Annotated in this window: 45 protein-coding genes and 2 tRNA genes (2 of these 47 only partly in view); 20 read left to right on the forward strand and 27 right to left on the reverse strand. The window is 41.1% G+C overall.

The window, feature by feature from the left end; all coding sequences use genetic code 11:
* The 3 genes from HMPREF9449_RS09930 to HMPREF9449_RS09940 form a co-directional block, all read left to right on the forward strand.
* Positions 1-549, forward strand: partial view of a PP2C family serine/threonine-protein phosphatase gene (locus HMPREF9449_RS09930; protein WP_009137124.1) — the final stretch only. Its footprint begins 642 nt before the window's first position; 549 of the gene's 1,191 nt are visible here — the last part of the coding sequence; the start codon falls outside the window, past its left edge; its stop codon occupies positions 547-549.
* Positions 550-614: 65 nt separating this feature from the next.
* Complete coding sequence (locus HMPREF9449_RS09935) at positions 615-2,033, forward strand: monomeric [FeFe] hydrogenase (protein WP_009137125.1); 1,419 nt, start codon at positions 615-617, stop codon at positions 2,031-2,033.
* A 444-nt stretch (positions 2,034-2,477) separates the two neighbouring features.
* Complete coding sequence (locus HMPREF9449_RS09940; protein WP_187118596.1) at positions 2,478-4,157, forward strand: hypothetical protein; 1,680 nt, start codon at positions 2,478-2,480, stop codon at positions 4,155-4,157.
* 159 nt (positions 4,158-4,316) lie between these two features.
* Here HMPREF9449_RS09940 and HMPREF9449_RS09945 read toward each other — a convergent pair whose 3' ends face one another.
* From HMPREF9449_RS09945 to HMPREF9449_RS10000, 11 genes are all read right to left on the reverse strand, one after another.
* A complete protein-coding gene (locus HMPREF9449_RS09945; RefSeq protein ID WP_009137127.1) occupies positions 4,317-6,446 on the reverse strand; it encodes a cation:proton antiporter in 2,130 nt (709 codons plus the stop codon).
* Between the two features lie 525 nt (positions 6,447-6,971).
* On the reverse strand, positions 6,972-8,057 hold the full coding sequence (locus tag HMPREF9449_RS09950) for an MBL fold metallo-hydrolase (protein WP_009137128.1): 1,086 nt from the start codon (positions 8,055-8,057) through the stop codon (positions 6,972-6,974).
* 528 nt (positions 8,058-8,585) lie between these two features.
* Positions 8,586-9,854, reverse strand: a complete 1,269-nt coding sequence (locus tag HMPREF9449_RS09955; protein WP_009137129.1) for an adenylosuccinate synthase — start codon at positions 9,852-9,854, stop codon at positions 8,586-8,588.
* Positions 9,855-10,135: 281 nt separating this feature from the next.
* Positions 10,136-10,576, reverse strand: coding sequence for a Fur family transcriptional regulator (locus tag HMPREF9449_RS09960; protein WP_009137130.1), 441 nt, complete (start codon positions 10,574-10,576; stop codon positions 10,136-10,138).
* Positions 10,577-10,604: 28 nt separating this feature from the next.
* A complete protein-coding gene (locus HMPREF9449_RS09965) occupies positions 10,605-12,794 on the reverse strand; it encodes a RelA/SpoT family protein (protein ID WP_009137131.1) in 2,190 nt (729 codons plus the stop codon).
* Positions 12,795-13,020: 226 nt separating this feature from the next.
* Entirely contained in the window at positions 13,021-13,854 is an 834-nt protein-coding gene (murI, locus tag HMPREF9449_RS09970; protein WP_009137132.1) for a glutamate racemase, read from the reverse strand.
* Between the two features lie 108 nt (positions 13,855-13,962).
* Positions 13,963-14,484 carry an OmpH family outer membrane protein gene (locus tag HMPREF9449_RS09975; RefSeq protein ID WP_009137133.1) on the reverse strand — a complete coding sequence of 174 codons (522 nt, stop codon included), beginning with the start codon at positions 14,482-14,484 and terminating at the stop codon, positions 13,963-13,965.
* A gap of 179 nt (positions 14,485-14,663) precedes the next feature.
* Positions 14,664-17,216 carry a BamA/OMP85 family outer membrane protein gene (locus HMPREF9449_RS09980; RefSeq protein WP_009137134.1) on the reverse strand — a complete coding sequence of 851 codons (2,553 nt, stop codon included), beginning with the start codon at positions 17,214-17,216 and terminating at the stop codon, positions 14,664-14,666.
* A gap of 57 nt (positions 17,217-17,273) precedes the next feature.
* Complete coding sequence (locus tag HMPREF9449_RS09985) at positions 17,274-18,017, reverse strand: isoprenyl transferase (protein WP_009137135.1); 744 nt, start codon at positions 18,015-18,017, stop codon at positions 17,274-17,276.
* Between the two features lie 455 nt (positions 18,018-18,472).
* Positions 18,473-19,390, reverse strand: coding sequence for an NAD kinase (locus HMPREF9449_RS09995; RefSeq protein WP_009137137.1), 918 nt, complete (start codon positions 19,388-19,390; stop codon positions 18,473-18,475).
* A gap of 3 nt (positions 19,391-19,393) precedes the next feature.
* Entirely contained in the window at positions 19,394-19,813 is a 420-nt protein-coding gene (locus HMPREF9449_RS10000; RefSeq protein WP_009137138.1) for a four helix bundle protein, read from the reverse strand.
* A 284-nt stretch (positions 19,814-20,097) separates the two neighbouring features.
* Between HMPREF9449_RS10000 and HMPREF9449_RS10005 the strand changes: the two genes are divergently transcribed.
* The 10 genes from HMPREF9449_RS10005 (at position 20,098) to HMPREF9449_RS10050 (ending at position 34,050) form a co-directional block, all read left to right on the forward strand.
* On the forward strand, positions 20,098-20,346 hold the full coding sequence (locus HMPREF9449_RS10005) for a hypothetical protein (RefSeq protein ID WP_009137139.1): 249 nt from the start codon (positions 20,098-20,100) through the stop codon (positions 20,344-20,346).
* A gap of 87 nt (positions 20,347-20,433) precedes the next feature.
* Positions 20,434-21,993: a DUF4301 family protein gene (locus tag HMPREF9449_RS10010; protein ID WP_009137140.1), complete on the forward strand. Its 1,560-nt coding sequence runs from the start codon at positions 20,434-20,436 to the stop codon at positions 21,991-21,993.
* 142 nt (positions 21,994-22,135) lie between these two features.
* Complete coding sequence (locus HMPREF9449_RS10015) at positions 22,136-23,152, forward strand: DUF368 domain-containing protein (RefSeq protein ID WP_009137141.1); 1,017 nt, start codon at positions 22,136-22,138, stop codon at positions 23,150-23,152.
* Between the two features lie 4 nt (positions 23,153-23,156).
* Positions 23,157-23,909: a shikimate dehydrogenase family protein gene (locus tag HMPREF9449_RS10020; protein ID WP_009137142.1), complete on the forward strand. Its 753-nt coding sequence runs from the start codon at positions 23,157-23,159 to the stop codon at positions 23,907-23,909.
* A gap of 220 nt (positions 23,910-24,129) precedes the next feature.
* On the forward strand, positions 24,130-25,719 hold the full coding sequence (locus tag HMPREF9449_RS10025) for a thiamine pyrophosphate-dependent enzyme (RefSeq protein ID WP_009137143.1): 1,590 nt from the start codon (positions 24,130-24,132) through the stop codon (positions 25,717-25,719).
* A 67-nt stretch (positions 25,720-25,786) separates the two neighbouring features.
* Positions 25,787-26,371 carry an indolepyruvate oxidoreductase subunit beta gene (locus HMPREF9449_RS10030; protein WP_009137144.1) on the forward strand — a complete coding sequence of 195 codons (585 nt, stop codon included), beginning with the start codon at positions 25,787-25,789 and terminating at the stop codon, positions 26,369-26,371.
* Positions 26,372-26,641: 270 nt separating this feature from the next.
* A complete protein-coding gene (locus HMPREF9449_RS10035) occupies positions 26,642-27,514 on the forward strand; it encodes an electron transfer flavoprotein subunit beta/FixA family protein (RefSeq protein ID WP_009137145.1) in 873 nt (290 codons plus the stop codon).
* A 124-nt stretch (positions 27,515-27,638) separates the two neighbouring features.
* Positions 27,639-28,658, forward strand: coding sequence for an electron transfer flavoprotein subunit alpha/FixB family protein (locus tag HMPREF9449_RS10040; protein WP_009137146.1), 1,020 nt, complete (start codon positions 27,639-27,641; stop codon positions 28,656-28,658).
* Positions 28,659-28,732: 74 nt separating this feature from the next.
* On the forward strand, positions 28,733-30,439 hold the full coding sequence (locus HMPREF9449_RS10045) for an acyl-CoA dehydrogenase family protein (RefSeq protein WP_009137147.1): 1,707 nt from the start codon (positions 28,733-28,735) through the stop codon (positions 30,437-30,439).
* Positions 30,440-30,783: 344 nt separating this feature from the next.
* Positions 30,784-34,050 (forward strand): S41 family peptidase, encoded by a 3,267-nt coding sequence (locus tag HMPREF9449_RS10050; RefSeq protein ID WP_009137148.1) that lies wholly within the window; start codon positions 30,784-30,786, stop codon positions 34,048-34,050.
* A gap of 248 nt (positions 34,051-34,298) precedes the next feature.
* On the opposite strand, the gene asnA is transcribed toward HMPREF9449_RS10050, so the two are convergent.
* From asnA to HMPREF9449_RS10070, 4 genes are all read right to left on the reverse strand, one after another.
* A complete protein-coding gene (asnA, locus tag HMPREF9449_RS10055) occupies positions 34,299-35,336 on the reverse strand; it encodes an aspartate--ammonia ligase (RefSeq protein WP_040611782.1) in 1,038 nt (345 codons plus the stop codon).
* Between the two features lie 293 nt (positions 35,337-35,629).
* Positions 35,630-36,439 (reverse strand): metal ABC transporter permease, encoded by an 810-nt coding sequence (locus tag HMPREF9449_RS10060; protein ID WP_009137150.1) that lies wholly within the window; start codon positions 36,437-36,439, stop codon positions 35,630-35,632.
* A gap of 40 nt (positions 36,440-36,479) precedes the next feature.
* Positions 36,480-37,223 (reverse strand): metal ABC transporter ATP-binding protein, encoded by a 744-nt coding sequence (locus tag HMPREF9449_RS10065; RefSeq protein WP_009137151.1) that lies wholly within the window; start codon positions 37,221-37,223, stop codon positions 36,480-36,482.
* Positions 37,224-37,234: 11 nt separating this feature from the next.
* Positions 37,235-38,119, reverse strand: a complete 885-nt coding sequence (locus tag HMPREF9449_RS10070; protein WP_009137152.1) for a metal ABC transporter solute-binding protein, Zn/Mn family — start codon at positions 38,117-38,119, stop codon at positions 37,235-37,237.
* A gap of 498 nt (positions 38,120-38,617) precedes the next feature.
* Here HMPREF9449_RS10070 and lpdA point away from each other — a divergent pair, with 498 nt between their 5' ends.
* Together lpdA and HMPREF9449_RS10080 are read left to right on the forward strand one after the other, a co-directional pair.
* Complete coding sequence (gene lpdA, locus HMPREF9449_RS10075; RefSeq protein ID WP_009137153.1) at positions 38,618-40,009, forward strand: dihydrolipoyl dehydrogenase; 1,392 nt, start codon at positions 38,618-38,620, stop codon at positions 40,007-40,009.
* A 99-nt stretch (positions 40,010-40,108) separates the two neighbouring features.
* Positions 40,109-41,488 (forward strand): C1 family peptidase, encoded by a 1,380-nt coding sequence (locus HMPREF9449_RS10080; protein WP_009137154.1) that lies wholly within the window; start codon positions 40,109-40,111, stop codon positions 41,486-41,488.
* Positions 41,489-41,642: 154 nt separating this feature from the next.
* On the opposite strand, the gene ispF is transcribed toward HMPREF9449_RS10080, so the two are convergent.
* Positions 41,643-42,131, reverse strand: a complete 489-nt coding sequence (gene ispF, locus HMPREF9449_RS10085) for a 2-C-methyl-D-erythritol 2,4-cyclodiphosphate synthase (RefSeq protein WP_009137155.1) — start codon at positions 42,129-42,131, stop codon at positions 41,643-41,645.
* Between the two features lie 294 nt (positions 42,132-42,425).
* Between ispF and HMPREF9449_RS10090 the strand changes: the two genes are divergently transcribed.
* From HMPREF9449_RS10090 to HMPREF9449_RS10100, 3 genes are read left to right on the forward strand one after another with little or no spacing between them, the layout of a single operon-like run.
* Positions 42,426-43,718 (forward strand): UDP-N-acetylmuramoyl-tripeptide--D-alanyl-D-alanine ligase, encoded by a 1,293-nt coding sequence (locus HMPREF9449_RS10090; RefSeq protein WP_009137156.1) that lies wholly within the window; start codon positions 42,426-42,428, stop codon positions 43,716-43,718.
* A gap of 10 nt (positions 43,719-43,728) precedes the next feature.
* Positions 43,729-44,454, forward strand: coding sequence for a polyprenol monophosphomannose synthase (locus HMPREF9449_RS10095; RefSeq protein WP_040611786.1), 726 nt, complete (start codon positions 43,729-43,731; stop codon positions 44,452-44,454).
* A gap of 41 nt (positions 44,455-44,495) precedes the next feature.
* The gene (locus HMPREF9449_RS10100; RefSeq protein WP_009137158.1) at positions 44,496-45,830 is read left to right on the forward strand and encodes a dihydroorotase; all 1,335 of its coding nucleotides are present in this window, start codon (positions 44,496-44,498) and stop codon (positions 45,828-45,830) included.
* A 1-nt stretch (position 45,831) separates the two neighbouring features.
* Here the strand turns inward: HMPREF9449_RS10100 and HMPREF9449_RS10105 are convergent, their stop codons facing one another.
* The 4 genes from HMPREF9449_RS10105 to HMPREF9449_RS10120 form a co-directional block, all read right to left on the reverse strand.
* On the reverse strand, positions 45,832-46,764 hold the full coding sequence (locus tag HMPREF9449_RS10105; protein WP_147640057.1) for a hypothetical protein: 933 nt from the start codon (positions 46,762-46,764) through the stop codon (positions 45,832-45,834).
* A 45-nt stretch (positions 46,765-46,809) separates the two neighbouring features.
* The gene (gene purD / locus HMPREF9449_RS10110) at positions 46,810-48,090 is read right to left on the reverse strand and encodes a phosphoribosylamine--glycine ligase (protein WP_009137160.1); all 1,281 of its coding nucleotides are present in this window, start codon (positions 48,088-48,090) and stop codon (positions 46,810-46,812) included.
* A gap of 295 nt (positions 48,091-48,385) precedes the next feature.
* The gene (locus HMPREF9449_RS10115; protein ID WP_009137161.1) at positions 48,386-49,054 is read right to left on the reverse strand and encodes a DUF2461 domain-containing protein; all 669 of its coding nucleotides are present in this window, start codon (positions 49,052-49,054) and stop codon (positions 48,386-48,388) included.
* 543 nt (positions 49,055-49,597) lie between these two features.
* On the reverse strand, positions 49,598-50,749 hold the full coding sequence (locus HMPREF9449_RS10120; protein WP_009137162.1) for an AAA family ATPase: 1,152 nt from the start codon (positions 50,747-50,749) through the stop codon (positions 49,598-49,600).
* Between the two features lie 710 nt (positions 50,750-51,459).
* On the opposite strand from HMPREF9449_RS10120, the gene HMPREF9449_RS17025 reads away from it, so the two are divergent.
* A complete protein-coding gene (locus tag HMPREF9449_RS17025; RefSeq protein ID WP_083833165.1) occupies positions 51,460-51,633 on the forward strand; it encodes a type II toxin-antitoxin system YoeB family toxin in 174 nt (57 codons plus the stop codon).
* Positions 51,634-51,699: 66 nt separating this feature from the next.
* Here HMPREF9449_RS17025 and HMPREF9449_RS10125 read toward each other — a convergent pair whose 3' ends face one another.
* The 4 genes from HMPREF9449_RS10125 to HMPREF9449_RS10140 all read right to left on the reverse strand — a co-directional run bounded on the left by HMPREF9449_RS10125 (position 51,700) and on the right by HMPREF9449_RS10140 (position 53,590).
* Positions 51,700-52,878 carry an AIR synthase related protein gene (locus tag HMPREF9449_RS10125; protein ID WP_009137163.1) on the reverse strand — a complete coding sequence of 393 codons (1,179 nt, stop codon included), beginning with the start codon at positions 52,876-52,878 and terminating at the stop codon, positions 51,700-51,702.
* Positions 52,879-52,996: 118 nt separating this feature from the next.
* Complete coding sequence (locus tag HMPREF9449_RS10130) at positions 52,997-53,260, reverse strand: hypothetical protein (RefSeq protein WP_009137164.1); 264 nt, start codon at positions 53,258-53,260, stop codon at positions 52,997-52,999.
* Between the two features lie 145 nt (positions 53,261-53,405).
* Positions 53,406-53,479 (reverse strand) — tRNA-Asn (locus tag HMPREF9449_RS10135).
* A 34-nt stretch (positions 53,480-53,513) separates the two neighbouring features.
* Positions 53,514-53,590 (reverse strand) — tRNA-Asn (locus tag HMPREF9449_RS10140).
* A gap of 261 nt (positions 53,591-53,851) precedes the next feature.
* On the opposite strand from HMPREF9449_RS10140, the gene HMPREF9449_RS10145 reads away from it, so the two are divergent.
* Complete coding sequence (locus tag HMPREF9449_RS10145; RefSeq protein ID WP_009137165.1) at positions 53,852-54,193, forward strand: PAS domain-containing protein; 342 nt, start codon at positions 53,852-53,854, stop codon at positions 54,191-54,193.
* A 29-nt stretch (positions 54,194-54,222) separates the two neighbouring features.
* Here HMPREF9449_RS10145 and HMPREF9449_RS10150 read toward each other — a convergent pair whose 3' ends face one another.
* The 3 genes from HMPREF9449_RS10150 to HMPREF9449_RS10160 form a co-directional block, all read right to left on the reverse strand.
* Complete coding sequence (locus tag HMPREF9449_RS10150; protein WP_009137166.1) at positions 54,223-55,776, reverse strand: sialidase family protein; 1,554 nt, start codon at positions 55,774-55,776, stop codon at positions 54,223-54,225.
* Positions 55,777-55,859: 83 nt separating this feature from the next.
* A complete protein-coding gene (locus tag HMPREF9449_RS10155; protein ID WP_009137167.1) occupies positions 55,860-56,906 on the reverse strand; it encodes an ABC transporter ATP-binding protein in 1,047 nt (348 codons plus the stop codon).
* A 15-nt stretch (positions 56,907-56,921) separates the two neighbouring features.
* On the reverse strand, positions 56,922-57,671 hold the 3' portion of the coding sequence (locus HMPREF9449_RS10160) for an iron ABC transporter permease (protein WP_009137168.1). The gene runs 282 nt beyond the window's last position; only the last 750 of its 1,032 coding nucleotides appear in the window; its start codon lies beyond the right edge, outside the window — the gene reads right to left on this strand; it ends in the stop codon at positions 56,922-56,924.

Genomic DNA, 57,671 nt, shown 5'->3' on the forward strand with positions numbered 1-57,671 from the left:
AAAAACGACGGCTACAACTTAATCGACGATGCCAGTTGTTGTGTTGTATACAACCGTACCCCACGCAATCTGCTAGTATGTACCGGTCCTCCTTATGATCCACAGAACGATAGCTACTTGGCCATACGAGTAAAAGAGTTCCGGGGCAAAAAAGTGATCTGCGGAGGTACCACAGCTTCCCTGCTGGCCCGGGAGCTACACATTCCCATAAAAACACTCCCCCAGCAAGCTGACACAAAAGAGCCGCCGATTTCCAGTATGGACGGCATCGACTTAGTGACAGAAGGAATCCTGACATTAAGCCGGGTGGAACGGATCCTTTCGGAAGAAGAGCATAGCAAAGCACAAGCAGAGGGTGCTGCGGAACAACTGGTAAAATTATTACACAATAGCGATCAGATCACTTTTATTGTAGGTACTTGTATCAATATTGCCCATCAGGATCCGAACTTACCAGTAGAGTTGGAAATCCGAAGAAATGTAGTCAAGAAAATCAAATATTTATTAGAGACAAAATTCCTGAAAGATGTGGAAATTAGCTACCTTTGAGCCTTTAAATCAAAACCGGCATTTTTGCCTGAAAAGCTAAATCATAAATTGTAAACCGATATCATATGTTATACGATAACTTTGCGATGCTCACCAAACGGGAGTTACTGATCAGAATTGTAAAATTATTAAAAGACGATGAGTTAGTTACAAAGCTGAAATACTTACCCATAGAGATGCGTCCCCGGAATAAAAAACCGGTCAGATGCTGCGTACATAAAGATCGTTATATCCTGAAACATAAAATCATTTCCATACTAGGATTTGACATTGTAGACGAAGAAATTGACTTGATTCATTTATCGGAGTTTGCCCGGATGGCCATGGCAAATAAAAATACCAAAGAAAATATCCTTTCGGTAGTACATGAAGCCTGTAGTGCCTGCATTCAATCACAATATGCTGTTACGAATCTTTGCCGGGGATGCGAGGGACGTCCCTGCGTGATGAACTGCCCGAAAGCAGCCATTTCTTTCAAAGGAGGCAAAGCTACCATCAGTACGGAAGATTGCGTCAGTTGCGGTCTATGTCAGAAAGTGTGCCCTTATCATGCCATCGTATATACACCGGTGCCTTGCCAGGATGCCTGCCCCGTAAAAGCAATCGATAAAGATGAAGAAGGGATAGAACACATCGACAAAGATAAATGTATCTATTGCGGTAAATGCATGCAAGCCTGTCCTTACGGAGCAATTATGGAACGTTCTAAGATTATCGATATACATAAAACTCTTACTCATCCGAACAAAAAAATCATCGCTATCGTTGCCCCGGCTATTTATGGCCAATTCAATGCTTCAGCAGGGCAGATTCTATCGGCTATCAAGCAAATTGGTTTTGACGATGTTATCGAAGTAGCCTTAGGAGCTGAAATAACGGCCAGCAAAGAGGCCGAAGAGTTACAGGAAAGGATGGAAAAAGGCTCTGCCTTTATGACCTCTTCCTGCTGTCCAGCTTATACGGGCTGGGTAAATAAGCATGCCCCTTTACTGAAACCTTATGTCTCCGATACTCGCAGTCCCATGGTTTATGCCGCCCGCTACGTGAAAGAAAAATATCCGGAGGCCGAGGTCGTTTTCATCGGTCCCTGTCTGGCCAAACGTTATGAAGCAGATTCCGTACCAGAAGTGGACTATGTCATGAGCTTCGAAGAATTAGGAGCTTTTATGGTCGCCTATGATATCAATGTAGCCAATTGCAGTGAAAAAGATCTCAATGAAGGTGTAACCCGCTATGGAAGAGGCTTTGCTCAAGCCGGAGGTGTCCGCGCAGCAATTGTCAATGCCGTAGGAAACGGAGTAACAACCTTGGCTATAGAAGGATTGGATAAGAAAAACCAAGCCTTGCTAAAAACCATGGTCAAAAAACCGGAAGCCCAATTTGTAGAGGTCATGGCTTGTGACGGAGGTTGCATTAATGGTCCTTGTTCACTCGCTCCTCTTACTCTGGCAAAACGGCAAATCAAGAAGGTCTTGGATCAATAAAAAGCCTGTTAAATTACACATTAGGGCACGTCCCTAATGTGTAATTTTTATCTTTAAAAGATTACCCCTATCTGCCCACCTCCTGACTTTAAGAAGATTCTCACTTTAAATAAAGTGTTTTATACTCCTTTGATCGGTGTTACAGAGTTTGTATTCTGCTTTCTAAAATATTCAAATTTAGAATTATACTCCTTATTCTTTATCTTTTTACAACAAAAGATTCAGAGGGTTCTATTTGCATAAATATCTAATTATAAACATCTTAAATTCCATCTAAAACAATAATAATTTTTCAGAGGTATTTCAAAAATTTGCATATTTCAAGGTAAATTATAATTTTGTTATCCCATTGTCCGAAAGGGTCTCTGATGCTGCGGACAATTATCTAAATAAACATTATTTATTCACAAGCCAACTAAATTACAGGCTGAAAAATCACAAATTATGATGAAAAAATCCTTCATGTGGGCCATTGCCCTTCTTCTCGGAGAGATCTGCCTCTTCACTGCTTGCAACGATGACAAAAATGACAACACACCGTTTGTCGAACCGACTGTAACGCTCACTGCCGGAGAAGTCACTACTAGCACTTTGGAATTCGCAGTTAAACTCGAAGATGCAGACAAATGTGCCTATCTTTACACAGAAAGCAGTGCCTCCGTACCGACTGTAGAAGAAATCCTCGCTTCCGGCAAATCCGTATCCGCATCCGGTAAGGTTTTGATCGAGGATTTAAATGCCAGTACAAGCTATCGCATTTCGGCCGTTGCCACACGGGAGGAATTCACGGGAGAAATCGTATCGATTGAAATGCAAACCTCTGCCCCCGATCCAACGCCTGTGCCAAACATTACCCTAACGGAAGGTAGCACAACAACCAATGCACTCACCTTTAACGTAACCCTGACCGATGCTGAAAAAGCTGCTTATATATGTCTTGAAAAAAGTGAGGGATTGACACTTCCCACTGCTGCAGAGATTATCAGCGATGGTACAGTTATTCCCCAAGCTGGCGAAGTGACTGTCAGCGAATTGAATGCGAACACAACTTATATCATCGCAGTTGCCGCAGCCAATAAAGAAGTATTTTCCGAAGTGAAGTCGATTGAAATGACTACGGACGTCTTAGTAACGGGTCCCGCTGTGTTCGACCGTCAAATCGTCGGTGCCCATTACGGAGATACTCACGATACCGGTTATTCCGAATTCTATTTCGTCTTAGCAGATGCCGATGCTACGGAAAATAACGGAGTCTATACCACCACCGGCGCCGGTCGAACGATGAGCTTCGAACTTTACCAATTCGCTCCCTCCAATCTTGACAATATTACGATTCCCGCCCGGACCTACCGTTATAATACGAATTACGGCATGAGTACCTTCTCACCGGAAAAGACCTTCTGTATGGTTAACGACGGTAAAGGAAACATTACAAAAATCGAATTCAAAGCTGGTACAATTGAGGTAAAACTCGTCGGTAGCAACTATACCATTACAGCCAACCTCACCACCACCACAGATGAGGAATTTACAGCCAGTTACAGTGGTACATTGAATATCGAAAACAAAGCGGAAGTTCCCGAAGGTCTCCCTCAGATTGAAAAAGATATTACAGGAATGAATTTCATCCGCGCACTGGCTAAATATTATAGCTACGGAGTAGATAATTGCATCTTAAATCTCTACGACGTTGAGCCGACAATATCAGGCGACTCGGATTATCTGTTGAATGCCGGACATGCAGTATCTCTCGACCTTTCGACAGCAGTTTCCGAACAAATGGCTCTACAGGAAGGTATTTATACCGCTTCCGTAGATTACGATCCGGGTACTTATCTGCCAGGGTATGAAAAAGAATTCATGGGTATGGTGTTACCTTTAGGTACTTACTGTGAAGAACGTAACGATAATTACGAATCTATCTACGGTTTTATTACAGGCGGTACGGTGACGATCTCGAAAGTCGCTACAGGTTACCGTTTGGTACTTGACTTTACCACCAACAAGGGACATAAAATCTCCGGAACTTATGAAGGCAAGGTAGAATTCACCGACAAGCGTTCGACAGAATCACCCAAGCCCATTACAGAAACAGCCAAAGCGTTGAAACTTCGCCGTCACTAATGCTGTAAGACGTCAGTTTCCTCAAATAAAATAACAGAGGTTGTCCAAATTAAAAGTTATCGTTTTGATTTTGGACAACCTTTTTTATTGCCCTCCCTCTAAAAATAAAAGCCATAGGGTATCCTATCCGTCAAAATTAATCTTTTCACAAAAGATATTCTATTTATTTCTTCTAAACAAGCGTCTGAGTACACTTGCTAAATCTTCACCCTCACCGTGATGAACCGTCGAAATACTTCGGAAAGTTCCGGTTTCTTCTTCTCCGATTCCCATCTGTACCGGATAGATTAACACACAATTATTCATCTGAAAATACTTATTCATATAAGCCGGAATCAAAGCCATTTGTCTTGAATAAGAAGGGAAATTACGCCGGCTCATGACAACTAACAAAGCGTCATCCGGCTTCACATCCCGGGATACGATCAGAAAATCATCCCAATCGGTGAATTCTACAAATTCCGCACTGATATTATGTTTGGCTTTTACATCTTTCAAAAGGGAGAGTAAAGCCGCACTTCCGTAAAAAACGATCTTACTATTTGTATTGCGAACCACATTCCACACCCTCACTAACCAATAGGGGAAACCCACTTCCAATTCCGCATTTTCCGGAATCAGCATAATATATCTTTTCAAAGTCGCCAGAGGTTGTACCGGCCGGTACACAAAAGTAGTGGTCGCACATTTTGCTACAATCCCCTCGACTAAATCTCCCAGAAAAGTGTTAGAAATATCAGATGCCTTCCGCAAACCCAAAACAATATCCGTAATTTTATGTTCCTTTACGACATTCTTTATCCCGTTCACGACATTTATATCGTAACGCATCAAAGTATGAATCATCTCATCCGTTGCCGCAGCCGTTTTAGCTGCTTTATTCAAAAGCGTCTGGGATCTTTTTTCCGCGGCCATATCATTACTGTCCGATTTAATAATACTTAGAGCCATCATTGTCGTCTTACACTTCTTCGATTTGACGGTCACACCCAAGCTTATCAATTCTTCTACAGTTTCCAAATTGCTCAAAGGGATCAGGATCCGATCCTCTGTGTCGCTTTTATCTACCAACTCTTCTCCCGCCATTTCAGCCAAAGCCACATTCTGAGCGCCTTTCTGTGTTACAAAAGAAGCGATAGTACAAGTAACCAATATCATTATAATGGTTCCGTTCAACACACTCTCGTCCAGCAACCGAATAGGTTCTCCTGTAGGTGAAGTACCCAGAATTACCTGATACCCTACCATTACAGCAGCTAATGTCGCCGCCGCCTGAGCATTAGACAAGCCAAACAAAAGACGTCCTTCATCACGGGTATAATGAAGACTCTTTTCCGTCACCCAAGCAGCCACATATTTAGAAACCGTAGCAATTACGCACATCACAACAGCAACCCACAAAGAATCCCAACCGGTCGCAAAAACCCGATAATCGACCAACATCCCCACCCCGATTAAGAAAAAGGGAATAAAAATAGCATTTCCCACAAATTCCACCCGGTTCATTAAGGCAGAAGTATTGGGAATCAAACGATTTAAAGCCAAACCGGCCAAAAAAGCCCCGATGACATCTTCCAAGCCTGCCACCTTAGCAAGGAAAGAAGCCAGAAACACTAAAGCCAATACAAAAATATACTGAGCAATATGATCTTCATAGCGTTTAAAAAACCATCTCCCCACTATAGGGAAAATAATTACCACGACTGCTATAAATACAAGGGTAGAGACCGTCAGTTTTACCCAAAATTGTCCATTTATATCCCCCGTGGACATCCCCACAATTACGGCTAAAACTAATAAGGCCAACAAACAGGTAACAACCGTACCTCCGATAGAAATATTTACAGCCCGGTTTTTCGTCACACCATATTTACTGACAATCGGATAAGTCATTAAAGTATGGGAAGCAAACATACTGGCCAATAAAACAGAAGTAGGCCAGCTAAAATTCAAAAGATATATTCCGGCAAGTGTTCCCATAATCATGGGAATAAAAAAAGTCAGCAAACCGAAATACATACCTTTACTATAATTTTTCTTCAAGTCGGCTAAATCGATCTCCAAACCCGCCACAAACATAATATAAAGCAATCCCACTTTTCCGAAAAGCTCTATGCTACTGTCCCGCGCCATAATTCCCAACCCATTCGGTCCGATAATTGCCCCCGCAATGATCAGCCCAATCAGATCCGGTATCTTTAAACGATACAATAAAATAGGAGCTAATAAAATTATAAACAATAAAACCGAAAATATTAAAACCGGATCAGTTAATGGAAATTGCAACATATTCATACGTAATTAAGGAACAGACTATTTTTCCTCAGCTCGCAGGAAGTTATACGCCTCATGTTTATTTAACATTTTCACCCGCACAAACAGTCAGATTCCGAAATAAATTCTCCTGCATCCCGCCAAATTTAAGCTGAATAGCAAAGTTATTCACCTTCAGGATACAAAAATAATAAAAAAGAAAGCGTTCCTCAACGGACAACCTTCTTTTTGCACAAAAATTAGGTTTAAAGGGAAACACCTCCGGGATCTGTGTACAGCTATTTGTCACTTCCTCGGACCTGATTAACGGTACTTTCTCTGAAATAAAACGTCCTTATTGCAAAATAACAGCAAATTTCATCCGAACCGGAGATTCGTTCCTCCGTACTGCAAGTGAAGCAATCAAAGAAGTACACCTCTGAAAGGAAGAGGAGATTTTTCTTTTTCCAGGAAAACCTGATAAATTTACAATTTCCTCCTTTATAAAAAAATACAAGACCTTAGCATAAACGTAGTAAACTAACCTTTCTCCCTCGGCAATTACCTCTCAATCACCTGTCCGATTATCGGAACAATCAGGTTGAACGAATCTTTTTTGGCGGCTTCCAGTTCATTCTTTAAAGGTTCATCCCAAGGGTGTTTGGCCAGTGCATACTTAGAATGATGGACGGTTACGATCTGTTTGGCTTTTAAGTCTTTGGCAATCTGTCCCAAATATTGAGGCAGCGTATGGATATACCGCCAGTTTTCGTTGTATTGTCCGTTTTCCAGAATTGCCAGGTCGATATTCGGAAATTGCTCGCCAATCTCTGCAAAATGTGTATCGTAACCGCTATCTCCTCCCATATAAACCGTTTTCGAAGGTGTTTCAATTAAAAAAGACGCCCATAATGTCCGATTGGAAGTCAAGCCGCGACCGGAAAAATGACGGGCGGGCAAAGCATGTATGATAAATCCTTCATCCAGTAAAGCCGTCTCCTTCCAGTCCAGTTCCACCATATTTTCCTTATCAAAACCCCAGTATTCAAAATGCTCACCTACTCCCAACGGGCAAATTATTTTACGGATACGATCCCTTAATCGTGTCACGGTGCGGTAGTCCAAATGATCCCAATGATCGTGGGTAATAACAAGGTAGTCTATATCCGGCATGTCCTCGGGCGTATAAATATTGGTTCCTTTGAAGGGCTTATTGATAAACGAAACGGGCGAAGCTATACAAAAAACCGGGTCTACCAATATTCGCTTCCCCGACAATTGGAGCAGATAAGAAGAATGTCCGAACCAGACCATCAGCTCTCTATCCCTCAACAATCTCCTCAAATCAGTTTTGATTGCCGGAACGGGTTCGTCCGGGACAAGCCCATCCGGTTTGGAAAACAGAAATTCCCACATCGTTTGTAATCGTCCCTTACCCGAAGTCATCAATTCCGTCGGATGTACATTTCTAAATTCCCCGTCCCGGTATTGAGGCGAACGCTTTATCCTTTCCAACCGCTCCCCTTGCGGCAAACGCCCGAAACTCGGCTGGCGCATAAAAGCAAATCCGGCCATTCCCACAATCATCACTATTCCTGCCACTATTCCAATCATCATACGCCATCGAATTTTTGTTATAAACTTCATCGCCTGGTCTTTTTACCCATTCTCTACCAGCAAATATCCCCTGCTTTCAGCCTGCAACAGATTATTCCCGGTAATTTATTTTCTATCTTCTTCAAAAAATCATCTTTATTTAAAATACAAAATTACGCTGTTTTCTTTCAGGTCCGATACATAAATTACAGATATTCTTACCATTTTTACAGACAACACCTATAAATCCATGAATTGCCCGATAACAGCGGCCGGAAGGGAGAAAGTTTGCGGGCCACGAGGATAGCAGGCCGGCACAAAAACAGAGCAGAACCGAAAGTGGTATACCAACCAGTACGTGAAACTTAGCAAAACAGGAATTTTCTTTCTCTATTCCGACCGAATAGAAAATCGTCCCCTAAACCCACACAAATGTCCTTCCCTCACTATACATACAGAGGGCCACACAATTAAAAAAAACGTATGTAGTCTGACCTCAGAGCATACATACGCTTTTTCTTTTTTATCCTTTTGAGACTTGTTTTTTCAGGTTACGAAAAATGGGTCTCAACTTTCCATTTATTCTTCGTATCTTATTATCGTTTGTTCCCGGTCGGCTCCTACAGACACAATCTTCACCGGCACTCCCGTTTGTTCTTCGATAAAGCTGACATACGCATTAAATTCTTCCGGAAATTCATCCTCGGAAGTCATCTGTGTCATATCCGTTTTCCAGCCGGCAAATTCTTCGTAAACGGGTTCTATTCCTTCATTAATTTCATAAGGGAATTCCGCTGTAATCTCTCCATTCACCTTATAGGCAACACAGGCTTTTATCGTATCGAAAGAATCCAGCACATCGCTCTTCATCATGATCAATTGGGTAACACCATTAATCATAACGGCATATTTTAAAGCCACCAAATCCAACCATCCACAACGCCGCGCTCTACCGGTTACCGACCCAAATTCATGCCCCAGAGTCGACATAGCCTTTCCGACTTCGTCAAACAATTCCGTCGGGAAGGGTCCGCTTCCAACCCGGGTACAATAAGCCTTAAAAATACCGTATACTTCCCCGATTCGCCGAGGCGCAACCCCCAAACCTGTACAAGCACCCGCACAAATCGTATTAGAAGAAGTTACGAACGGATAAGAACCAAAATCGATATCCAACATCGTTCCCTGAGCCCCCTCTGCCAACACCGTTTTTCCTTCCTTCAGAAGATTATTGATTACATGCTCGCTATCAATTAAAGCAAATTGTTTCAAATAGTCGACAGCTTCAAACCATTCTTTTTCCAGTTTTGTTATGTCGTATTGGTAATTCAGGGCCCGCAATATCGTCTCGTGTTTCGCTTTTGCCTTTGCATATTTTTCAGGAAAATTATTCAGGATATCGCCCACTCTCACCCCATTACGACTTACCTTATCCGTATAAGCCGGTCCTATTCCTTTCCCTGTCGTTCCAATTTTTGCATCTCCCTTCGCAGCTTCATAAGCAGCATCTAACATACGATGTGTGGGTAAAATGAGATGTGCCTTTTTAGAAATACACAATTGTTTCCGTATATCATGTCCGCTTGCAGCTAAACCCTCTGCTTCCTGTTTAAATAACAAAGGATCCAACACGACACCATTTCCGATAATATTCATTTTCCCTCCCTGAAATATCCCGGAAGGAATAGAACGCAGAATATATTTTTCTCCGGCAAACTCCAACGTGTGACCGGCATTCGGACCTCCCTGAAAACGGGTTACCAAATCATACTTCGGCGTTAGGACATCTACTACTTTTCCTTTCCCTTCATCTCCCCATTGTAATCCAAGTAACACATCTACTTTCATTGTACTCTTTTTGTTAAAACGACTTCCGGTTATTATACAATAACTCAAAAATCCAATTATTGATTATTACTATATGCTCTACCTCCCTAAAAGACATTCCGGATGTCCTCTTTCACCTTACTCCACAAAAAACTGTTTTTTCGGGAAACACTCCGAAAAAACACAAACGTACAAAGTTAATCTTTTTAAAAGAATTCCTATCTTTTCCGATCTATTTTAACAAGAATAAATTCTGCCGGATTCCTCTTTTCCCTGTACCATCGCCGATCTGTTTCGAAAAGTTATTTTTTACCGGCCTGGCAAGATTTACATATACCGTACACATACATTAAACGATGATGCACCGAAAAGTTTCGCTTCTCGGCAATATATTCGGTAATTTCATCCAGCCTATTATCTGAAAATTCTTCTACTTTTCCGCATTTCAGGCAAATCAGGTGTTCATGCCGGTCATTATTATAGGCCCTCTCAAACTGAGCTGTATTATTTTTAAATTGATGTTTGATCACCAAATTACAATCCAGCAATAACTCGATCGTATTATAAATGGTCGCCCGACTCACCCGATAATTCTTTTTATTCATCGCTACAAAAATAGCTTCGACATCAAAATGTTCGGGACGGGAATAAATTTCCTCCAATATGGCATAGCGTTCCGGAGTCTTCCGGCAACCTTTCTTTTGCAAGTAAGCCGTAAAAATTTCCTTTACCACATCTTTCATTTCTCCCTGTATTAAGTTGCAACTGACATCAATTTTCTACATTCTCCACCCGAGATACTTTTTCTACGCCTTTTAAAGAAGAAATCTTCGAAATCAAGCGATTCAAATCGGCCGTATTGTGTACATAGACATGAATCATTCCTTCAAAAATCCCATCTTTTGTCTCAAAATGTATCATCCGCATATTCACCCCGTTTTCTTTGGATATAACGGCCGTAATATCACTTACGACGCCCACTCGGTCGATACCGGAAAACTGCATGATCGCAGGGAAAGACATTACTTTATGAGTTACCCATTTCACAGGAACAATTTTGTCCCCATAACTGGACATCAACCGTATAGCCTCGGGGCATTTACGTTTATGAACCGTCACTTTCCCTCCTATACTCATCCCGACAACATCATCTCCCGGAATAGGGCTACAACAAGGGGCGATGACGATATCGGTATTTTCATCACTGACTTCCTCCTCCCGATTATCTTTATTTTTCCGATCCTCGCTATCTCTATCACTCCAGAGGAATTGCAGCTTCCAATACTTCATAAATCTATTTTCAGCTTTCTTTTTCAATTCCTTTACAATTTGTTCGCGCGTCACAACATTTCTCGCAATTTCCGCATATAAATCTTCTTTGCTCTTCAGTTTTAATTGCGCCAATATCTTCTTCAAAGGCTCGGAAGTAGAAGGTAATTTCAATTCTTTGACAATTCCTTCAAAAATGATAATACCCCGCCGGATCTGATCTTTGCGTTCCTTTTTAAAGGCAGCGTCAATATGGGACTTCGCTTTTGCCGTAACGACAAAATCCAGCCACTCTTTCTGCGGCTTCTGTCTGTCGCTGGTCAATACTTCTACCTGATCTCCGCTCTGAAGCACATAACTCATCGGGACTAATTTATGATTGACCTTCGCTCCTATACAAGTGTTCCCGATTTCAGTATGTATGTCATAGGCAAAATCCAAGGCTGTGGCCCCTTTTGGTAAAGTTTTCATATGCCCTTTGGGAGTAAATACCCGGATTTCCTTAGCAAAAAGATTCAGCTTAAATTCATCCAGGAATTCCAATGCATCAGAATCAGACTGTTCCAGCATCTCCTTGATACCGGCCAACCATTTATCCAGTTCGGAATTGCCTTCTCCTCCTTCACTTTTATACTTCCAATGGGCGGCTAATCCTTTCTCGGCAATTTCATCCATTCGCTGGGAACGGATCTGCACCTCTATCCATTGTCCGGAAGGCCCCATTACAGTTACATGCAAAGCCTCATATCCATTTGCCTTAGGCGTACTTACCCAGTCCCTGATACGCTCAGGTTTAGGCCGGTATAAATCGGTGATCAAAGAATAAATATTCCAACATTGCCATTTCTCCGGTTGTTCCACTTTGGGCTTAAATACAATCCGTACCGCCAACAAATCATAAATTTCATCAAAGCTGATATTCCGTTTCTGCATTTTCAACCACACCGAATATACACTTTTCGTACGGGCCGTTATGGTATATTCATACCCGTTTTTATCCAGCTTTCCCCGAATCGGTTCGATAAATTTCTCAAACAAACCGGAATATTCCCTGTGATAAGCTTCTATTTTTTTAGCGATCACTTCATATTCCTCCGGATGTTCGTACTTTAAGCTTAGGTCTTCCAATTCCGTCTTGATCGCATGAAGTCCCATCCGATGAGCCAAAGGCGCATAAATATATAAAGTTTCACTGGCAATCTTAACCTGTTTATGCTCAGGCATAGAAGATAAAGTCCGCATATTATGTAGACGATCGGCAATTTTGATCAAAATCACCCGGACATCATCTGCCAACGTCAGTATCATTTTCCGGAAGCTCTCGGCCTGCTTACTCGTATCGGAGCCCATCACCTCCCGAATCTTTGTCAGGCCGTCTACCAAAGAAGCGATTTTCGGCCCGAACAAACTTGCAATATCCTCCACAGTATAATCGGTATCCTCTACGACATCATGCAATAAAGCCGCTACAACAGATTTTGTCTTTAAACCGATTTCCTTAGCCGTAATCTTAGCCACAGCTATCGGGTGCAAAATATAAGGTTCTCCCGATCGTCTTTTCATCCCTTTATGGGCTTCATTGGCAAAATCAAAGGCTTTCTTTATCAACTGTTTACTTTCCTTTGTTGTTCCCGGCCATAACGAGGCGAGCAAATCGTCAAAAGCATTTTTTATTAATTCCTGGTCTGTCATCATCTCCTCTTTTACTACGAATAAAAGCCATATATTTCCCTTTCTCTCCTTTTTCCCACCGATACTCGCCTGTCGGAAATTTATTTACCTCTTCTCCGAATCGCCGGCAAGTTATTTCAAAGATATAAATTCTCGTAAATATATACGATTACAAATCATAAATTCTGAAAAAGATATTAAAAATTAGGTTATTTTCTTCTTTCCGGTTTTCCTTGTGTTTCCCAAATCACAACTCTATTTGTTCTGCAGCTAAATTTTCACCCATAAACATCCCGGCCATACGGTCGAACAAGCCTGTTTTTTCGGTAGTCAAATAGTGTATATCTCCCTTCTTTTCAATCCGTTTTTCCATCTCAGGATGCCGGAATAAATAATCTTTCAAACGGTCTGCCACAATATGCCCCTGCTCGATCAAGGTCACCCCTTCGGGCATATTCCGGGCAATCAGCTCCCTCAATAAGGGATAATGCGTACATCCCAGGATGACTGTATCGATCTCCGGATCGCTCTTAAATAATTCGTCCGCATATTTTTTTACAAAATAGGCTGTCCCTTCTCCCGCCAACTCATTGTTTTCCACTAAAGGTACCCACATCGGGCAAGCCACCTGAGTAATATGAAAATATCCCCGACCGTACAATTTTTCTATTTCCAAAGGATAAGATTCAGAAGCGACCGTTCCTTTGGTGGCCATGATCCCGACATGCCTGTTGCGGGTATAGTCCGCCAAAGCCTCCACACTGGGACGGATGACTCCCAACACTCTCCGGCTGTTGTCTAAACGAGGTAGATCGATCTGCTGAATTGTCCGCAAAGCTTTTGCGGATGCCGTATTACAAGCCAACACCACCAAGGGACATCCCAGTTCAAAAAGCTTCTTTACAGCTTGTTCCGTATACCGATAAACGACGTCAAAGGACCTGGTTCCATAAGGAGTTCGCGCATTATCACCCAAATATACATAATTGTATTGAGGTAGTACACTCCTTATTTCTTTCAATATCGTCAGTCCGCCATAGCCGGAGTCAAATATGCCAATAGGTCCTTTTGTCTTTTCCATATTCCTCAAAAGTTTTAGCTCAAAAATACAGATGAATTTGCACAAACCGAAAATTTTTGCATAAAAATAGCCGCCTTATTAGGCGGCTTATCTTATTTTTCGACTGACTTACTGGATTCCCAATTTCTTTTTTACCAAAGGTAAAATATCTTCAGAGGTTTCTGAAGCATACAAAATAGCTCCTGAATTCATATCAAAAATATAAGTAAAGCTATTCTCTTTTGCCACATCTTGAATGGCTTTATGCGCTTTATCCATAATGGGCTGTAAAAGTTCATCCTGAGCTTTCTTGAATTCATTCATGGCAATTTCCTCGAATTTTTGAATCCGTTGTCCCAACTCCTCAATTTCCTGTTGTTTGGATGTCTTGATAATATCGGAATAGGTAGCTTCATTTTTCTGATAATCTGTAACCAGATTCTGCCATTGGGTTCTCAGGTTTTGACTTTCCTTTTGAATATCATCCTGTTTTGTTTCCAGCTGTTTTTGTGCGGCAGCCATTTCCGGCATAGCGGCGATCAGTTTGCTACTTTCAATATGTCCTAATTTTACTGGTTTCTGCTGGGCAGATGCTCCGAGTGCGGCCATCGTAAATACCGCTAATAACAACCATTTCATTTTATTTCTCATTCTATTCGTTTTTATTTTATCTATTTAAAATCCTTCCCAAAACTCTTCCGTTATTCAGTACAAAAATAATAAAATAATTAAGCATTTCAATTGTCTTGCGAAATTTGAAGTCTGAAAAATAGCCATAAATCTCTAACAAAACCAAAGTGGTCTCCGTTTGCTCAGCTGGTGCTCCATTTTTAAAATTCCTGTCCCAATACAAAATGTATTTGTGAGCCAGATGCACCCGGACGTCCCGGAACATCATCGAAGCCATATCCCCAGTCTATACCCAACATACCGAACATCGGCAAGAATACCCTGACACCCACTCCGGCAGAACGATAAAGATTAAAAGGCTCAAATTCTTTCAACTCATACCAGGAGTTACCGGCTTCTAAGAAACACAATGCATAAATAGTAGCCGACTGGGATAAAGTAATCGGATAACGAACTTCCAGCGTCCATTTGGAATACAAACTAGCGTCGGCAGCATCCGGTGCAATAAAATTCGAACCTGCATTCGTTAAGGATCCGTTTTCATATCCTCTCAAACCGATATATTCACGTCCATATAAACTGTATCCGGACATTCCGTCTCCCCCCATTTCAAATCCTTCAAAAGGAGAACGCTTATATTTGTTGTAATATCCCAGGAAACCGTATTGCACTCCTGCATATAGAACCAGTTTTTCGTTCCGGTCCAAAGGCATAAACATTTTGCCGCTGAATTTCCACTTGTGATATTCTATCCATCTATATCTTTCTTTTTGAGTCAACGTATTACCCTTATAATTGTTTCCATCAAACCAAGAATAAGGAAGAGTAAACGTCAATCCCAACAAGAAATCACTACCTTTACGGGTATAAAGCGGATTATCGATAGAACTACGTCTCAATTGGAAAGCGAAGGAAAGATTATTGGAATTCCCGTTACTAAATATATAGTAAGGCCAGTTTCTCAACCGATACCGCTGATAAGATACTTCCGTATACATGGTAAAGAAGTCATCCGGCCAAGTCACCCTTCTTCCTAAACCGACACTAAATCCGAAAGTAGTCATCAACTGATTGTCATCGTATAAATCCTTGGAACTATTCACATAATAAGAATGATTATAATAATTCGAAGAATAACCGGTCTGACGGGAATAATAAGCAGATACACTCAACGAATTCGGTTTCTTACCTCCTAACCAAGGTTCCCGGAAAGAAGCACTGACTGAAGTATAGTATTTACCGTTTGTCTGATACTTCAAACTCAACGTCTGTCCGTCTCCCTGAGGCAATGGCCGGTAAGAATCCCAATTGAAAATATTCCGGATAGAAAAATTCGTAAACGTTAAACCGACAGAACCGATAATCATACCAGCCCCCCAACCTCCGGAAAGTTCTACCCGATCGTTTGCTTTCTCTACCACACTGAAGATGACGTCAGCCGTTCCGGATTCCGGATCCGGTTTCACGTCCGGCTTAATTTGCTCCGGATCGAAATGTCCCAGGTTTGCCAACTCCCGCATACTACGCATCACATCTTCCCGGCTGAATAATTCTCCTGGATATACGTACAATTCCCGTCTGGCAACATGTTCATGCGTACGATCATTTCCTTTGATAATAACCCGGTTGATCGTCGCCTGAGGCCCTTCGAAAATACGGATTTCTACATTTATAGAGTCTTTGCCCACCACTGTTTCTACAGGCATAGCCCGGAAAAACAGGTAACCGTTATTTACATACAACTTATCGACAGCCGTATTTTCATCGTCTTTCAGACGTTCATTAAAATATTTCTTATTGTATACATCCCCTTTCTGTATATTCAAAATACGGGATAAACGCTCGGAATCATACACCGTATTTCCCACCCAGGAAATATTATTATAGTAATACCGTTGGCCTTCATTTACATCAATGTATATTTTCACCCGTTTGGGAGAAACCTGTACGACACTATCCGAAACGATAAGAGCGTCCCGATACCCTTTTTCATTGTATTTATCCAACAAATTGTATTTATCATCTTCGTAACTATCCTGAATATATTTCGAAGATTTGAAAAAGTTAACCAGCGATTTTTCTTTTGTTTTCTTCATAGCCCTTTTGAGCACAGAAGCTTTCACCTCTTTGTTGCCGGTTAGGATGATATCCTGAATCTTTATTTTATTATTCCGTTCGATTACAACATCCAATATGACAAAATTATCCCGTTCCGGATCATCCCGCTGTAATACTTTTACAGAAATATTATAAAATCCTTTTTCCTTAAAATATTTCTCGACAATATGCTTTAAATTAGAAATCATATTATCCGTCACCTGAGTACCCGGTAAAGGATTAATGCGTTCTTTAATCTTGTTTTCTTCCGACTTTTTTAAACCCACATAATTGATCTTCGATAACTTTTGGCGTTCCTGTAAATTCAGAATTAAATATACCTTATTGCCCACAATCTTATCGACAGCTATCGTAATATCCGAAAAAAGTCCGTTGGAATACAGACGCTTTACGGCCCTTGTCGGCACGTCTCCGGGTATTTTAATTTCAGACCCGATCACAAGACCCGCCAACTGAATTAAAGTTTCCGGGTCATAATGATCCGCAATGCCCGTCACCTCAACACCAGCCAGTTCGTAAGTCTTTGGAGAGGAATAATACACCTCTGTACCCCTCAATGTATCAGCTGACTGAGCCCATCCCTGGTAAAAACAAAAAAAGGTTACTATAAGACAAAGAATTATCCTTCTTACCATCTGTTTTCTCTCGTTACAAAATATTTACTCCTATACAAATCTAAATTTCCGAAAACTTCAACTGTTTTTCAACTGTTCTCCTATCTTTCCGAACCGTCTTTCCCTTTGCTGAAAATTACGGATTGCCAAATATAAATCATCTTTTTCAAAATCAGGCCAAAATTTATCAATAAAATAAAATTCGGTATATGCACATTGCCATAAAAGGAAATTACTCAAACGACATTCTCCACTCGTGCGGATCAGCAAATCGGGATCCGGAATATCCGCAGTAGTCAGATAAGTAGCAAAATCAGCTTCCGTCAAAACGTCCGGATCCGGAATATTTCCTTCCAGCGTAGCCCGTACTATTTTCTTTGCCGCTTCCAAAATCTCCCAACGGGCACCATAACTCAAAGCCAGTACCAACTTAAGCCCTTTGTTAGCGGCTGTATTTTTGATCAATTCTTCTAGCTTCAATTGTACAGAAACAGGTAAATCCGTCATATTTCCAATCACTTTTACAACAACTCCCTGTCGAATCAAATTGTCCATCTCCCGCATAATGGCATCTACCATAAGTGACATCAGCGCATTGATCTCTTCCCGAGGACGTTTCCAGTTTTCTATTGAAAAAGTATAAAGGGTCAAATATTCTAAACCGACCTCTCCCGCTGCCTCCACAATTTTCTTTACCGTATCCACTCCTTGCTGATGTCCATAGATACGATTCAGACCTTTTGCTTTTGCCCAGCGTCCGTTACCATCCATGATAATAGCGACATGCCGCGGCAAATTTTCTTTTTCTATTAATTCAAACATAGTATACAATCACAGGTCTATTACCAAGAATTTTCTATTTATTTAAATGAGCCGGAACATTCAAAAATATAAATATACAAAAGAGAACGGTCTTTGACTCGATTTTCTCCCTTACATAAGGCAGAAATTAAGAAACCAAAATCCTTTATACTTCCTTTCAAATGTCCGTTAATCAGCAAAACATCACCCCATCCCCCAAGGAACATCCCTCCGAAGGCCCGAGAAAAGATATTCAAACAACCAAACATTTTTACATTCGGATTTTCTGAACCTCTGAACTTCTCCTATGTTCCTCCCCTGTCTACTCCTAAAAATCGTTCAAAGATAGTAACAATCACAAGAAAAGCGAAAAGTGAAAAGTGAAAAAACGGGTAATAAATACAAAGAATGTATAATATTATTTATTTAAATGTCTCTTTATAGTTAAGGTTTTTCCATCCCTGTATACCCCGGAATTATTTCAATTTATTTTCGCCACCGTTCCGATTGCGAAAATCCTCTCCCCAACCCAGTTTATTTCGCAAAGTTCCGTAGTAATTATGCCCCGGTAAATTGACAACCCGAATTTTAAATTCCCCGTTTTTTATTTCAATTTCGCAATCATCTTTCATTTTTTCTATCCGGGAATCCAAACTCAGCATAAAATCCCCTGTCCGGCCCTCCACTTTCAAACGAATGAGGACATCATCCGGAACCAATAAAGTACGCATCGTCAAATTATGAGGACATACGGGGGTCAGAATAATATTTTTACATTCCGGATGCACAATAGGCCCTCCTCCGCTCAAAGAATAGCCTGTGGATCCTGTCGGACTGGCAACAATTAAACCATCGGCCCAATAAGTAGTCAGATATATGTCTCCGATATAGGCATGTATTTTTAACATAGAAGAAGTATCCGTTTTATGTACGCTTACTTCATTCAATCCATAATTAAACCCGGGGAATTCCCCGCCTTTTACATTCAGACACAACAGATTTCTTTCCTCGGTCGTATATTTCCCTTCGTCTATATAAGCTACGGCCGCATCTATTTCTTCCACAGAAATATTCGCTAAAAATCCCAAATGTCCTGTGTTCATTCCTAAAACCGGAATTCCACTGTCCTTCACATATAATACCGCATCTAAAAATGTTCCGTCTCCCCCGATACTCAACAGCATTTCCGCCCCTGTTGCCAACAAATTATCCCGATTATAAACTCCCCGGAACAAGTCTTTGCAATCAAAACGTTCCCCCAGTATTTTCTTGAAATTATCTTCACAATCCAATACGATATTCCGCTCCTTTAATTGGCACAACATTCTTCTCAAATAAGGGAAGAATCCTTCACTTACATTTTTTCCGTATACAGCAACAATTCTCGGCCCCATTTTTCAAAAATTATTGTTTTTCTTCGGTCGTTTTTTTCTCGCCTTAACTTTCTCAGCAGGAACAGGAAAACAACTTTCAGTATTGCGGATAACGCCCTGAATGCGTAAAGCCAATTCCCGGCATTCTTCCTCTAATTTATCCGATACGGAATTAGGAAGGTACCGATAATACCGGGCCGTACGTAACATATGCCGGATTTCATTACAAGCTGACTCTGCCGCTGAAAGAAAAGCACAATATTGTGGCTGAGAAGTGGCATGTCCGGATTCCGTCAAATTTCCCAATATAGCTAAAACGATACGACGGAAATGACGATTGAAACTATAACTTCCGGCATCCGAAATCTGTCTGTAAATTTCTTCCACCAGATTTTCGGCATCCTGCCACATCTGCATTTCACCGATATTCAATTTCCTGTTCATATTCTTTCTGCATTTGTATTATTCGGGAAAGACCGGAATATCCTCTTAAAAGAGGGACTAAAGATACAACTTTTTACGAAGAAAAGAGGAGTATCTGCCGATAATTATAGAGAACCGTTTCCAAAGTTTTTTCGTAACAAAAAGAGGAAATGTAGACCGGACGACTGATTCTGTTTCCTTATCTTTCCTACAATTGGAGTTTTCCATTCAAAAAGTTAAAATGTAAGATGTATATTTCTCAATTTTATCCTACATTTGTGATGTAAATTTTAAACATTAAAAACATGTTGCCTAAATTTCTTATTGCAGACAATTCACAGGAAGCCATTGATTTGGTATATGTTGTCCACACAGAAACGCCACGCTGCATTATTCAATGTGACCTCGATGGTTTTTACAGCAATCAGCGTATCTATTGGATTGACGAAGAACCGCTTTCTCAGGATGATATCGACACCTTACTGGAAGAAGCGGAAGAATTTTATGAAAAAGAACTGGATAACCAAGAAGACATTTACGATGAAGAAGAATAGAATTTGCTAATATGTCGGTAAAACCGTATTCCTCCCCTTTTTATGAAGGAACACATTCATTTATCTGCACATTAATAAAGTAAAAAGATGTATACAAAAGAAGACTTAAAAGAATTTAAACGCCGTAAAATAAAACCAGAACAAATTGATAAGCAAATCGAAAATTTCAAAAAAGGATTTGAATTTGTCAATTTAGTAGAACCAGCCACTTTAAACAACGGAATAAAATCGGTTCCCACTGAAGAGGAAAATTACCTGATCGATCTCTATGAAAAAGGAAGCCAGAAAGCCGATGTGATAAAAATGGTCCCGGCTTCCGGATCCGCGACCCGTATGTTTAAAAAGCTTTTCACGTTCATGGAAACCTATAAAGGTGAAGCGGAAGAATTCCTGAAATTTGTTCAGGATAAGAGTCCCGACAGTATGCATGAATTTTTCTTACACCTCAATGAATTTCCCTTCTACACCCACTTGAAAAATGTCATGTGGAACGATGAACAGGATTTACAAAAAATGCTCGACAAGAGAATGTTTACCGACATTCTAGCTTATATCCTCACGGAAAAAGGTTTAAATTACGGGGATACCCCTAAAGGATTGGTGGATTTTCACGTATACCGGGATTTTGTCAGGACTCCCTTCGACGAACATCTGGTAGAAGCTGCCCTCTATTGCAAAAAAGGCCGGGAAGCCCATTTGCATTTCACTGTCTCAGAAGAATACGTACCTCGTTTTAAAGATCGTCTGGCAAAAGTAAGTAAGGTCTTTGAAAAAATGTTCAATGTAAAATACAAAGTTACCTTCTCTATTCAAAAACCGTCTACCGACACAGTAAGTATAGACGAAAACGGAGAACTCATCCGGGATGAGGCAGGGAAAATCCTCTTCAGACCAGGAGGGCACGGTGCATTAATCCACAACGTCAACGACATTAAAGCAGATATCATTTTTATCAAGAATATCGACAATGTTTCGCCGGACCGGAGTAAGGCTGATACCGTCAAATACAAAAAACTGTTAGCCGGTACTTTGTTTGAGATCCAAAGTAAAGTTTTCGAACACTTGGATTTACTCGATAAAAGAGGGGTAACAGAAGCTCAATTGGACGAAACAGAAGCTTTTATTGAAGCGAATCTCGGTTATAAAAAAGCGGAGGGACTTCAATTTAAAGATAAGAAAGGACGTGTAAAATATTTACGAAACATTTTGGACCGTCCGATTCGGGTATGCGGCATGGTAAAAAATGAAGGAGAACCAGGGGGAGGACCTTTCTGGGTAAAAACGGCCGACGGCAGCTGCCACCTTATGATCATCGAATCAGCTCAGATAAATCTGAAAGACAAAGAGCAAAAGAAAATTTTTGAACGCTCCACTCATTTTAATCCGGTAGATTTGGTCTGCGGAACTAAGAATTATAAAGGGAAACGATTTGATTTGACAAATTTTGTCGATCCCAGCCAAGGCTTTATTACCACCAAATCCTATAAAGGCAAAGATATCCGGGTACAGGAATTACCCGGCTTATGGAACGGAGCCATGGCAGAATGGATTACGGTGTTTGTGGAAGTTCCTTTGAGCACATTTACCCCGGTGAAAACGGTATTCGACTTGAGAAGGACCGAACACCGGAATGTTTTTTCGAAATAGAAGACTGTCTATAAAGTTACTTTTTTCCGTTTTCTCTTCGAGAAGGGGACTCAAAGGCCCCCAAAGAAAGCCTGTCAGAAAAGTATCTTCATAACAAAAGCAAAAAATACTGTATTTTCAGCAGAAATAATACCCGATTTATATGAAAAAAAACGAGAATTATCTTTTATTGATTTTAAAAGGGTGCGCTATGGGCGCTGCAGATGTTGTTCCGGGCGTATCAGGAGGGACAATCGCTTTCATCACCGGTATTTATGAGAAATTGATCAATTCGATTAAAAGCATCGACCTCGAAGCAATCCGATTACTATTTCAATTAAAAACGACATCTTTTTGGAAAAAAATAAATGGAAATTTCTTATTATCCGTTCTCTGTGGAATCGGTATTTCTATTTTTTCTTTGGCCAAGCTCATGACTTATCTCCTCACGCATCACCCTATCGAAACGTGGTCGTTTTTTTTCGGCTTAATCATTGCCTCCGCTTTTTTGGTGTCGAAAGAGATTAAAAAATGGGATATTTTCACCATCATCTCCCTTGTTGCAGGAATCTGTGCTGCCTATACGATTACAGTACTCACACCTGCTTCTACCCCTCAAAGCTGGTGGTTTATCCTGCTATCCGGAGCCATTGCCATTTGTGCAATGATTTTACCCGGAATTTCCGGAGCATTTATTTTAGTTCTGCTGGGTAAATACTATTTTATTATAGGAGCTGTAGGACGTTTGGACATCGGGATACTCGCCATTTTTGCCGTAGGAGCCCTAATTGGTATCATCAGTTTTTCTCATTTACTTTCGTGGTTACTGAAAAATTACCACAATATGACCATTGCTTTATTAACGGGCTTTATGGTAGGTTCTTTAAATAAGGTATGGCCCTGGAAAGAAACGATCGAATTTTTTAGGGACAGTCATGGCATCCAACAGGCCTTAATTGAAAAAAATGTTTCGCCGGCTACTTTTGGAACATTGCAAACCTGTAACGGGAATTTATTCTTTTCCGAGAAAATACTCTCCCAAAATCCATGCGGACCGGGAGAAATCATTTCCCAGGGAGATCCCATGCTCGGACCGGCAATTGCCTTCTGTGTTTTCGGATTTCTTCTCATTTGGGGAGTAGAAATGCTCGGGAAAAAAATGAAAGCTAAGCACGCCTGACAAGATGGTACAATACGGACTCATCGGTTATCCACTAGGACATTCTTTTTCAAAGAAGTATTTTACCGAAAAATTTGAAATAGAAAAAATACAGGCGGAATATCTAAATTTTGAAATAGAAAATCTGGATGTTTTACCGGACCTACTGGAAAAGCATCCGGATTTAAGGGGATTTAACGTGACCATTCCTCACAAACAACATATTCTCCCTTTTTTAGCAAAACAAAGTGAAGAAGCGTTGGCGATCGGGGCCGTCAATTGTGTTAAAATAGAACGACATGCCTCCAATTATCAACTAATAGGCTACAATACAGACACATATGGCTTTCGCAAAGCCCTGCTCAACTTTATCCCCCCAGGGATAAAATATAGCCTTGTACTCGGAAACGGCGGAGCTGCCAAAGCGATACGTTACACTTTACATCAATTGGGTATCACCTCCCTCACCGTAACCCGTACTCCCCGATCCGGGCAAGAAATCGGTTATACAGAAGTGGCCCCTTATTTAGCAGATCATCTTCTCCTCGTCAATACGACCCCTTTAGGTACCTGGCCGAATATAGCTGATTTTCCCCCTATCCCCTACGAATATTTAACTCCCCGGCATTATCTTTTCGATCTTGTCTATAATCCGGAAAACACAGCATTTATGAAAAGAGGAGCAGCAGCCGGAGCTCATGTTTGCAACGGATGGGGCATGCTGATCGGACAAGCAGAAGCCGGTTGGAAAATTTGGACGACCGATCTGGCCGAATAAAGAATGATTAAAATGTTTTCAGATTGGAAAATATTTTGTTATCTTCGCAAACGTTAGCATTTAAACTATGTACCAACCGTCTGAATACTATTTTGTACTGGCCTACATCATGGGAGCTCTAAAATTCCATTGGGGATTATAAAAGGATGATTCCTGTTTCCAACTCCTATTGTAAAATCAGCAAGAAAAAATTTTATTTTCACTTTAAAGCCATTAAACCATGCAAAAACAATTGTTACTGGGTGTAGAAGCCATTGCCCAGGGTGCTATCGATAGCGGAATATCCGGTGTATATGCTTATCCCGGAACACCTTCTACAGAAATTACAGAGTATATTCAAAACTCGCAACAAGCTATTCAAAGGAATATCCACAGAGAATGGTCTGCCAATGAAAAGACAGCCATGGAAGCAGCATTGGGCATGTCCTACGCAGGGAAAAGGGCCTTGGTCTGCATGAAACATGTCGGTATGAATGTCGCCGCAGATTGTTTTATGAACGCGGCCATTACGGGAGCAAACGGAGGAATCGTCATTACCGCAGCAGACGATCCTTCTATGCATTCTTCCCAAAACGAACAAGATTCCAGAGTATACGGAAAATTCGCTTTGATTCCGATCCTGGAACCCTCTAATCAACAGGAAGCTTACGAAATGGTACGCTATGCTTTCGCCCTGTCCGAAACCGTCGGAAGTCCCGTATTGCTTAGAATCACTACCCGTCTGGCACATTCCCGCGCCGGTGTGAACATACACGAAGCCTTGGCGGAAAATAATCTCCGGTTACCCGATAATAAGCGACAGTTCGTATTGCTTCCGGCAATTGCCAGAAAACAATACCGTCTGTTATTAAACAAACAAGCTGACTTCAAAGAAGCTTCTGAGAACTCCCCCTTCAATCATTTTTCTGAAGGGCCTGATAAATCTTTAGGCATTATTGCTTGTGGGATAAGTTACAATTACGTCATGGAAAATTTTGAAGGCCAATGTCCTTATCCTTTATTGAAAATATGCCAATATCCTTTACCCCGCAAATTGATAAAGCAAATATTAGCAGAGTGTGAACGTATTTTGGTCGTAGAAGAAGGCTATCCCCTTATCGAAGAACTTTTAAAAGGTTATCCGGGAGATAAACGAATTAGCGGACGGCTGGACAATACCCTTCCCCGGGACGGAGAGTTGAATCCCGATTTACTGGCAAAAGCCTTGGGATTGCAGATAAAAGAAGGAGCCGCAGTACCGGAAATCGTGGTTCCGCGTCCTCCTGCCCTATGCGTAGGATGTAGCCATAGAGATGTTTACAATGCTTTGAATGAAGTACTTTCCACTTATGGTGAAGGCCATGTCTTTTCAGATATCGGTTGTTATACCTTGGGAGCTCTTCCCCCCTTCCAGTCGATCAATTCCTGCGTAGATATGGGAGCCTCTATCACGATGGCCAAAGGTGCTTCGGATGCAGGCTTATATCCCGCAGTGGCCGTTATAGGAGATTCCACTTTCACGCATTCTGGAATGACCGGCTTACTGGATGCAGTAAACGAACATTCTCCCATTACCATCATCATCTCGGATAACGAATCTATCTCTATGACAGGAGGACAAGATTCCGCCGCATTGGGGAAAATCGAATCCATTTGTCAAGGAATAGGAGTCGATCCTCAGCATATCCGGGTACTCAATCCGGTACCTAAAAACCATGAAGAATTATGCCGGATTATTCGGGAAGAAATTGAATACCAAGGAGTATCTGTCATTATTCCCCGCAGAATCTGTATCCAAAAAGCGCGTAGAGAAGGAAAAAAACAAAAATGAAAAAGTAAATAAACAGTTCCTAGGGAGCTGATCAGACAACTTTTTCTGACTTTAAATTTAGACCAATATGAAAACAAATATAATTTTAGCCGGAGTCGGCGGACAAGGTATTTTGTCGATAGCTGCAGCACTGGGATCGGCAGCATTAAATAACAATTTGTATATGAAACAAGCTGAAACCCACGGCATGAGCCAGAGAGGAGGAGACGTCCAATCGTTCATGCGGATTTCAGACCGACCTATTTATTCCGATCTCATTGCAAAAGGGAAAGCCGACATCATACTCTCTGTGGAACCCATGGAAGCCCTTCGTTATTTACCTTATCTGAAAGAAGGCGGATATGTAGTTACAAATTCGACTCCCCTCATTAATATTCCGAACTATCCGGACATTGAAATAGTATTACAAACCCTAAGAGACCTGCCTCACCGGATCATTATCGATGCGGATCAGATAGCGAAGGAAACCACCGGACAGACAAGAGCCAGTAATTTTGTCATGTTAGGAGCAGCCTCTCCCTTTATAGAAATTCCTTTTGACTATCTGGAAGAAGGCATACGTTCCATCTTTAGCCGGAAAGGCGAAACCATCGTAGACATGAATTTAAAGGCCTTACATGCAGGCAGAAAATTCGCTCAGGAAAATTTATAATCCTTCCCTTAAGTCTTTTAAAGGATTTGTTTCATTCCTGAAAAGACGAGAGGGAAAGACTAAGTGATATCTTATTATCAATAAGGGCAATACATTTTAAAATCAAATGTAAAAGCCCTTATTTTTTGTGTTTTGTTTTTTACTTTTTATTTTAAAATATTATCTTTACCGAATTTTAAGAGAAATATAAATAGATTCAAACAAATATTAACAAACAGACTGTTGTAACTGTTATAACCGTTGCGACTGTTGTAACTTAAAAATTTACACATGAAAGGACTAAAAATTGTTGTTCTTGCGAAGCAGGTTCCCGACACAAGAAATGTGGGAAAAGATGCAATGAAGGCTGACGGAACTGTAAACAGGGCAGCTTTACCTGCCATTTTTAACCCTGAAGATCTAAATGCTCTGGAACAGGCATTGAGAATAAAAGATAGCCTGGAAGGTACGACGGTACATATTCTCACGATGGGACCGGGACGTGCTGCAGAAATTATCCGGGAAGCGATGTACCGGGGAGCAGATGGAGGTTATTTGTTATCAGACAGGGCTTTTGCAGGCTCAGATACATTAGCGACTTCTTACGCCCTGGCTTGCGCCTTGCGAAATCTGAAGCCGGACTTGATCATTTGCGGACGTCAGGCGATCGATGGGGACACCGCCCAGGTAGGTCCTCAGGTGGCTGAAAAAATGGCTTTGCCTCAGGTAACCTATGCAGAAGAAATTCTCTCTTGCGATGCCCAGAAAATAACGATCAGGCGGCGCTTGGAAAGAGGTGTGGAATTAGTGGAATGCCCTGTACCTTGTGTAGTGACCGTAAACGGCTCTGCTGCACCTTGCCGTCCCAGAAATGCACGCCGCGTACTGAAATATAAATATGCGAAAGCCACTTCCGAAGCACAAAATGCCGGAGAAGATTATTTTACTCTGATCAACCAAAGGCCTTATCTGAAAATTACAGAATGGAGTGTCAACGATATCGAAAGTGACCCGAAGGATTTAGGATTAAGCGGTTCTCCTACAAAAGTAAAGAATATCGAAAATGTGGTATTCCAGGCAAAAGAGGCCAAAGTATTAACGGCATCTGACACCGATATTGAAGAAATGATGAAGGAATTGATTACCAATCACACCATCGGATAATTGAAAACATACGACAGAAAATCATTTTTACCCCAAAAATGAGAAGCTGCAATTAAAATATATTGACGGTTTTAGACTCTCTTTATCAGAAGGAATCTGAAATCTAACATCCAAAATTAAAACTATGAATAGTGTATTTGTATATTGCGAAATAGAAGAGGGTGTGGTCGCCGACGTCAGTCTAGAACTGCTGACCAAAGGTCGTACTCTTGCTAATAAATTAGGTGTAAAATTAGAAGCGATTGCTCTGGGATATGGACTGAATGAAATCGGCAAACAAGTATTTCCTTACGGAGTAGACGTATTATGGGTCGGAGACGATAAAAAACTATCTCCTTATACGACTCTTCCTCACACCGCTGTATTGGTAAATCTTTTTAAAGAAGAAAAACCCCAGATCGCTTTTATGGGAGCAAGCAGCATCGGACGCGATTTAGGTCCGCGGGTTTCTTCAGCTCTTCACAGTGGATTGACGGCCGACTGTACCAGTCTGGAAATCGGAGATTACGACGATCCCAAAAATCAAAAGACCTACCACAACCTTCTCTATCAAATACGCCCTGCTTTCGGTGGAAATATTGTGGCCACTATTGTCAATCCGGAATGCCGTCCTCAAATGGCAACTGTTCGGGAAGGCGTAATGAAAAAAGAAATTTACAATCCGGATCATCAGGGAGAAATTAAAAAAATAGATGTCGCCCGTTATGTAAATGAAACAGACTTTATCGTAAAAGTCATCGAGCGTCATATGGAAAAATCCAAAGTGAACTTAAAAGCCGCTCCCATTATCGTTGCCGGAGGGTATGGAGTTGGTTCCAAAGAAAATTTCAAGTTGCTTTATGAACTGGCCGAAGTATTGGGAGGAGAAGTGGGAGCTTCCCGCGCAGCTGTAGATGCCGGTTTTTGTGAACACGAACGCCAAATCGGACAGACGGGTACCACAGTACGTCCTAAATTATACATTGCTTGTGGTATTTCCGGACAAATACAACATACCGCCGGAATGGAAGAATCTGCCATGGTAATTGCAATCAACACGGACGTCAACGCTCCGATTAACAAATTTGCTGACTACGTCATTACGGGCGACTTAAATGTGATTATCCCGAAAATGATTCAGTATTATAAGAAAAATAGCAAATAAACAGGTATTATAAACGGATTATTTTACTTAAACCGGGATATACCTCCAGTTTTAATTTCATTAAAATTTTACATATGGCAAATTTTTACACAGATAATGAAGATATAAAATTCCATCTCGGTCATCCGTTGATGGAAAAAATCGTAGCTTTAAAAGAACAGAATTACACCCAGGCCGAAAAATACGAAGATGCCCCCCGGGATTATGAAGATGCTTTCGATAATTACGATAAAGTATTGGAAATCGTAGGGGATATTTGCGGGGAAATCGTTGCCGTAAACGCTGAGTCGGTAGACAATGAAGGTCCGCAAGTTATTGACGGACATGTTCAGTACGCCGCAGGAACTCAACAAAACATCGACGTTATCAATCAGGCCGGTTTAAACGGGATTTCCCTGCCGCGGGAATACAACGGATTGAATTTCCCCATCGTTCCTTTTATTATGGCAGCCGAAATCGTAGCGCGAGCAGATGCCGGTTTACAGAATATCTGGGGATTACAGGACTGTGCAGAAACAATCAATGAATTTGCAAACGCAGAACAGAAAAGCAAATACCTGCCCCGGGTAAGTGCAGGAGAAACCTGTGCGATGGATTTAACCGAACCGGATGCCGGTTCCGACTTACAGGCCGTACAATTGAAAGCGACGTACAACGAAGCCGATGGGAAATGGTACCTGAATGGAGTAAAGCGGTTTATCACAAACGGAGACGGACATATATCTCTGGTATTAGCCCGTTCTGAAGAGGGAACAAACGACGGACGTGGTTTGTCTATGTTTATCTACGATCGCAGCAATAATGCCGTAACGGTGCGCCGTATTGAGAATAAATTAGGTATCAAAGGTTCTCCTACCTGCGAGTTGGTATTTAAAAATGCTCCGGCAGAATTAGTAGGAGAACGTAAAATGGGCTTGATCAAATACGTGATGGCTTTAATGAACGCCGCACGTCTGGGAATCGGAGCACAATCGGTCGGCATTGCAGAAGCCGCCTATCGGGAAGGCTTGAAATACGCCCAGGAAAGGAAACAGTTTGGCAAAGCAATTATCGAATTCCCGGCTATTTATGAAATGCTTTCCAATATGGAAGCCAAATTACACGGTATACGTTCTGTATTGTATGAAACGGCCCGCTTTGTGGATGTTTATAAAACTTATTACCACATCTCCAAAGAAAGAGCTCTGGACAAAGAGGAAAGGAACGAAATGAAAGAATATCAAAAACTAGCTGATATCTACACTCCTCTGCAAAAACTTTTTGCCAGTGAATACGCCAACGAAATTACTTACGATGCTCTGCAAATTCACGGAGGTTCCGGTTTTATGAAAGACTATCCGATCCAACGGCTGGTGAGAGACGCCCGTATTACGAATATCTATGAAGGGACTTCACAATTACAGGTAGTAGCTGCCATCCGGGGAGTAACCACAGGACAGTATGCCAAACATATCCGTGAAGTATACGAAAAAGCCGAAATCGCTCCGGAAACGGAATATTTACGCGAACAATTGAAAGGCATGACCGAACAACTGGAGACAGCCACCCAAACAATAGGAGAAGTCGGCAATACGGAATACACCGACTTCCATGCACGCCGTTTGGTCGAAATGGCCGGTTATACCATCATCGGTTATTTATTATTGCTGGATGCACAACGGGCTCCCCGTTTTATGAAATCAGCAGAAATATTTATAAAATACGGTCAGGCAAAAGTATGTGCACATGCGTCTTTTATCGCTAATTTCAATCCGGATCAATTGGGTATGTATAAAAAATAAAAAACGTTTGTAAAATCAGAATGAAAAAGAACAATACAGACTTTTTTGAATCCCTATATTCGGAAATACCAAACGGAAATAAAGGACATTTTTTTAATAACTTGACTGTATAACAATGACCTCTACTGCCATTCTGAACAGAAATGAAAACAATCTTCTGTCTTCAGAATGGCCTTTTTCTTTTTGAAGAAGGAAAATTTAGGCAGTGGCTCGTTAAGCTATAGGACAGATCTATCAGATTTTAACAACATCAAATTTTTTGTTAAAAGCATGTCTGAAAACAAAATTCTAAGTAATAATCATTACTTTTCGTATCCAAACCAATACATTTAAAACCTTTCAATATGAATTTATTTAAATTTTTACTCACCGGCATTTGCGTTTTTATCCTTTGTGGCCTAAGCGCTCAGGAAAATGCACTTTGGACCCGTTATCCGGCTATCTCACCGGATGGTAAGACAATAGCTTTTAATTACAAGGGAGATATTTATACGGTAAATGTAGAAGGGGGAAAAGCTACACAACTGACGACAAACCCGGCATACGACGGTTGGCCGGTATGGTCTCCGGACAGCAAAACCCTTGCCTTCGCTTCCAACCGCTCGGGTAGCATGGATGTATATACCGTACCTGCCACAGGCGGAGTCCCCACTCGTCTTACCTGGAATTCAACGGGAGAAACGCCTATTACGTTCACACCGGATGGGAAAAAAATTCTCTACCGGGCCCGGATTATGCCCGATGCAAACTATACCCAATTTCCTTCGGGCTCTCAAATTTACGCAGTTCCCGTACAGGGAGGACGCCCGGAACAATTCTTAACATTCGACGCAAACGATATTCATTTCAATAAAACCGGGGATAAGATCATCTACCACGACTACAAAGGTTATGAGGACAACTGGCGGAAACACCACAAATCTTCTGTGACCCGCGATGTTTGGATTCACGATTTGAAAACCGGTAAATTCACCAATATTACGTCGAAAGAAGTAGAAGACCGGAGTCCTGTTTTTACAACAGACGAACAAGGAATCTATTTTTTAAGTGAACGTTTCGGAGATTTCAATGTATGTAAACTATCCTTGGATAATCCACAACAGATCGCACAGATCACACATCACTCCAAACATCCGGTACGGTTTCTTTCCCGTTCCAACGACGGAACACTTTGTTATTTTTTCAACGGAGAGATCTACACCTTAAAAGAAGGCCAACAGCCCAAAAAAGTAAAAATAAACATCATTACCGACCAAGTAGAACCTCAGGTAACCTCCAGCACGATGAGAAACGGAGCCCGTGAAATAGCGCTGTCTCCCAACGGGAAGGAAATTGCATTCGTCTTAAGAGGGGACGTATTCGTCACTTCGGTAGAATACAATACGACGAAACGCATCACCAACACTCCTACCCAGGAAAGAAGTGTGAGTTTTTCTCCGGATGGACGCTCATTAGTCTACGCAGGAGAACGGAACGGCCAATGGCAGATTTATACAGCTTCTCTGGTAGACACTACCGATAAACTGTTTACTTACGCAAAAGAGATAAAAGAAGAACAAATCACCAAAGGCAAAAATGCCTGCTTCGAACCTTCTTTTTCTCCCAATGGAAAAGAAATCGCTTACCTGGAAAACCGCACGGAAATTAAAGTTATTGATTTAAAAAGCAAAAAAGTACGGACGGTATTACCTGCAAAATACAACTATTCTTATAGCGACGGCGACCAATGGTATCAGTGGTCCCCCGACGGGAAATGGATATTGGCCAAATACTTTGAACACGGCGGATGGCAGAATAGCGATGTGGCCCTCGTAAAAGCCGATGGGAGCCAGGAAATTCACAACCTGACCAATAGCGGTTATTCCGATGCCTCTCCGAAATGGATGATGGACGGAAAAGCCGTGATCTGGTTCTCTGACCGTGCCGGATACCGTAGTCACGGTAGTTGGGGAGCACAATACGACGTTTATGGTCTTTTCTTAGACCCGGAAGCCTGGGACGAATTCAATATGAGTAAAGAAGAATACGCCTTGGCGAAAGAGATGAAAAATAACGACAAGAAAAAAGAAGAGGCCAAAAAAGGAAATAAGAAAGAGGAGAAAAAGGGAGAGAAAAAGGAGGACAACAAGAAAAAAACAGAAACGACCTCATTGCCCGAACTCCATATCGATCTCACCAACTTAGAAGACCGGATAACCCGCTTGACGATTAATTCTTCCAATCTGGGCGACGCCGTACTGACTAAAGATGCTTCTAAATTATATTACCTGACTCGCTTTGAAGGAGGCTACGATTTATGGGTGAGGGATTTCAAAGAAGGCACAACCCGTATTCTGGCAAAACTGAATAAATGGGGAGGTTCGCTGGAAATGGATAAAGAAGGAAAAAACTTATACATGCTAGCCAACGGACAAATCAGCAAAATAGATATCAACAGCGGGAAAGCAACCCCTGTAACTTATGAAGCTGAATTAGAATTGAAAAAACCGTTAGAGAGAGAATATATATTCGATCATGCCTGGCAACAAGTAGTGGATAAATTTTACGACCCGAAACTGCATAATGTTGACTGGGAATTTTATAAAAAAGAATACAAACGCTTTTTACCCCACATCAACAACAATTATGATTTTGCAGAGGTATTAGGAGAATTGCTGGGAGAATTGAATGCCTCTCATACTGGAGCCAGTTACTACGCACCCAGTTCGGCGAAACAAACAGCAGTTTTAGGAGCTTTCTACGATCCGGAATATAAAGGAGACGGGTTGAAAATTCAAGAAGTATTGGAGAAAGGACCTCTGACTTCCGCCAAGACAAAGATCAAAGCCGGAGTTATTATAGAAGAGATCAATAACCAACCGATTAAAGCCGGAAAAGACTATTTCCCTTTATTGGAAAATCAGACGGGGAAAAGAGTATACCTGACCCTTTATAATCCGCAAACCAAAGAGCGCTGGCACGAATACGTCAAACCTATTTCAAGCGGAACGCAATCGGAGTTACTTTATAACAGATGGGTAAAAAGCCGGCAAGACCTGGTGGAAAAATTGTCAGGAGGGGAAATCGGTTACATCCATATCCGCAGTATGGATAGCCAAAGTTTCCGAAAAGTATATTCCGAATTGTTTGGAAAATTCCGGAATAAAAAAGCGATTATTTTAGATACCCGTTATAATGGAGGAGGGTGGTTGCATGAAGATTTGGCTAATATGTTAGGCGGGAAAAAATTTGCAGAGTTTGTTCCCCGCGGCCAATATATCGGACAAGATCCTTTTGCCCAATGGACAAAACCATCCGCCGTTATCATGAGCGAAAGCAATTACAGTAATGCCCACGGCTTCCCTTGGGTTTACAAAGAACTGAAATTGGGAAAACTGATCGGGATGCCGGTACCGGGAACCATGACTGCCGTATGGTGGGAATCTCAGCAAGACCCGACTTTAGTATTTGGAATTCCGGAAGTAGGTATGAAAGATAATCAAGGACGTTTTCTGGAAAATCTTCAACTGGAACCAGACATCCGGGTAACCAATGATCCGGAATCTGCTATCCAGGGAAAAGATTTACAAGTAGAAGCCGCTGTAAAATCTTTGATGGAAGAGATTAAATAAAAAACGTCTAAACGTAAAAAGATTCAAATGTTTAAAAGATTAGAAGGACTTGGTTCCTGATTAATGCTCGTCTGACGACCCGCTGATGAATGAACTTTCGATGCTGATTCAAAATTAGACCGAAACAGAAGTTCATTCATCCGCAGAGCATGAATCAACTTTCATTTAAACATTTGAATCTTTTTACGTTTAAACCTTCAAAACAAAAAACGTTTGTAAAGCCTAGTCGTTAGGGGAAATACAAACTTTTAGAATAAAAATACCCCTTGTTTTTCACATTCTTCCCTTATCTCATCGGGCCAGATTCCCGCCTGCACTTCCCCGATATGACATTTATGTAAAAGCAGCATACAAAGCCGGGATTGTCCAATCCCCCCTCCCATAGTCTGTGGCAATTTTCCCTCCAATAACAAAGAATGAAAATAGAGCTCTTTCCGTTCCTCACATTTCCTTAACTTTAACTGTCGCAGTAAGGCTTCTGGATTAACCCGGATACCCATGGAAGAAATTTCAAAAGCAGCCTGCAAAACGGGATTCCATACGATAATATCGCCATTTAACCCGTCTAAATTCCCCTCCGTCGGAGTAGACCAATCGTCATAATCCGGAGAACGATCATCGTGTATGCTCCCGTCTGCTAAAGTTCCCCCTATTCCCCGAATAAACACTGCCCCATGCTTTTCTGCAATCAATTGTTCTCTCTCTTTAGGCGTTTTATCCGGATAAAGCTGTCTTAATTCTTCGGCATGGATAAAATAGATTTCGTCCGGTAAAAATGCTTGTAAAACCGGAAATTGTTCACTCAACAAAAATTCTGTCCGTTTTAAAGCGGCATAAATCCGGCGTACACAGGTATTTAAACGTTCGACAGTCCTTTCTTGCGGAAGGATCACTTTTTCCCAATCCCACTGATCCACATAGATCGAATGAATATTACTGATTCCCTCATCAGGACGCAAAGCGTTCATATCTGTATAAATACCTAATCCGGGTTGGATGTGATGCCGCCATAAAGCATAACGTTTCCATTTTGCCAAAGATTGCACGATCTCCGCCTCTCCTCCTCCCAACATCCGGGTCCGAAACCGGACCGGTAATTCCTTACCGTTCAAATTATCATTCAAGCCTTTTCCCGCAGCCACAGCAATCGGAGCCGTAATTCTCCTCAATTTTAATTCAGCAGCCAAAGCCAACTGAAAAGTATCTTTTACAAATTTAATCGCATGCTCCGTTTGCCAGACATCCAGCAAAGAGCGGTAAGCCCGTGGTAAAAATAATTGTTTCATGTGTATCTGTATATAATTAAACAAAAAAGCCTCCCTTTTACAAGGAAGGCTATACTTGATCAGGATTTTATATGCGTCAACTTTCACAATAACCTTCCTCTTGCAACGGATTAACATTGCAATTATTAAAAAGATTATTGTTATTCAGATGCTTCACTGTATTTCGTATTTCGATCACCTGCCAAAAGTATAGAAAGAATCGCAGAATGACAAGCAAAGCTGTTTAAATTTTAAACATTCAGTATTTATTTTCACAAAAAGTTTTTAATCCCACTCTTTTCTCCTTTTCCTCCTTAGGACCTGCTTTTAAAACGCCGAACCAGCCAGGTAAAAGAAAAGAAAAGGAGGAAACACAATACGATAGTGGCTCCGGAAGGAATTTTCAATCCGGCGGAAACAAAAAGGCCGATAACCGATCCGAGCGTACTGATCAAAGCCGAAGCTAAAAGCTGCTGCCGGAAATTCTGATAAAGCATTCCAGCAATTGCCTGTGGAATAGTCAGATAAGAGATAACCAATATAATCCCCGCCAATTTCATACACAACACCACACAAAGAGCAATAATTAGCATGATACCGGTTTCCAGAAAATTGACGCGGATATGGAGAGTTCGACTATATTCTTTGTCAAAAGCAATATAAAAAAGAGGACGGTAAAAAAGAGCAAAAAAGACAAGGATAAAAATGCAAAGTAATATCGACAAAACAATCTGACCGAAAGTAATCGTCAATATATTCCCAAAAAGATAAGACATCAAATTAGGGGCATATCCCGGGGTCAAATAAATAAAAAGCACGCCTATTGCCATACCGGCCGACCAAAATATTCCGATCAGGGAATCTTCCCTCACTTTCCTATTCTCCGAAAGGAAAAGTATTCCCCAAGCGGCCAGCACAGAGAATACCGCTGCGCCTAAAAGGGGAGCAAATCCCATATAATAGGCAAATCCCAAACCGCCAAAAGAAGCATGGGTAATTCCCCCGCTAATAAACACCATCCGCTTGGCAACGATATAAGTACCCACTAAGCCGCAACTAATTCCAATCAGTATGGTACTTATCAGTGCATTCTGAAAAAAATCGTAGTTTAATAAATCAAACATAATAAGAATCCGATCTATAAAATTAATTCCAAACCTTTTTTCATTCGGGATGTTCTGTCAATACCCGATGTGGAATTTGCCCGTGAGTTATCAGCTCAATCGGACAATTATACAATTTCAATTGTTCTGAAGATATTAAATTCGAATGATGATAATGCAATTCCCGGTTTACACAAGCAATGGTTTTCACATAAGAACAAATTGTCCCCAGATCGTGAGAAACCATAATAATACAAAGACTTTTATTCAACTCTTTCAGTATGGTATAAAACTCTTTTTCAAAATTACTGTCTACATAGGTAGTGGGTTCATCCAATATCAATACCCGGGGAGAGGAAATAATTGCCCGGCATAAAAATACGCGTTGCATTTGCCCTCCGGACAATTCTCCAATAGGCATTTTTATATATTCCTTCATCCCATATTTTTCCAGTAATTCCTCCGCTTTTTTCTTATCCTCTCGTCCATAGGTCTTAAAAAGCCCTTTCTCTGACAAAAGACCGGAAAGCACCACTTCCCTTACATCAATAGGGAAGCGCTGATCGAAATGACTATTTTGAGGTAGATATCCAAAAAGATTTTGTAGAGGAGCATAGTATTCCACTTCCCCGCTAAAAGGCTTTAACAATCCCAGAATAACTTTCAAAAGTGTCGTTTTTCCGCCTCCGTTTGGTCCTATAATACCGATAAAATCCTGTTCCTCCACTTTCAGGTTTACATTTTTCAACACCGGAACAGTCTCATAACCGGCTGTAATATTTTTCAATTCCAGAATTGTCGTCATTTTTCCCGATTTCAATTTAATTTCTCTTTCAATATACGAATTAAATTTTCCATTTCCGCCATCCAGTCGGGACTAAGTGGGTCTATCGGAATAATCTGGACACCGGTTTCCGCGGCTACGGAATTAGCATTATTGACGTCAAATTGATTTTGAATGAAAATAAGGGGAATTTTCTTTTCCCGGACAATGTCCACGATTTTTTTCAAATGCCTGGGGTCGGGTTCCTTCCCTTCTTCTTCTATTGAAATTTGTTCCAAACCGTAATCACGGGCAAAATATGTGAGTGCCGGATGATAAATCAGAAACGTACGTTGAGTTTTACCTGCCAATTCCTGCTCCGCCTGCTGAGCCAACTGCTTTATACGTTTTTCTAAACGCTCATAATTGGCCCGAAACACAGCTTGTTTTTCAGGATAAGTCTCAGCAAGTACTTCGTAAATTTCCCGGCTCATCATCAGCGCATAGCGGGGTGACATCCATACATGTGGGTCTACGCTTGCCTGAGGATGCTGTACATGAGCCGAAGCATGTTGACAATCTCCAGCTATCAATTCTAATGTATCGGAATGCCTGATCAATACCGGTTTCTTTTTTCCTTCCAATACCGGATATAAATGTACTGTTTCAAAAGGCAAATAACCTACTGCAAAACAAATATCGCTATCTAACAGTTTTTTCAATTGCTCGGTATTTAAGTCGGAAGTAGCTGGATTCATCCCCGGAGGCACCATGACATTTATCTTTACGTAATCTCCGGCAATTTGCTCCACAAAATACTGCTGGGGTAAAATACTGACACTGACGATTCGTTCATCTTTAGGCTTAGAAGCACAGGAGAAAAAGAATAACAGAACGGGCAAAAAAGGAAGTATTTTGGTTAACTTAATGCTAATCATATTATTAAAAGGAATATTTTATTTAAGAGGGTAAAGATAATACATTTCCCTCCAATATAGATCAGTCTTTCTATTTTTTTCGTTTTGTTTTCAAAATCCATTTTGGTGAAAATATTCGAATGTGAAAATGTATAAATGTTTAAAAAGAGTTTTACAGAAGTCACGGGTTTTCGGGACCTGACTGGCAAAATCTTTCAGACTTCTGATCAGCGGAACTACAATTCGGATAAATAAATTTCAATCGGGAACTTTTGTTCCACCCATCCGGCTTGCGCCAATTTGTTTTCCCAATTTCTGCCTTCAAAAAGTAAAACTTTATTTTTTCGAACATTTTCACTCTTAAACACTTGAACATTTAGATACGTTCACCTTATCACCCTTAAACTTTATTCCCTTTAAACATTCAACTGATAGTAGGAAGTTTTTTTGCTTTCAGACCTAGATTTTTTTAGCTTTGCAACGGAATCCATATTTAAAAAAATTTAAAACGTTTGAAATATGAAATATGATTTAATTGTCATCGGGAGTGGTCCCGGAGGTTATGTAGCCGCTATCCGTGCAGCACAATTGGGGATGAATGTGGCTGTCGTAGAAAGAGCAGAATTAGGAGGTATTTGTTTAAACTGGGGATGTATTCCCACCAAATCTCTTTTAAAATCGGCTCAGGTACTGGATTACGCCCGCCATGCTGAAGCTTATGGCGTTCAAGTGATGGAAGCCCAGCCCGATTTCAATGCGATAATCGCCCGAAGCCGCGGAGTGGCAGAAAAAATGAGTAAAGGTATTCAATACTTATTCAAAAAAAACAATATAACGGTCCTGGAAGGAAATGGGAAACTGACATCCGATAAGAAGGTAGAAGTGACCGATAATACAGGTGTTTCCCAACTCTACGAAGCTCAGCACATCATTCTCGCCACAGGTGCCCGTTCCAGACAATTACCGGCAATTCCCCAGGACGGGAAACGCATCATTGGTTATCGGCAAGCTCTCACCCTGGATCATTTGCCCGCTTCTTTGCTCGTAGTCGGTTCCGGAGCCATCGGTTCCGAACTGGCTTGGTTTTATAACGCCATGGGGACAAAAGTTACTTTAGTAGAATTTATGCCGAATGTATTGCCCGTAGAAGACGAAGAAGTTTCTAAGCAAATTGCCCGTTCTTTCAAAAAAGCCGGCATTGAAGTAATGGTTAAGTCTACTGTAGAGAGTGTAGATACCACAGGAGAACTATTAAAGATCAACATTCGGAATAAAAAAGGAGAAATCGAAGTAAAAGAAGCCGAAATTGTTTTGTCCGCAGCCGGTATTACGCCCAATGTAGAACATATCGGTTTGGAAGAAGCCGGCATTGCACTGGAAAGAGGACGCATTCAGGTAGACGACTTTTATCGCACAAACGTGGAAAATATCTATGCAATCGGAGACATCGTGCACGGTCCGGCTTTAGCTCATGTCGCTTCTGCAGAAGCCATCTGTTGTGTAGAGAAAATCGCCGGTCTTCAGCCCGAACCGATTGATTACGGTAATATCCCGGGATGTACTTATACCACTCCTGAAGTCGCTTCTGTCGGTCTTACCGAAGCCAAAGCCCTGGAAAACGGATACGAAATCAAGATAGGAAAATTTCCTTTCACTGCTTCAGGGAAAGCCAGTGCTGCCGGTGCAAATGAGGGATTTATTAAATTAATCTTCGATGCAAAAGAAAACACCTTACTGGGCGCTCATTTAATCGGAACAAACGTAACAGAGATGATTGCAGAATTAGTATTGGCCCGGAAGAAAAAGGTTACAGGCCACGACCTCATTAAAACCATTCACCCTCACCCGACTATGAGCGAAGCAATTATGGAAGCTGCTGCAGCGGCATATGACGAAGTAATTCATCTTTAACATTAGCGGACTTCAGGGTGCAGGCAAAAAAATTTTCCTGTCTTTTCAGCAACAGACAGGAAAAAGTTTTAATAATGAAATTTTTAACTGTTTTTAAATATGAAAAAAATCTTATTGATTACCGCCCTTAGTATGAGCTGTGCAGGCATTTTCGCTCAATCGCTTACAGACAAGGACTTAAATGAAATTCGTTCCAGCTTGAAAAAAGATGCTTCTACGCAAGCCATTCAAAACATTTTAACCGTAGACAAAAACATAAAAGAGAATGCGCTGAACCGGGAATTGCAAGGAAAAATCGACCATTTTTTCAAATACCGGGTTAATGTGAAAGGAATTACCGATCAGCACAGCTCCGGACGCTGTTGGATGTTCACTTCCATGAATGTACTCCGGCCTTCTATCATGGAGAAATACAATTTAAGTCACTTCGATTTTTCACACAACTATACTTACTTCTGGGATATTTTTGAGAAATCGAATTTGTTTTTGGAAAATATCATTACAACGGCTTCAAAACCGATGGACGACCGGGAAGTCACGACTTATTTTCAATCGCCTGTAAACGATGGAGGCGTATGGAATCTTTATTATAATGTTGCTCAAAAATATGGAGTGGTACCTCAGGAAGTCATGCCAGAAACAGCTCATTCCAACAATACCTCTCAAATGGTTAATATTCTCAACGAAAAACTTCGCTTAGGGGGATATACTTTGAGAGAAATGGCTGCAGCTGGTAAATCAGCTAAAGACTTACGTGCAGAAAAGAAAGAGATTTTAAAAGATGTCTATCGTATTCTTTCTCTTTGCCTGGGAGAACCTCCCCATACGTTTACCTGGAGATACAAAGATAAAGAAGGAAATATCAAAGAATTGGCAAACTATACCCCTTTGCAATTTTATAAAGCGATCACCCCAGCAGATTACAGTCCGGAAAACTATGTTATGATTATGAATGATCCTACACGGGAATATTATAAATTATACGAGATACAAAATTACCGGAATGCAGTAGAAGGAGTAAACTGGGTATACCTGAATCTACCCAACGAAGACATCAAGAAAGCGGCTCTGGCTTCCATTAAAAATAACGAGGCGATGTATGCCTCCTGCGACGTAGGGAAACAACATCAACGGGAAACCGGTATTCTGGATCCGGAGATGTACGACTATGAAAGTCTTTTGGGAGTAAAATTGAATATGGATAAAAAAGCCCGCATCTTAACCCGTCAAAGCGGTTCTTCACACGCCATGACATTAGTGGGATGTGATACGGACGAAAACGATCAACCCGTAAAATGGGAATTTGAGAACAGCTGGGGAACCAAAGCCGGTAACCAAGGTTATCTGACATTTACCGACAAATGGTTCGACGAATATATGTTCCGGATCGTAATCCATCGGAAATACTTGGATGAAAAAGCCATCCACAGTTTAAAATCAAAACCGATTCCATTACCGGTATGGGATTATATGTTTTAAAGAATCCCCCGAGGGCAAACGGATGCCCTGCACCGGATTAAAACCCGTTTAACGCTTCACTGACGAATGAATTTCCGATGCTGATAGAAAGAGATTGTCATCAGCATCCCCCTTTGCCCGTCAGTGAAGCGTTAAGTTTTTTTCGTCAGGCTCCTCAAGCCATTCCGGCCTTATATATCAAAACAGTAGCATAAGCGGAAACCCCCTCCTCCCGGCCTTCAAAGCCTAATTTTTCTGTCGTCGTCGCTTTAACAGAGATTTCTTCTTTTTCTATACCTAAAATGCCGGCCAAACAAGATTGCATTTGAGGAATAAGGGATTTTAATTTAGGACGCTGCATACAGATGACACTATCGATATTCCCGATTTCAAATCCTTTCTCCCGTATAAGTTCTACGGTTTTTCTCAACAATATTTTACTGTCGATGCCTTTAAAGGTATCTGAGGTATCCGGGAAATGATACCCAATATCGCGCATACCGGCCGCTCCGAGCAAAGCATCACAAATGGCATGAATCAAGACATCCCCATCGGAATGAGCAACACAACCTTTTTCATGCTCTACTTTTATACCGCCCAGCCAAAGTTCCAAACCTTCTTCTAAGCGGTGTACATCTATACCAATACCCGTTTTTATTTTCATTTTCTAGTTTTTACAAAAATGTTATACCGATCTTGAATGTTTAAAATTACAACTTATTTATAAGCTTGACAAAAATAGATGCATTCTTTGAAGAGACGAAGGTTTTCTTTAAAAAAGAGAGGGTTTTTCAAAGGATAAATACATTTTTCCTTACATTTGTTCCTGTATTGTGATCCGACTATAAAATTTAAATCTTTCATCCCAGGGGAAATGATTCCTTTTTGTAAAGGACGACAAAATAAACAAGGGAGGAAAAAATTTTCAGCAAAGGATGTTCTTTAATGTAGGCTTGACATGTATTCTATTCCGCAACTTTATAATGATTTTATCCGGGGCCATCGGGTAACAACAGACTCCCGTAACATACAGGAAGGCGATGTCTTCATTGCTCTTAAAGGAGAAAATTTCAATGGAAATCAATTTGCCCGTTCAGCTCTGGAAAAGGGAGCTTCTACAGCTTTTGTGGATGATAAAGCATACCTTCTTTCTGAAAAATGCCTATTCATTCCCGATGGTTTGGGTTTTCTGCAGGAAATAGCCCACTACCACCGGCATCGGTTGGGCCTCCCGATTTTGGGGATCACCGGCACAAACGGCAAAACGACAACGAAAGAATTATGCCAGGCCGTACTTTCAAAACGTTACAGAACGATTGCTACTCAAGGGAATCTGAATAATCACATCGGCGTACCGCTGACTTTGCTGAGCATGGACGAAAATACGCAGTTCGGAATAGTCGAAATGGGAGCCAATCATCCCGATGAAATCAAAGATTTATGCGAAATAGCCGATCCGGACTTCGGATTGATTACAAATATCGGCCAAGCTCATTTAGAAGGATTCGGCAGTTATGAAAATATCGTCCGGACTAAAAAACAATTATACGATCATATTTTTCGGAAATCAGGAAAAGTATTTGTCCATACAGAAGACCCGTTGTTGATGCAACTTTCCGAAGGCCATACCCGAATTCTCTATGGAAAATCCGAGGGGGATCTGAAAGGGGAAATCAAACAAACCCTCCCCTATCTGGTATATGCTTTGAAAACCTTAAAAGGAGATCTTTACATCAAAACGCATTTAATCGGGAGTTATAATTTTGACAATGCCCTGGCAGCTTCCTGTGTAGGCCAGTATTTCGATGTTAATCCTTTACACATTCAGGAAGCCATTGAAAGCTATCGCCCGACAAATCTTCGCTCCCAATTGGTCAAAACAGCACACAATACGGTGATTCTGGATGCTTATAATGCCAATCCGAGTAGTATGAGTGTAGCAATCAAAAACTTTGCCGAAATACAAGCTTCTCCTAAAATACTTATTCTGGGAGAAATGAGGGAATTGGGAACAGTCAGCGAGGAAGCCCACCGCAAGATTGTTTCTTTAGCCACTGAAAACCCAGCTCATACCGTATTTCTCGTTGGAAATAATTTTGAACATTGTGGCGATAATCGTAAATTTATCCGTCATTTTAAGGATACAGATACACTGATTGAATATCTAAAAGCACATCCGCTCCATGCCTCTTACATTTTTGTAAAAGGTTCAAGAGGGAATAAACTGGAAAGAATTGTCGAATTTTTATAATCCCGACACTGTGAATACTAGAATTGTCATCATACCGACTTACAACGAAAAGGAAAATATAGAAAATATTATCCGTTATGTAGCCGGTCTTCAACCTGCTTTCGATATCCTTATTATCGAAGATAATTCCCCCGATGGAACCGGAGATATCATAGAAGGACTGCAAAAAGAATTTGCCCAGTTACATATGATTCGCCGGACAGGCAAATTAGGACTGGGAACGGCCTATATTACGGGTTTTAAATGGTGTCTGGCGCAAGGATATGAATATATCTTTGAAATGGACGCTGATTTTTCCCACAATCCTGACGATCTTATCCGTTTATACAATGCCTGTGCTTCAGGGGCAGATATGTCCATCGGTTCCCGGTATGTCACGGGAGTTAATGTGGTGAATTGGCCCATGGGCAGAGTGTTGATGTCTTATTTTGCATCCAAATACGTCCGGTTCGTTACGGGCATGAAAATCCATGACGCCACCGCCGGATTTGTATGCTATACCCGTAAAGTTTTATTAGCTATTGATCTGGATAAAATCCGTTTCAAAGGCTATGCTTTTCAGATCGAAATGAAATTCACCGCGTGGACCCTCGGGTTTAAGTTAAAAGAAGTACCGATTATTTTTACAGACCGTACCTTAGGAACCTCTAAAATGAGCGGAGGAATTTTCACGGAAGCCTTTTTAGGCGTAATTACAATGAAGCTCAGGAGCCTTTTCCGGAAAAAAAGGAAATAATATTTCGGAAATCCGGCTACATTACAAATAATACTGGGAATATGAAAAAAATCATCCAAGGAGGAACCCTCATCAATGAAGGACGCATTTTTCAAGCGGATATCCTTCTAGAAAACGACCGTATCGCAGAGATTTCGGATCATCTTTCAGAAGCTCAATTCGAAAATGCAGAAATCATAAATGCCCAGGATCACTATGTCATCCCCGGCGTCATCGACGATCAGGTGCATTTTCGGGAACCCGGGCTTACCCGTAAAGGTGATATTGCAGAAGGCAGCCGGGCAGCCGCAGCAGGAGGAGTCACCTCTTTTATGGACATGCCCAACGTCATTCCACCGACCACCACTCTCCGCTTGCTGGAAGAAAAACAGGAAATCGGACAACGGAATTCTCTGGTAAACTACTCTTTCTATTTAGGAGCAACTTCGGAAAATATCGAAGAAATTCGGAAAGCAGATCCCCGGACCACCTGTGGAATAAAAGTTTTTATGGGTTCTTCTACCGGTAATATGCTGGTAGACCATATTCCAACTCTGGAACGGATATTCGCCGAAGCCCCCCTTTTAATTGCTACGCATTGCGAAGATACCCCTTTGATCAACAAAAATCTGGCAGCATTCCGACAACGCTATGGAGAGGCCATTCCTCCCGAAGCCCATCCGCTTATCCGGAGCCGGGAAGCTTGTTTTAAAAGTTCTTCCTTAGCCGCAACACTGGCACGGAAATACAAAAGCCGTTTACATATTCTCCACCTTAGCACCGCTGAAGAAACAAAATTACCGGATTCAGGTATACGCACCCAAAAACAAATTACCGGAGAAGTCTGTGTTCATCACCTCTGGTTTAATGATCAAGCGTACACCTCCAAAGGGAATCTGGTGAAATGGAATCCGGCCATCAAAACAGAGCAGGATCGGTTAAGCCTGTTAAAAGCAGTAAAAGAAGGGAGGATCGATATTATTGCCACAGACCATGCCCCTCATTTGTTGAGTGAAAAAAATGGTCCTTATACTCAGGCTGCCAGCGGAGGACCCATGATCCAACATTCTTTAACCGTTATGCTGGAATTGATGGAAAAAGGTTATTTTTCGTTAGCAGAAATCGTCGACCGGATGTGTCATGCCCCGGCCGATTTATTCCATATTTCCCAAAGAGGATACCTCAGAAAGGGTTATAAAGCGGATATCTGTATTTTCAAAAAATCTCCCTGGACGGTAACGAAAGACAATCTTCTTTACCGTTGTGGCTGGTCGCCCCTGGAGAATACCTCCTTTACTTATCAAGTTCAACTCACCCTTGTAAACGGCCATAAAGTCTATGAAAAAGGCACTTTTTACGAGGATCGTAAAGGCGAATTATTACTTTTTGAACGATAAATCAAATCTCTACCACAAGACAAACTCCCAATAAGAGTAAAAAAAGAATATTTCCCACTATCGGCAAGCGGGAAGTTACAAAATACTGAGAATAAATATAAGCAAGCGGAAGCGCCACCAAATACATCATGTCAAAATGGATTCCAGGTATAAAAAGAAGGGTTAATATACAGAAAAACAACATCGAGACTAAGGATAACATACTCCTTCGCTGGCTCACCATTGAAACCGGATAGTAAACGGTAATATAATAAAGGGAAATAAACAGCAAAAATAACAACGTACCGTAACGTACGATCTGAAATATTGTCAATTGACGCAGGTATTCTCCCTCCAACAAATTGTCTTTAAAAAGAGAGAAAAATTCATTTAATTGATCTGTCCAATAATAATAAAAAAACGTAAAATAAACCGGTGTTAAAATACCGATCAAAAGAGCCATAATGTCTTTTAAGGTAGATCTTCCTGAAAAAAACAACACACAAAAAGCCCACAATACCAACAAAATAAACTTGGGATAAAAAAGAACGGTCCAAGCAATCCAAAACCCGAAATTAAAAATAAAACGATTGGATTTGGTATTATTTATCGCTCCCAACAAACCGATAAAAGCCAAACTGATAAAAAAAGTGAAAAACAAAATCCAGCTGAAAGTCCCCTGCACAATTAAACCGAATGTCAATAAAACATAGATCACAGCCGGCAGGGTGGTCTGCTGAGCCAGAAACTTATACCAGGCATTAATAAAAAATAAGAAATAAGCAATTCCCAGCGTAAAAAGACAAATAATATAGGCCTTTCCTTCCGGTCGTATACATGCAACGACATCCGAAGGTATGAGTCCTTGTGTAGCGATCCCTTCCGGCAGATTCCGGCCGAAATAAAAATGACAAACGCCCGCTATTGCCACCACCAATGGCAATATAAAAAGCATATATGTCTTTTTCGACCTTAAATAACCGTCAAAAATCATTCGGTTTTAATTTTCCAATTTCATCAGATCTTTCCCGATGTCTCCCCGATACGTCTTACCTTCAAATGTTATCTCCTTCACATTCCGATACGACAAATCAAGAGCTTGCTGCATTGTTTTACCATAAGAACTGACAGCAATCACCCGTCCTCCGTTTGTCAATATTTTTTCTCCTTCCCTGCGGGTACCGGCGTGAAAGATCAAACTTCCTTCCACTTTCCCGATCTGAATCTCTTTTCCTTTTTCATAACTTCCGGGATATCCCTTGGCCACCAACATAACAGTCGTACAATACCGGCTGTCCATCGCAAAACGTGCAGTTTTCAATTCTCCCCGAGCAGTTGCTTCGAAAAGCTGAATCAGGTCTGCTTGTATACGGGGCATCACCACCTCCGTCTCCGGATCTCCCATACGCACATTATATTCTATGACTTTCGGCTCTCCTTCTACATTCATCAACCCAAAAAAGATAAATCCTTTATAATCAATTCCTTCAGCTTTTAAACCGGCAATCGTGGGACGAATGATTTTCTCCTCCACTTTCTGATTAAAAATTCCGTCTGCAAAAGGAACAGGGGAGACAGCGCCCATTCCTCCTGTATTTAAACCGGTATCTCCTTCCCCTATCCTCTTATAATCTTTTGCAGATCCCAATATTTTATAATCTTTTCCATCCGTCAGCACAAAAACAGATATTTCTATTCCCTGTAAATACTCTTCAATTACTACGCGCTGACTGGCTTTACCGAATTTACCTTCCAACATTTCCTTCAATTCGGATGTTGCTTCCTGCAAATCTTCCAAAATCAAAACCCCCTTTCCGGCAGCCAACCCATCAGCCTTTAAAACATAAGGCGGCCTCAAGGTCTTTAAAAAACCGACCCCCTCCTCTATGCGGTCAGGAGTAACCGTCATATAAGCAGCCGTCGGAATTTGATATTTAAACATAAATTCTTTAGCAAAATCCTTACTCCCTTCTAATATTGCCCCTGCCTTTCCCGGCCCGATAATCAATAAGTCTTTCAATCGGATATCGGCTTCCAAGGCCTCCCGAATCCCCTCTACCAACGGATCTTCCGGTCCTACAACCACCATATGAATCCCCTCCCGGGCAACGAAATCCGCAATCCCTTGAAAATCCGAAACTTTTATATTTACATTCTCTGCAATCTCAGCCATACCAGCATTTCCAGGAGCTACATATAATTTTTCCAATTCAGGACTCTCTGCCATTTTCCAAGCCAACGCATGTTCCCGGCCACCGCCGCCCAATAATAATACTTTCATATCCAGACTTATAAAATTAATTCAATACCCCATCGCTCCTCCAATTCACAAGGTACAAAAATAGAAAAATACTTCTGTATTCCCTACCGGATTCCTAAAAACACGAGAAAGGAGAAACCTTTTTCAGCACAAACAGATCCCCCCGGTTTTTCTGACTTTATCAGAAAACGACAAACCTTTCCTTCGTTCCTGGAGGATCCTTTCCTTGCCTACAGTGACCAAGGAGGTAAGAAACGAACTTTCGGCGATGCAGCAGTTACGAAAACGGATCTGTTTGCTCCCGCCGACTTCTTTTTTATGCGTTCATCTCATCTACAGTATAATTTAAGAAACGATTGAAACGATACATTTTTTGAAAGATGTCCACAATCTTTGCCTGGGCATCCTTTTCCGTAAAAAAAGAATCCGGTTTATAAGTAACGATATCGTAATGCTTGTATTTCAACAAATCTCCCTGAGGAAAATCGGAAGGGAAAGGAGCCGGCACCTTCTTCAATTTATCAGTAGCATCTATACCGGCAAATTCTGCAGCAAATTTCTTCTCTTCCAAAATAGAAGTAAATTCTTCTATATTATCGTATATATCCTGACGCAATTTCTTTAACAAGGAGGGTTCCGGACAATACAACCCACCTCCCAACAAACTGCCATCGGGTTCCAGATGTACATAATAGCCCGCCCGCTGACTATTTCTTCCTCCGGGAGAAGCAAGATAAGCTGCAAAATGAGTCTTATAAGGAGATTTATCCGGAGAAAAACGGACGTCCCGATAGATTCTGTACACACAATCTTTGACATTCAACCCTTCGATTTCTTCATCAAAACCAGCTGTTTTTTCAATCAGCTTCCCCACCCACTCGTCAAACCAGGCCTTCAATTCCACGTACCGCTTCTTATGCGCATTAAACCATTCCCGATCATTATTTTCCCGCAACTCCCGTAAAAAATCGTATATCTCTTTCATAACTGATGTTTAAAAAATGAATTTACTTGCTTCTGTACAAAAGTAATAAATGGCCCCAGAAATAAATCACCGCAGCAGAAAAGTTTATTCAATTTCAATTACAATATTATTAAATAATTGTTTATCAATAAATTATTGATTTACATCCCCGCCGACTTCCCCCTTGCATCCTCCGGAGGCCAAGTCCTATTATATATTTTAAATGATTCCTTTCCTTCCACCCAACAGAGGTCTTCCGCCGTATTCACTAATATACAAACTTTCCAAACCGGCAGAACAGGCGATTTCATCGTTTTGTTTATAGCTTAAAATTTAGTCGATAATGTTTCCCATGGAATTGTCCATGAACACTAAGCCTATTACGTTTTATAATTTCTCTTTCCTCAGATAGTATAATTATGATGTTTTTATATTACTCTGAATCTTTATCTCTTACTGTCCTTGAATCCCATTGTATAAGAACCTCATCCTCAATTGGATCTTGTTGGAAAAATGGAATATGATACTATTTAATAATAATTTCATTTATCCCGAATGCCATAATTATAAATATAACACAGTGCCGTACAATTTATTTATCCACATTGCGAATAATCTGTCCGTTACAGAGAAAACTTTATTGATCTCTGTAATGATATCCCTTTCAAGAAGTTTTTTTACAGCGGATTGCACCGAACTTGCCGAAGTAAGGCTATGGCGTTTGATGAAATCGGCAGATGTAATATGCTCTGCTTCGCCATCTTTGGCAATGGCATAAAGCAACTCCTTCTGCTTTTCGGGTATGTTCGACAAAATCTCGCGAAATATCGTGTCGTTGGAGGCAATCATATTGTCGATGGCAGCTTGTATAATCTCCAATGTACACTCCTCGCCTTCGGAGGTATCGGCAAAAGATTCGTTGAATGTTTTTTGAATGTAGTAAGTATGTCCTTGGAAAAGGGCGTAAGCTTTCTCCACGTTTTCAGCCGAAATGCTGCGGTTTCGTTTTTCGAAATGACCCATAACAAACGGGATGTAAATCTCCGGTGCAATCGCTTTCAACTCCACTATGTCGGCACTGTGATAGAAGGGGCGTGCAGCGGATGTGAACATCTCTTGCATCATGTGTCGTTCGCTACCGGCAAAGATAAAATGGCTGTTATCCGACCGTTGTATGTGAGTTCGCAGCAGAGCCTCGATATTCTTTTCCGGATATTTGGCAATTTGTTGAAACTCGTCGATTGCCACAATACAGGGTTTGTCTGCGTTGGACAAGTATTGGAAAATCTCGTTAAGAGTATATTCAGGACGTTCAATATCACCTAATTCGACATTGAAAGTGGGGAGATTGGTTATCGGGTCAAATCCGAATTTGCCACGAATGGATTTAATCGTCTGGAGGAAGAGGATTGCCATTTTACGGCTACGGGGTAAAAGGGTCTCGTAAATCTCCCGACCAAGCAGATAGGTAAATTCCCGAAGGCTTGACGTATGCAAAATGTCAATAAAGAAGGTGTAATACTCCTTGCTTATCTCCGGTTTGTCATAGCAGAATTGAATTAATCCTGTTTTACCCATACGACGTGGTGATATAATTACCAGATTGTTCCCGTTGGTAATGGACTTTACAAGCCGAGCTGATTCATTTACTCTATCACAAAAATATTCCGGTGCGATTTTACCAGTTACAATAAATGGATTTATTGCCTTCGCCATATAGTTCTCTTTTTGCAAAGTTAATTATTTGTTTTGAATTATGCGAATAGAATAATTATTTATTTAATAGAATGCCGAAATATTATTCCGAGAAACTTATTTTATCGAGTTTTTAAGTGTAATAAGATATTTTGTATTCAAGTTTTTATTCCAAGTTACTTGTCTACAATATATTATCACATATGCTGCTCAATTCTCACACGCTATAAAAACAGAGTCACAAGGAATTTCTGCCAATAGTTTCAACTCTTCAAGAGTCAGGAACTCTCTTTTGGCGTCCTCATCTTCCCTCTTATCGAGCAAGTCGTTAATGTCCTCTCGGATAAGTTTATCACGATAGCAAATCTTCAACAAATGTCGATAGGTTCCCCACCACTTACTGCCTTTTGATTGGGCAAAGTTTCGGAAATATTCGAGGAAGTCAGCTTTCAGTTTATCCTTATCCAGGAATCCGTATTCCTCATTGATGATGGATTGTCTTCTGATTGCTTTTATACCTTCGGGCTTAATCTTAACCCCCTCCTTGTATTTGCGTTGTATTTCGTTTTTGGGCGATTGAAAGATATACCTCCCGAGCTACTCTTTATATACGAGTTTCATTGTGCTACGACTGTATAGGGGAAGATAATACTCGGGAAATAGCAATTCCCATCCTCGCGAGATAAATTTGCTACATAATGTTACTTTTGGTACCCTATTAACTAATTTGAATGTTTTCGAATACCTTGCCTATCTTATCCTTGGGGATTTTTAGGACACCAGCAAAATTTGAACTGTCAGGTCATCGGTCCAGACACATTAACGCAGCGCATAGAATAGTTTACCGTGTGGAGGACAATCGAATCATTGCAGTAGTTATTTCTATGCGCTATCCTTATAAATAATAAAAACGGGAATTTGAAGTTTCCCGTTTTCGCTTATATGTAAAGTTTACGAATCAAACCTACCGTTCAGTATATGAATTTCCCGAATTCGCTGATAATGGTAAGCTTATTTCCTTCTCCCTCATCGCTGTTGTAGCAACGGCCAATGAGCTGAGCATCGATATTAAAACTTTTTGAAATCGCAATAATTTCGGGAGCCAATTCTTCTTCCACATATATTTCCATACGGTGTCCCATATTAAAGACCTTATACATCTCTTCCCAGGGAGTACCGGATTGCTGTTGTATCAAGCGGAACAAAGGAGGAATAGGGAAGAGATTGTCTTTTACAATATGCATATTTTCTACAAAATTCATCACTTTAGTCTGGGCCCCTCCGGAACAATGGATCATGCCATGAATTTGATACCGATATTGATCCAGTATCTTTTTTATGACAGGGGCATATGTGCGGGTTGGCGATAAAACCAGTTTCCCGGCATTCAGTTCACTTCCCTCGACCGGATCAGTAAGCTTACATTGACCAGTATAGACGAGTTCTTCCGGAACATTGGCATCATAACTTTCCGGATATTTTCCAGCCAGATATTTGGCGAAAACATCATGCCGGGCTGAAGTCAATCCATTCGATCCCATGCCTCCATTGTACTCTTTTTCATAAGTAGCCTGTCCGTAAGAAGCCAATCCGACAATTACATCTCCGGCTTGTATACGGGCATTATCCACGACATCCGACCGTTTCATGCGGCAAGTCACAGTAGAGTCCACAATAATAGTACGTACCAAATCTCCGACATCCGCCGTCTCTCCTCCTGTAGAATAAATACTGACGCCCAATTTCCGGTATTCTGCCAATAATTCTTCAGTACCGTTGATGATCGCAGCAATAACTTCTCCCGGAATTAAGTTTTTATTCCGGCCAATCGTCGAAGAAAGTAATATATTATCGACTGCTCCCACACAAAGCAGATCGTCAATATTCATAATCAAAGCATCTTGGGCAATTCCTTTCCATACCGAAAGATCCCCGGTTTCTTTCCAATACAGATAAGCCAGAGAGGATTTCGTACCAGCTCCATCCGCATGCATAATATTGCAGTACCCGGGATCACCTCCCAAATAATCGGGCACAATTTTGCAAAATGCTTTTGGAAAAATTCCCTTATCGATATTTTTGATAGCGTTGTGTACGTCTTCTTTGGAAGCCGACACTCCCCGTTTATTGTATCTTTCGTCTTTTCTCATGATATTGGTACTACTTAAAACCTTTTTTCTGAGCCTAAAAGGTTGCAACTTTCTATTTTGAACAGGCAAATTTATATAAAATATCGGTTATCGGAAACTGAAAATTCCAAACAAATCCTCAATGCCAGATCCGGTGAAAAATAGCATAAAGCCGCCACCAAATCAGAAATAACAAAGCCACCGTAATAATATAGGTCACCGCCACACTGGTATGTAAGAAATAACGGACAGTAAAAGCCAATCCTTCTACTCCGTTCCAAGGATTCAAACCCACCCAGGTGTACCGGAATTCTTCCGGCATTGAAGTCATTGACAGCACGCTAAAAGCAGCAATCAAAACCAGTAAGGAAACAATAAAAGCTGTTTTATTGATATTTTTCATGAAATTGAATGAATGATTTATCTGCTACAAAGAAAGCGAATTTTCGGTTCAATCGGAAAGAATCAAACTTAAATATAAATTCAGGGAGCTTTCCTCTCGGAAAGCCGAACAAAAAAAGCCACCTAAAACAGTGGCTTTTTTACTGCTCCTCAGGTAGGACTTGAACCTACGACCTACGGATTAACAGTCCGCCGCTCTAACCAACTGAGCTACTGAGGAATTAAATAAAAGAACTTCAAGGCAATTGTTCGCCTGGCTCCTCAGGTAGGACTTGAACCTACGACCTACGGATTAACAGTCCGCCGCTCTAACCAACTGAGCTACTGAGGAATTTTTCTCAAAAAGCGTTGCAAAGATAGTCTTTTTTTTGATAGCTGCAAAATTTCGTTACAAAAAATATGAGAATAAAAAGTAAATTTAGACATTAAAAACAGGATCGGAGTGTAAAAAACAAATCGTTAATAGGTTAAAGCGTATAAATGTTTAAAAAAGTGGAAATAACGAAGAAATAGTTTAAGTTTGCATACCTTCTCACCCCAGTCAGGCAAGAATGGAATGGTATAAAAATGTGATTTTTAAATGAGAAAAGAGATGAACTATTTTAAAGAAGTGAACGTAGCCGTTACCGTATGCGACAAAGAAGGGAAAATCATCGATATGAATGATAAATCCCGTAAAACCTTTATTAAGCCGGGACAAGCAGAATTAATCGGTAAAAATGTGTTAGACTGCCATCCGGAACCAGCTCATTCTCTATTAGCAGATATGCTTATACATCCCCGTACGAATGTGTATACGATTGAAAAAAACGGAATCAAAAAACTGATTTATCAAACGCCCTGGTACGAAAATGGGGAATATCAGGGATTTATGGAATTATCCATGGAGATTCCGATGGAAATGCCTCATAAAGTCAGAAAACCGAATCCCTAAAAGGAACAGGTTTTCTGTTATAGAAAGAATCAATGTTTTTCAGCCAGGATTTCCTCCAGGTCCAATTGCTGAAAATACAGTTCTCCTGCCCCTTCATAGATTACTCCCAACCGACCGGGAGTAATTTGCGTCAGACAGGAATAACCATAACTTCCCGGTTCATATACGAGTCGATGATATTTTTCAGGCCAGGTTTTCCCTTCATCCAAACTCAATTTCAAAGTGGAATGGGTACGATTAAGCGTATCCGCAGGATTAAAAAAGGCTAAACCCTGCCGGCCATCCTGCAACCGAATCCGTATCAAGCTAGCCTGGCAAACAGGCTCCGGTAAAGCAGAACGAGAAGAACTATGCTCTTCCCAAGTCTTTCCCCAATCTCTAGTAACGGCAACCGCACGGGAACCGCCTCTATCATCCCGCATATTCAGCATCAAGCTTCCGTCCTCCAATTCCACCACCTGGGCTTCCGTCGTTTTACTCCGTGCCCCCGTTCCCATATGCCAACTCTTTCCTTTATCTTTACTATAAAGAATGGTAGAATGCGGTATCTGTTTTTTATCCTTAAACTGTGCAGCAAACACCAATGTTCCTGTTTTTGTCGTAATCCCCATTCCCGGGCCGTTAAAACACAGATACCATTCCGGATTTTTAACCTGAGAAGTAATATTGATCGGTTCCGCCCAAGTTTCCCCTTCATCATCACTATAAGTCAAAAGCAACTGCCCGGTTTTATCCGGCGTAGTGCCGGGTTGGGAAGCCCACCAAGCCCGCTTTCCAGGCTTTCCGTGTAACCACAAAGCTGCAATCCAAATCCGCCCGGTTTCGGGGTCAACTAAAATAGCAGGATCTCCCACTCCATTTTCTTTTTCAGGCCTCTCTCCCCATTGTCCCCTATCTATCGCTTTTTGCATGGGCAACCACGTCCGGCCACCGTCCACACTACGGCTGACACCGACATCAATGTCTTCCTGAAGGTCCAAAGAGTTATTATGACGCATATCATACACGGCTATCAAAGTTCCTTTGGGAGTACACACCAATCCCGGTATACGGTAGGTATGGACGCCATCGTCCCCTCTTTTACGAACCGCTTGCCCCACCGCCGAAGGCAGCAAAGGGAAAGGCGTACTTATCTTTGCCCGGGCGTCGGCAAATAAAACTTCCACACACTGCATATTTATCCGATCCGTAAGTTTCGCCTGATCCGACAATTCTATAGCCACCCAGAAATGGTTTTTCCCAGGCTTCAGGATTTGACGCCCTTCAAATTCAGAATGGGAAATTATTTGCTGAGTACGACCGAACAAGACGACAGGGTTGAATTTTTCAGACAGACCCGTAAAAAACACATTTATCCTTTCAACGGCCTCCGGATTCGTGGTTCCTTCGGCAGATAAAACCAATTTATTTAACTCTATTTCCTGTTCCGTAGGGTTATCAATCTCGATATGAAGAACCGGATTCTCTGTTTTTCCGATAAACACGGGAGTAACTGTCTTCGAAAGCTGTACAGGGATCAGCACTTCCGAACGAGTACATCCTCCAAATATTCCCAACAAAAGTAAAAAGCTAAAAATTCTCATAGAAGTTATTTTGGATCTATTCTATATAATAATATCCAAATATAATGAATTGTTAAAAGAAGGCAAAAATCAAACGAAAACTTTTAAAGTTCTGGAAGAATATCTTCCCTTTCACGAAAAAGCTCTTTTTGTTTTACAAAAGCAATCAGTTGTTCAAAAGAAGTGAAGGTCTTTTTAATCTGATTATTTTCCCATAAACGAAATGCATGAGGTGAGCATGCTTCGAGTACTAAAGTTGCTTGTTCTTCCAATTGGAACCCGTTTCTTGTCAAAGCATTTTGTGTCCAGAAAAATAACTCACCTTCTGCTTTTAAGGTTATTTTTTTACCTTCCCGTTTTTGAGGACGAAAGTTTCCATTTTTCCGGTCAAATATAATTTCGTTACGGGCAAAAAATTGATTGATTTCTCCGGAAAAGACCAGATCTTCCGTCGCGCCACAGACCAAACCTTTGTCGCGGGATAAAAGCCATAAACGATCTCCGAGCAGCAAAGCCTGTTCCAGATCATGGGTAGACAAAAGTACGGTTTTTCCTTTTTTCTCTGCCAACTCATGCAATAAATCCATCATTTCAATCCGGCTCACCACATCCAGGAAAGCAGTAGGTTCATCTAATAACAACAAAGGACACTCTTGAGCCAGAGCTTTAGCAATCATCACCTTTTGCCGTTCACCATCCGAGAGCTCAGCCACATAACTTCCCGCTTTAAAAGCGACGCCCACAGCGTCAAGCGATTGGTATACAATCTCTTCATCTCTTTTCTGCAAACGTCCAAAAAAACCCGTATGCGGATGTCTACCCAGGGAGACTAAATCAAATACGGTCAAACCTCCTGCCATTGTCCGATCGGTCAAGACCAGCCCGATTTTACGGGAAATTTCTTTCTCTGTATAAGTAGTAAAAGAGCGTCCTTCCAGAAAAATATCACCCGTAAGAGGAGCTTGAGTCCCTCCCAAGGTTCGCAATAAAGTAGACTTCCCTGCTCCATTGGGTCCCAACAAGCAGGTCAGCTCCCCTTGCCGGAGTGCAAAAGAAAGCCCTGTATGAACTTTTTTCACTTTCCGCCCCTGCCGATAGCCAATCGTCAAGTTCCGGGCTTGTATCATAATATCACTCCTCATATCAGCCATTAATTCTTAGAGAATTCAATTAAAATATTGTATTTTCTTCTGGTTTACAATAACATAAATAATCACCGGAGCTCCTAATACCGGCGTAATGGCATTGAGCGGAATTACTCCCGTCGCTCCCGGCAGGACACTGATCAGATTACACAAAAGTGCTATACCGGCTCCCCACAGCAGCGTCAAAGGCAATAAATACTTGTGATTCGAAGAACGTAGCATCAAACGGGCAATATGAGGAACAGCCAAACCAATAAAGGCAATCGGACCGCAAAAAGCGGTCGTTACGGCCGTCAATATACCAGTACTTACCAACAATAAAATCCGCACCCTTTTTACATTTATCCCCAGATTTTCAGCATAACGCTCTCCCAATAAAAGTGCATTTAAAGGTTTTATCAATAATACAGCCAATACAAGTCCCCCGGTCAACAACAAACAGAATAGGGGTAATTGAGTCAGAGAAATTCCGGAAAAATCTCCCATCCCCCACATGGTATAAGAAAAAACGCCTTCAGCTGTAGAAAAAAAGTTCAGCAAAGAAATTAAGGAAGAAGTGAGATAGCCGATCATAATACCGATAATGAGCAACATCACATTACTTCGAACCAAGGTAGAGAAAAATATAATTAATCCCAAAACAGCTGTAGCCCCTGCAAAAGCTGCAATAATAACGGCAATATATCCGGAAAAAGAAAGCCCGGCAGAAAAATTTCCCACTGTTCCTCCAAATAACAACATAACCAAAGCTACGCCCAAACTAGCCCCCGA

Origin of the sequence: Odoribacter laneus YIT 12061 (genome assembly GCF_000243215.1) — a bacterium.
GTDB lineage: Bacteria > Bacteroidota > Bacteroidia > Bacteroidales > Marinifilaceae > Culturomica > Culturomica lanea.

Excerpts from the sequence above, each read along its gene's own strand:
- HMPREF9449_RS09935 (WP_009137125.1), top strand. The coding sequence starts at position 615 with ATGTTATACGATAACTTTGCGATGCTCACCAAACGGGAGTTACTGATC.
- HMPREF9449_RS09940 (WP_187118596.1), top strand. The coding sequence starts at position 2,478 with ATGATGAAAAAATCCTTCATGTGGGCCATTGCCCTTCTTCTCGGAGAG.
- HMPREF9449_RS09945 (WP_009137127.1), bottom strand. The coding sequence starts at position 6,446 with ATGTTGCAATTTCCATTAACTGATCCGGTTTTAATATTTTCGGTTTTA.
- HMPREF9449_RS09950 (WP_009137128.1), bottom strand. The coding sequence starts at position 8,057 with ATGAAGTTTATAACAAAAATTCGATGGCGTATGATGATTGGAATAGTG.
- HMPREF9449_RS09955 (WP_009137129.1), bottom strand. The coding sequence starts at position 9,854 with ATGAAAGTAGATGTGTTACTTGGATTACAATGGGGAGATGAAGGGAAA.
- HMPREF9449_RS09960 (WP_009137130.1), bottom strand. The coding sequence starts at position 10,576 with ATGAAAGATGTGGTAAAGGAAATTTTTACGGCTTACTTGCAAAAGAAA.
- HMPREF9449_RS09965 (WP_009137131.1), bottom strand. The coding sequence starts at position 12,794 with ATGACAGACCAGGAATTAATAAAAAATGCTTTTGACGATTTGCTCGCC.
- murI (WP_009137132.1), bottom strand. The coding sequence starts at position 13,854 with ATGGAAAAGACAAAAGGACCTATTGGCATATTTGACTCCGGCTATGGC.
- HMPREF9449_RS09975 (WP_009137133.1), bottom strand. The coding sequence starts at position 14,484 with ATGAGAAATAAAATGAAATGGTTGTTATTAGCGGTATTTACGATGGCC.
- HMPREF9449_RS09980 (WP_009137134.1), bottom strand. The coding sequence starts at position 17,216 with ATGGTAAGAAGGATAATTCTTTGTCTTATAGTAACCTTTTTTTGTTTT.
- HMPREF9449_RS09985 (WP_009137135.1), bottom strand. The coding sequence starts at position 18,017 with ATGTTTGAATTAATAGAAAAAGAAAATTTGCCGCGGCATGTCGCTATT.
- HMPREF9449_RS09995 (WP_009137137.1), bottom strand. The coding sequence starts at position 19,390 with ATGGGGCCGAGAATTGTTGCTGTATACGGAAAAAATGTAAGTGAAGGA.
- HMPREF9449_RS10000 (WP_009137138.1), bottom strand. The coding sequence starts at position 19,813 with ATGAACAGGAAATTGAATATCGGTGAAATGCAGATGTGGCAGGATGCC.
- HMPREF9449_RS10005 (WP_009137139.1), top strand. The coding sequence starts at position 20,098 with ATGTTGCCTAAATTTCTTATTGCAGACAATTCACAGGAAGCCATTGAT.
- HMPREF9449_RS10010 (WP_009137140.1), top strand. The coding sequence starts at position 20,434 with ATGTATACAAAAGAAGACTTAAAAGAATTTAAACGCCGTAAAATAAAA.
- HMPREF9449_RS10015 (WP_009137141.1), top strand. The coding sequence starts at position 22,136 with ATGAAAAAAAACGAGAATTATCTTTTATTGATTTTAAAAGGGTGCGCT.
- HMPREF9449_RS10020 (WP_009137142.1), top strand. The coding sequence starts at position 23,157 with ATGGTACAATACGGACTCATCGGTTATCCACTAGGACATTCTTTTTCA.
- HMPREF9449_RS10025 (WP_009137143.1), top strand. The coding sequence starts at position 24,130 with ATGCAAAAACAATTGTTACTGGGTGTAGAAGCCATTGCCCAGGGTGCT.
- HMPREF9449_RS10030 (WP_009137144.1), top strand. The coding sequence starts at position 25,787 with ATGAAAACAAATATAATTTTAGCCGGAGTCGGCGGACAAGGTATTTTG.
- HMPREF9449_RS10035 (WP_009137145.1), top strand. The coding sequence starts at position 26,642 with ATGAAAGGACTAAAAATTGTTGTTCTTGCGAAGCAGGTTCCCGACACA.
- HMPREF9449_RS10040 (WP_009137146.1), top strand. The coding sequence starts at position 27,639 with ATGAATAGTGTATTTGTATATTGCGAAATAGAAGAGGGTGTGGTCGCC.
- HMPREF9449_RS10045 (WP_009137147.1), top strand. The coding sequence starts at position 28,733 with ATGGCAAATTTTTACACAGATAATGAAGATATAAAATTCCATCTCGGT.
- HMPREF9449_RS10050 (WP_009137148.1), top strand. The coding sequence starts at position 30,784 with ATGAATTTATTTAAATTTTTACTCACCGGCATTTGCGTTTTTATCCTT.
- asnA (WP_040611782.1), bottom strand. The coding sequence starts at position 35,336 with ATGAAACAATTATTTTTACCACGGGCTTACCGCTCTTTGCTGGATGTC.
- HMPREF9449_RS10060 (WP_009137150.1), bottom strand. The coding sequence starts at position 36,439 with ATGTTTGATTTATTAAACTACGATTTTTTTCAGAATGCACTGATAAGT.
- HMPREF9449_RS10065 (WP_009137151.1), bottom strand. The coding sequence starts at position 37,223 with ATGACGACAATTCTGGAATTGAAAAATATTACAGCCGGTTATGAGACT.
- HMPREF9449_RS10070 (WP_009137152.1), bottom strand. The coding sequence starts at position 38,119 with ATGATTAGCATTAAGTTAACCAAAATACTTCCTTTTTTGCCCGTTCTG.
- lpdA (WP_009137153.1), top strand. The coding sequence starts at position 38,618 with ATGAAATATGATTTAATTGTCATCGGGAGTGGTCCCGGAGGTTATGTA.
- HMPREF9449_RS10080 (WP_009137154.1), top strand. The coding sequence starts at position 40,109 with ATGAAAAAAATCTTATTGATTACCGCCCTTAGTATGAGCTGTGCAGGC.
- ispF (WP_009137155.1), bottom strand. The coding sequence starts at position 42,131 with ATGAAAATAAAAACGGGTATTGGTATAGATGTACACCGCTTAGAAGAA.
- HMPREF9449_RS10090 (WP_009137156.1), top strand. The coding sequence starts at position 42,426 with ATGTATTCTATTCCGCAACTTTATAATGATTTTATCCGGGGCCATCGG.
- HMPREF9449_RS10100 (WP_009137158.1), top strand. The coding sequence starts at position 44,496 with ATGAAAAAAATCATCCAAGGAGGAACCCTCATCAATGAAGGACGCATT.
- HMPREF9449_RS10105 (WP_147640057.1), bottom strand. The coding sequence starts at position 46,764 with ATGCTTTTTATATTGCCATTGGTGGTGGCAATAGCGGGCGTTTGTCAT.
- purD (WP_009137160.1), bottom strand. The coding sequence starts at position 48,090 with ATGAAAGTATTATTATTGGGCGGCGGTGGCCGGGAACATGCGTTGGCT.
- HMPREF9449_RS10115 (WP_009137161.1), bottom strand. The coding sequence starts at position 49,054 with ATGAAAGAGATATACGATTTTTTACGGGAGTTGCGGGAAAATAATGAT.
- HMPREF9449_RS10120 (WP_009137162.1), bottom strand. The coding sequence starts at position 50,749 with ATGGCGAAGGCAATAAATCCATTTATTGTAACTGGTAAAATCGCACCG.
- HMPREF9449_RS17025 (WP_083833165.1), top strand. The coding sequence starts at position 51,460 with ATGTTTTCGAATACCTTGCCTATCTTATCCTTGGGGATTTTTAGGACA.
- HMPREF9449_RS10125 (WP_009137163.1), bottom strand. The coding sequence starts at position 52,878 with ATGAGAAAAGACGAAAGATACAATAAACGGGGAGTGTCGGCTTCCAAA.
- HMPREF9449_RS10130 (WP_009137164.1), bottom strand. The coding sequence starts at position 53,260 with ATGAAAAATATCAATAAAACAGCTTTTATTGTTTCCTTACTGGTTTTG.
- HMPREF9449_RS10145 (WP_009137165.1), top strand. The coding sequence starts at position 53,852 with ATGAACTATTTTAAAGAAGTGAACGTAGCCGTTACCGTATGCGACAAA.
- HMPREF9449_RS10150 (WP_009137166.1), bottom strand. The coding sequence starts at position 55,776 with ATGAGAATTTTTAGCTTTTTACTTTTGTTGGGAATATTTGGAGGATGT.
- HMPREF9449_RS10155 (WP_009137167.1), bottom strand. The coding sequence starts at position 56,906 with ATGGCTGATATGAGGAGTGATATTATGATACAAGCCCGGAACTTGACG.